Genomic DNA, 57671 nt, shown 5'->3' on the forward strand with positions numbered 1-57671 from the left:
GCCGCCAGGTTGCCAACTACCTCGAGCGACACCGGCAGGCGGAACAGTTGATCGAGTCGCGCCAGTTTGACGCCTTCAACAAATTGTCGGCGTTTGTGATGCACGATTTGAAGAACCTTATCGCCCAGCAGGCCCTGGTGGTAAAAAATGCCGCCAAACACAAGGACAATCCGGCATTTTTTGAAGATACTATACATACGATCAACAATTCTGTGGAACGTATGCACCAGTTGCTGAAAAAGCTGCAAATGCACGAGCCGGAGGAAATACGCAACCTGGCGGTGAAGGATGTGGTCATCGAGGCGGTGAAAAAGTGCCACGACAGCAAGCCGGTGCCGACCCTGCGTCTGGAGGACACCGGCGGCAATATCACCGCCGACCAGGATCGCATCGTTATGGCCCTGATCCACCTGATTCGCAATGCCCAGGAAGCCACAGCCGCCAATGGCTTTATTGACGTGACACTCAAGCAGGAGAACAACACCGCCTGCATTCAGATCGAGGATAACGGCACCGGCATGGATCAGGAGTTTGTCCAGGAGCGCCTTTTCAAGCCGTTCGACACCACCAAAACCGGTAAGGGAATGGGCATTGGCGTTTACCAGGCGCGCGAGTATATTACCTCTATCGGCGGCACGCTCGAGGTCACCAGCGAGGTCGACGTCGGCACGACTTTCTCCATCACGCTTGTTGCCACAACCTACTAATAAGTAGATCACTATGAGTAAAACCAACCAGAACAACACCCTGTTGATCGTCGAAGACGACGAGGGCCTGCAAAGCCAATTGCGCTGGCACTTTGATCAACACCAGGTGGTAATCGCGGGCGATCGGGCCGGGGCCATCGAGGCCATCAGGCTGCACGAGCCACCGGTGGTGATTCAGGACCTGGGCCTGCCACCGGATGACGAGGGCGTTGAAGAGGGTTTTCTCTGCGTGCAGGAAATCTCGAAACTGGCACCCAATACAAAGATCATTGTCATGACAGGCAACGCCGACTACGAAAACGCGGTACGGGCGGTGGCCATGGGCGCCTACGATTTTTATCAAAAACCGGTGGATACCGACACCCTGGACCTGATTGTCCAACGCGCCTACCAGATGTACCAACTGGAGGAGCGCAACCGTAATCTACTGGACATGCAACAGTCACCTCTGGAGGGTATTATCACTGCCGATCCGGCCATGATGAAGATCTGTCGTATGCTCGAAAAGCTGGCCCCCACCAACGTCACCTGCACCCTGATGGGAGAGAGCGGCACCGGCAAAGAGGTGTTGACCCGCGCCCTGCACAATCTGAGTCCGCGCAAAGACAAGCGTTTTGTCGCCATCAACTGCGCGGCGGTGCCCGAGAACCTGATGGAAAGCGAGCTGTTCGGTTACGAAAAAGGTGCCTTTACCGGTGCGGCCAAGCGCACTAACGGCAAAATCGAGAATGCGCATCAAGGCACGCTGTTTCTCGATGAAATCGGCGATATGCCGCTGAACCTGCAGGCCAAGCTGCTGCGCTTTTTACAGGAGCGGGTGATTGAACGCCTCGGCGGCCACGAGGAGATACCGGTAGATGTGCGGGTCATCTGCGCCACCAACAAAAATCTGCCGGAGATGGTGCGCGACGGCACCTTCCGCGAAGACCTCTACTACCGGATTTGCGAAATGGAAATCAATGTCCCGCCACTGCGGGAACGCCAGGGCGATAAAATTCTTATCTCCCGGCATATCCTCAAACGGATCGCCAAGGACCAGAGCCAGAACATTACCGGCTTTACCCGCGAGGCGGTCGAGGCGATCGAAGGCTACAGTTGGCCCGGCAATATCAGAGAACTCGAAAACAAGCTCAAGCGCGCCGTTATTATGTGCGAAGAAAAAAGTATCTCCCCTATCGACCTGGGGCTGCACTCGGCCGAGAATATCGATATCAACCTGCGGCAGGTGCGGCAAAAAGCCGAAAAAGCCGCGATCCAGCGGGCCCTGGCAATTTCGGACAACAATATCTCCGCCACCGCCAAGCTTCTGGGCGTCACCCGACCGACACTGTACGACCTGTTAAAAAAATACGATATCCAACTCACACAGTGAGCGCGAGCGACAGTCTTCTGCCATGCCAAACAGTGCGACCGGACCCTGTTACCTTGCACAGCGACTTTTCGATCCACTCACTCAACCGGCCTCTTATAAAGGCACAGAGACGAAACGATGTTGACTGATATTACGGCTATATGCACAGCCCGGGGCAAACGCCTGGCGGCACCGGCCTTGGTAGCCGCCCTTCTGCTCGGCGGCTGCGACGGCGGTCCGGGCGATCTGCGAGCCGAGAGCAGCCAACGCATCGAACGCGCGCAGGCTTACCATAAGCAGGGCCAATACCGCGCGGCCATGATCGAAGCGAGAAACGCCATCAAACTGGCGCCGGAACTCGCCGAACCCCATATTGCCCTGGCACGCATTTTCAACACCCTGGCCCAAGGCAAGCAGGCGCTGACACAACTCGACCAGATTCCGGCACCGCAGCGCAACGGCAGCGCCTATCAGGCTACCCTGGTGCAGGCCTACCTGCACCAGGACAAATACCGATCGGCGCTGAACGCACTGGCGCAAAGTGAAGCGCTGCGCCGGGAAAAACCATCGGAATATTACCTGCTGCACGGTGGGGCACTGATGGGCGCGGGGGATATCGAAGCCGCCGCCGACAGCTACCGGCAGGCGCTGGCCACTGAACCGGAGCATCAACAGGCCCTGCTGGGACTGGCCAGAATCCGCAGTCGCGACAATGCCATCGAGCCGTCGCCGGCATTGCAAAAGCTCGAGCAACTCTACCCCCGCTCGGCCGAAGTGCTAATGCTCAAGGCCGGTATAGCATTCAACCAAAATCAGTTGGACGAAACCGAACACCTGCTGACCCAGGCGCTCACAGCATTGCCCAGCACCGACATCATGACGCCGCAACGGGCATCGGTACTGCGGGCACTGGCGGACATTCTGGTACGCCAGGGGCATTCCGCCGAGGCGCTGATCTATACGAGGCTGCTGGCGGAGGCCTTCCCCGGCGCCGACGAGGCCAATTCACGCTACCGGCAGGCGCTGGAGTTATTTCGCCAAAAAGAATTTGCAGCGGCTGAGAGCAACCTGGAACAGTTGTTGGACGAATATCCGCGCATGGGACAGGCGGCGCAGTTGTTGGGAATCATCAAATTCATCAAAGGCGACCTGCAACAGGCCAATCAATACTTCTCCGAGTACCTCGATCCGGAGATTGCCCCGCAGGCCATGACCCGCATCGCGGCACTGACTAATATGCGCCTGCGCGAGCCCGACAAAGTATTGGAACTGCTGCAGGATCAGGTGGCCGATGACAGCGATCCGCAGATGCTGGCCATGTATGGTATCGCCGCACTGGCGGCGGGACAGTTCGAGCGGGGCGAAGCAGCGCTGCTCAGAGCCGTCAAGGCCGACCCGGCGCTGACACGCCTGCGCCTGGCACTGGCCAACTACTACAACGGCAAACAACCGCCGCAACCGGAACAAGCATTGACCCAACTCAAGATCGCCCTCAATCAAAACGACGGCGATCCGCTTATCCAGGCCGCGCTGGTCCGATATTACCTGCAGTCGGAACAACAGGCCGAGGCGTTGAAACTGATCACCACTATTCTGCGCAAAGACCCGCAAGCCCACACCGGCCATATCCTCGCCGGCGATTACTACCGCGCGGTCGGGAAACTTTCGCAGGCGGTGTCCCACTATCAAAAAGCCGTAACGCTCAATGCCGAAGAACCCCGCAGCCTGTTGCGATTGGGGCAGGCACAACTCGCCCTCAAAGATCACGCCGCCGCCAAGCGCACCTACCAGCAGGTTATCGAGAGGGCACCGGAGGAAAAGAGCGGCTATCAGGGATTGATTGCCGCGCACGAACTGGCGGGTGATGCCGAGGCAGCTATCGACACTATCACCCGACTCAGCCGCACCGGCACCCACCAGGTACCGGCGACCGTGCTGGCGGAACACTACGCGCGCCGCAACAATTTCGAACAGGCCGGCATCTTCGAGCAGGCGGTTATCGACGCTGCCCCCAATGCCAGAAGCACCAGCGCGCTTACCGGCGCCATCGCCCATACCGAAACCCAATACCGGCTGCGACAGGGGGAATTTGCCCTGGCGCGGCAGGCGGCCCACCGGGGTCTGGCCGCAAATCCGGGATCGGTGCCACTGCTGCGGGCATTGTCACAGACCGAAATTATGGGCGCCAACTACGGCGAAGCGGAAAAGATTATCGCGCAGGTGCGTACCGCCAACCCGGCAGTCGCCGACCATTTGACCGGCGACCTGCAGCGCGCCCAGGGCAATATTGCGGCAGCCATCGACGCCTATGAAAGCGCCTGGGAAACGGCACCCAGTGATCTCCTGGGCAGTAAGATTTACGCGTTGCGAAAAACCGGGGAGCCCACCCGGGCCTCCAGCTTCCTGGCCGCATGGCTGGCCGCTTACCCCGATAACATTCGCGCCATCACCCTGCGCAGCGAGGAGAAAATCGCCCGCGCCGACTTCAACGCTGCTATCAGCGATCTGCAACGCGTGCTCGAAGTACAGCCGAATTCACCTGCGCTGTTAAATAACCTGGCCTGGGCCTACTATAAAACCGGCAACCCGGAGGCAGTGGCCACCGCCCGGAAGGCCTACGAACTGGCGCCGGACAATGCCGCCATCGCGGATACCTATGGCTGGGTGTTGTTTAAAAACGGCGACCGGCGCACCGCGTTGGACATACTCAGAAAAGCCGCCGCCCTGGCACCGGAAAATCAGGAAATACGGGAACATCTCAAAGCGGCGCAAGCCGGCGGCTGACGGCAGTTCAAACCGCGGCGGCGATCACCGCCATCATACTATCGAGATGTCGCTCACTCACACCGGCATGGGTGGGCAGGGTGAGCAGCCGCCCGGCAAACGCCTCGGCGCCGTCGAGAGCATCGTTGACAGTTACCTTTCCTGCCACGCCTGTTACCGCCGGCAACACGTTTACGTACATCGCTGACGCACCCAGTCCCGCGTCCTGCAATGCTTGCAATAATCGATCGCGCTGGACGCGATGCTCACAAACCAGCGGGTATCTGAGCAGACGACCGCGCCGCGGCGCACCATAGCTCGCCGGCAGGTGGGCGGCCGGGAAGCAAGCCGGTAACTCCCGATCGTAAAAGGCTTCGACCCGGCGCTGCTGCCGCTGGTAATGTGCAACACAGTGGGATAACCAATTCCGGCGCACAGCGTCGAGGGCATTGATCTGCGACAGCGGGTGAAAAGCCGTCTCTCCCAGTGACAGCAGCGGATTGCGATTGAGCCAGCAATACAGTCGCGGCTTGAGCAAAATATTGAAAGCTCTGACTTTCAACGGCAACCAGCGAAACGCCTCCGCGGGGCTCAGCAAGGGCTGAATCGCCGCCGTCAAACCCAGCGACCGCTTCACCCATAACACCCCGCCGCCGAGCAGACTGACCGGTTTGCCGCGCCCGAAGGAAGTCAACACAAAATCGGCGTCCAAGCCGACACCTGGGAAGGGTTCCGGAAACCATTGGGCGCTATCCTCAACCAACACAATATCCTGTGCCGTGGCAAGCTCGCGCAACTCTGCCATGCGCTCCCTGATGCCGAGAAAATTTACAGCCACGATTAAGAGGGTGTTGGCGTTGATCGCCTCACGCAGGCGGGACAATCGATACGCGGGGTCCTGCGCGTCGATATCAACCAGCACCGGTTGCACGCCGGCGTACTCGGCGGCGGCCACTAAATCCGGACATGCATAACCGGGTAAAATCACTTCGGGGGCATGAATGTGTGGCTTGCACTGCCGGGCCAACTGCATCGCCAGCGCTAATGCCGAAGTGCCGGAGTCCACCAAGACAGCTTCGTAGCCGTCGACCGCCAGCGCGGCGGCATCAGCGGCGCGGGCCGGCGCCGGCAAATCAATCGGATTTCCCGCCGGCGGCAAGTCGCCGCGAATCAGCGCGCCGAGGGCTGCCACACCGTCATCCGTTTGCCCGCCAGGAAGCGACAGCAGGCGTCAAACAACGCCAGATTTACCTGTACAAAAAAATAGATGATCTTGGTCACACTGCGACTGCGAAGCCGTTCACTATAGTGTGCCGCCAGCGCCAATCCATAGAAAACCAGTTGCGCCAACAAAGCCAACTGATAAATGAAACCCTGGTGTGAGACCAGGGCGCTGACTACCAGCAACGCCAGTAAAAACCAGGGCACCAGCCATCGCATCAACTTGTGGCTGATCAATTGAAAGGAAAACCAACCGAACTTAAACGGATTCAGCACTTCGGGATGCCGGCTCAACGCCGTCATGCCGCGAATCACCGTGCGTATTTTGCGTTGATACTCTTTCGAAGGATCCTTGAGGTCCTGGTAGTAACCCAGCACATCGGGGGCCGTGACCGCCACCATATCCGCCTTTGCACAGTTCAGCGCGGTGTTGAAATCACTGGGGGAGTGAATGTCCCATGCCTGGCAGACTGACTTGCGGGCGGCAAAAAAAGAACCGCTCAACCCCACCAGGCCGGCCAGACGCGATTCCTGCTGGCGCAACCACATCTCATACTTGACATAAGCGCCCTCGCCGACTACACCGCCGTCCTTGGCCGTAAAACGGTCTTCACTGGACACGGCCCCGATACGCGGGTCGGCAAAATAGCGAGCCATCTTGGTCAGCGCATCCTTGGGTATTTCGGTTGCCGCATCCGAAAACACGATAACATCACCTTCAGCTTTTTCAATGGCGGCCAGCTGGGCGTTCTCTTTTCCCAGCCGCTGCTGAGCGCGCACCAATTTCACACCGCGCTCGGTATATTCGCGCACGATATCGTCGGTGCCGTCGTCGGAACAATCGGAGGTTACAATAATTTCAAGCCGTTCGGCCGGAAAATCGATATCGAGTGCGTTGTCGAGCTTCTGTCGAATTCGGTTTGCCTCGTTGTGCACGGTGATAACCACCGAGAGCGACAACTCCGGGTTATCCCCGTCCGCTGCCGGCGCAGACCGCTTGCGCCCGGGCAACAATTTCAGCGCAATGGGGTATAAAAAGTAACTGTATAACGATAAAATGGCCAGCGCCCAGAACACGGCAACCAACATAAGTCATCTTCCTTCATCCAGGGAAACACCTTTAGTCATCTCATGTCATGCAATCGTGGTCATAAGACCATAAACAGATAACCACATGTCATGAAGCCATAGACAGGGCGTCAATATAATTACAATGGCAGATAATAAACCACTAAAGGTCGTACATATCATTTCCGGCGATCGCTGGGCCGGCGCTGAAGCCCAGGCATACACCCTGCTGAAAGAACTCGATCGCCACTGTGATGTTCACGTGATACTCATGAACGACGGTGAACTTGCAGATCGGCTGCGAACTTCAGGGCTCAAGGTGTCAGTGATCGACGAAGCCAAGTATAACAGCTTCAAAATACTTGGCCTATTGATAAGCCGACTGCGCCGCCTGCAGCCGCATATCGTCCATACCCACCGCCAGAAGGAAAACATTCTCGGCAGCATCGCCAACTTTGTCGGCGCCCGGGCCATCTCCCTGCGCACCGTGCACGGTGCGCCCGAGTTCACCGCCAGCGGCCGGCAAAAAGTACAGGTACTGGCGGATCGATACTGCGGCAAGTACCTGCAGAAAGCTGTTATCGCCGTCAGCGATGAACTGGCCGCTCAGCTCGGTGCCCTGTTCCCGCGCCGCAGCATACACACGATCCTCAACGGCATCGACCCAGACGCCGTGCGCAGCGGACTGACCTGTCCCGATTTCAAGCAGTGCCACCCCGATGACCGTCATATCGGTATTGTGGGACGGGTAGAGCCGGTAAAAAGGCCGGACATTTTTTTACAGATGGCGAAGCTGCTGCTGCAAGACGCGCCGCAAACATCGTGGCGCTTTCACGTTTTTGGGGACGGCAGCCTGCTGGCGGCAATGAAACAGATGTCACATGACTTGCATATTGACGCACAGGTAACATTCCACGGCCACCGGCAGGATATCCGCAGCTGCATTGACGCGCTGGACGCCGTGGTCATGCCCTCGGATCACGAGGGCCTGCCGATGACGGCACTGGAAGCCGTCGCCCTCGGCACACCCTTCTTTTGCCACAAGGTGGGAGGGCTGACAGACCTGCTCGCGCGATATCCGCAATATCTTATTGCCGAAAACCGACCCGCGCGTTACGCCGAAGCCCTGCGTTTCACCTTGGACGGGCAAGCGGCCGTGCAGTCCTCTCCACAGACGCTCGATGCCGACTACCTCGCGAGCACCAATGGCGCAAAGGTATCTGCGCTGTACCACCAACTCACCGGGCGGACGGCGTAAAGCGAGCGGCAAGCGAGCGCAGACATCCGCATGGAGAAACCACACAGGAGAATATAAGTGACAGCAACAGGGAAAGACTCTTCCTGCAATCGCTTCCGGGCCACTGACTGATCAAGCTACTTATAAGGATACTTACCGGCCTGGTCTGTCAGGCCAGGCGGGAAACCGGATGTTCACAGTCCAGGGCTGGAATCCGAGCCGGGCGGCCGGATTATTCTACTTGCCATAGGCCCCTGCTATACTTGCGGACCATTAATTGCATAACAAATCGGTCAATAGACCAATACCCGCTCACGGGCTTTAAAAACGAGATCACCGGTAATGTCGAGCATACTTTGTTTTTTTCACTGCGAATCGAATACGGGCTACGCCATCCAGCGGCACGAATACGTATTCGCCCATGCAGCTTATAAGATCACGCAGGATTGGGATAAAATCCACTTCGCCTATCCGTCGCTCGCCAGGGGACAGTCAGACGCCATACCCACGCAGGTATCGAATTTTGCCAAGCTTGATTTTGCCAGTACCGATACCCGCCACCTGCAGGAAATCGAAACCTATATCAGAGATAACCGGATCACCACTGCCATCGGCTTCGACCAACCCGTGCACCGAAAATCCTATAAATATATGCGCAGGGGCGGAGTGACCAAATTTATGTCGTACTGGGGCGCCCCCATGAGCAGCCTCAACACGGGCATCAAACTGCTGCTCAAGCGCCTGCAGGTCAGCCTTATCAAAGATAAACCGGACCTCTTCGTATTTCAGTCACAGGGCATGAGAAAGACGGCCGTCTATGGCCGGGGCATACCTTTCCCCCAAACCTACGTGGTAAGATCGGGGATAAACATCAGCAAGTACATTCCCGATCCGCAGCGCCAAAACCAGCACGTCTACGAACTGTTTGATATCCCCAAAGACAGGAAGATCATTTACTATTCCGGGCATATGGAAGCGCGTAAAGGCGTGGCGGTCATCGTCAGGGCAGCCGTTGAGCTGGTTGCCAGAATGGGCAGGCAAGACGTGCATTTTCTCTTTTTCGGCAACCAGCCGGGCGAGGAGAAGGCATTTGACTCTATCTATAAGGGCACCCCGGCCGAAAGTCACATTACCTTCGGCGGTTACCGCTCAGATTTGGAGAAAATTCTACCCAGTTGTTATGCCGGCGTACTTGCCACCACCGGTTGGGATTCCTACCCCATGTCCACTATCGAGATCGGTGCATCCGGACTGCCGCTGCTGGTGTCCGATCTTCTCGGTGTCAGAGAGACGGTGCTCAATGGCAAAACCGGGTTGCGATTTCCCGTGGGAGATCACGTAACCCTGGCCGAGAAGCTCGAATACCTGCTGGACAACGAGCCGGTCAGGAACAAGTTGGGGGCGCTGGCCAGAAAAAGAATAGAAAGCAAATGCTCGCGAGAACAACAGGTCGCTCGCTTTGTCAATGCACTCGCATCGATATAGCCCGAATTTCGACATAGACGTCTGCAATAGCCCCGGGCTGTTTTACCATGACAAACAACAATAAGACCTCACTGATCCAACGCATTCGCTCTGCGCCCGCCCCCATCATTTATGTAGCGGGCAACCTGTTCAGGCAGATCGTTGGCTTTATCATGCTGCCGCTATATACCCAGTACCTGACGCCATCGGACTACGGCGCACTCGGTTTGATAGCGGCCACTGTGGCGGTCGCAGAGACCATTCTCGGTGCAAAGCTGGGCCAGGCGGTATCGAAGTTCTACTATGACAGCGACTCGAAAGACTACCACTCCAGTGTTATCACCGCCGCATTTGTGGTCAGCGGACTGTCGTGTTTTTTGACAGTTGCCCTGATATTCTACCTCTCCGGCAATATTTCCGATGTACTGTTCAGCGGTATCGACAACAGTTTGCTGGTCAGCGCCTGCGCCGGCCAGTTGTTGACCCAGACACTGGAGTACTACGGCCTGCAGTACATCCGGATTCAGCAAAAACCCTGGGCCTTCCTGTGGTACAACCTATCGAAGCTGGTCGTGCAACTCACGCTGAATATTCTTGCAGTCGTGGTGTTTGAGTTGGGCGCGCTCGGGGTGGCATTGAGCAACCTGTTGGCCTCGTCGCTGTTTGCGGTTTTGTTGACCCTGCGCACCGGCAGCATCGTCGGCTTCAGTTTAAATCTGCAAGTCGCTTGGAAAATGGCAGTATTTAGCTGGCCGTTGTGGTTCGGTGGACTCGCCGGCATCTACACCCATTCGACCAGCAAGTTCTTCATCACCTACTTCGATTCCCTGGCCAGTGTCGGTCTGCTGGAGGTAGCATCAAAATTCGCCCAGATTCTGCCGTTGCTGATCTGGACCCCCATCATGTACTACTGGCAAACCGAGCGCTTCCTGATTTACAAACAGGACCCGCACTCCGACCGTTTCGAATTGACTTACCGGGTCGTTCTCACGTTAATAGCGGCGACGGGGCTGGCCATCTCACTACTGTCCGACCCGGTGATCAGGTTGATGTCGCCGGAGACGTTCCACGGCGCCGGGCAAGCCGTACCGCTCCTGGTGCTGGCATCGATTTTTACCTGTCTGACCCAGTACAGCGAATTCAGTTTTCTGGCCAAGGATAGAACGGCCATTATCGGCAGGCTGCAATACTTCCTGGCCATCTTCGTCACCTGTATGTACCCGCTGTTGATCCCCCCCTACGGACTGGTCGGCGCGGCGGCAGCGCTGGCAATCGCCTCGGGTGCGGTATTCCTTATCTCGGTGTTGGCGGGCAGGAAGCATGCCGACGCCGGTATTGATTTGACGCACAGCTTGATCATGCTGCTGATCGCGGGCGTCTGCTACTATCTGACGTCGACTCTGGCCGATATGAGCGGCAGTATGTTTGTCGATATCGCCTGGCGGACCCTGGGGGCGGTCACCGGATCAATACTGATCGCCATGACACTGTTTATGTATCCCGTTTCAAGGAACTATATCGTGGAAAAAATGTTGCCCATGTTAAGGCTGCGCAGGGAGCACTGAGGCCATGGATATTTCCGTCATTATTCCAGCGCTAAACGAGGCCGCTATCATCGGCGAAACACTTGCGAATGTGTCCCGGCATATGCCGCAGGATTACACATGCGAAATTATTGTCGCCGATAACGGCTCCACGGACGCCACGGTAGAGATTGCCAAACAACAGGGCGCGAGCGTGGTCATAGACCCCGGCAAGACCGTCGCCGGCCTGAGAAACCTGGCTTTCCGACAAGCCACGGGCAGTATCATCATTTTTATAGATGCCGATGTGATAGTCTCGAAACAATGGGGAGAGCACTTGCCATCGTACTACCAGCGCCTGCAAGACGAGCCCAAAATCGTCTGCGGTTCGCGCTGCCTGCCGCGCCAGGACGATAACCTGTACAGTACAGTCTGGTTCAGTCCGCTGGCACAAAAGGGCGGGGAAAACCCCGGCTATATCGGCACTGGACATATGATTACCAGCCGGCAACTGTTTCTGGAAGTCGGGGGCTTTCGAGAGGACCTGGTAACCGGCGAAGACTACAATTTTTGTCAGGATGCCGTGCAGGCCGGCGCGCGGATCTTACTGGCGCCGCAGCTACAGGTATTCCATGAAGGTTTTCCCGGCACGGCCCGGGAGTTTATCGCGCGGGAATCCTGGCATGGTATGGGCGATTTTCAATCTATCGCCAGCGTTTTGCAGTCAAAAGTCGCCCTGATGACCGGCTTTTTTTGTCTACTGCATCTGACAGCGTTGATTTGCCTGCTGAGCGGGCAGCTACTTTTGCTACTGATAAATATCCTGCTGATTCTCTGCATCCCGATTGCCAGCTCTTACATCAAGTTTCAACAGTTCAGCTTGGCTGACAGAGCGGCAAGCATTTATATCAACTACCTTTATTTCATCGGCCGGACATTATCGATTGTTAAAGCGTTGCGGCAGACGTTAACCGGCCGGGAATCCTCTAAAAGCCGGTGGTAGCTCGGGTTTGAAAGACGTATACATTGATGGAGCAAAACGGGTGAAGACCATACGCACACTTCAACCAATACTGTTTATTCTTTTTTGGCTGCTGGCCGCTGAGCTGGTCCTGGAGTTTCGGCACTACAAAAAAGGGTTCAACACACCGATATTCGGCCAGGCACAGGGAGACAACCTGCAACCTGCCACGGCGCCCCAACACGGTCCGACGCCGGAATTCCCGTTTCGAAGCCACTTTGTCAACACCGAGGACGCAACCCGCCCCACCGTCTGGTTCGCCTCCGCCAGTTACGCCGAGCATATCTCGTTCCCCGTCGACAGTATTTTCCCCACCATAGCCTGCACCCTGGCGAACTGCACCCCGTTAAATGCCTCGCGCGCGGGGATATCAATTCGCCAGAATATCGATGATCTGCAACAGTTCGGCCAACAGTTTACACCTGACTTTGTCATTCTCTATCAAATGAGTGGCGACGTCCTGGCGCTGCAAAAGCTCGATGCCAGCATCGATACAGGCGTGCCATCGCCCACATCGGAGCAGACATCAATCATCGAGACTATTCGGAATAAACTGGCGAGATTCAGCTCGCATATCCACCTGAAAGAATACCTGGGCGGCACCATCAAACTTAACGGGCCGTTAAAAGCGTCGCTGTCGGCACACCAGATAAGCGAGTTTGAAAAACTGGTAAATACCTTTGTCGACCGGGCAGAGGCGCTACAGGCAACCCCGGTGCTGGCGACCTTCGCCACCATGTATTCCGCCGACAACGTTCACCAGATGCCCTACGGCATTCGCACTTCATTTATGCGCTACGGCAACAAGCTGTCCATTGAGGGCTGGGTCAATGCCATATCCGTCTTAAATGACAGTCTGCGCAAGGTAGCGGCACAGAGAAATATCCCCATCGTGGACCTGGAACCACTGATGACCGGAAAAACGGAGTTATTCGTCGACTATGTGCACTTCAACAAACAAGGGCATCAGCTTATCGGTCGCACCCTGGCGCAATCACTGTCTTTGATGGAGAGGAATGATGGTATTTAATTCACTGGAGTTTGCACTATTCCTCCCAGTCGTATTGCTGCTGTATGCCTTCGTCTACCAGAAGGAACAGGCGCGGGATGTCTTTCTGCTCGCCGCCAGCTATTTCTTCTATATGTCCTGGGAATGGCAATACGCAGGCTTGATTCTGCTATCGACGGTTGTCGACTACTTTCTGGGCCTGGCATTCGAGCACAAGCGCTTTGCACACCGTAAAAAACTGTTGGTCACCATCAGCCTTTTAGTCAATCTGGGCGTGCTGGCACTTTTCAAATACTTCAATTTCTTCGCCTTTAACCTCAATACGTTAATGGCGTGGTACTCAGGAGCTACGCCGATCAGTTTCCACGAGCTGTTGCTGCCGGTAGGCATTTCCTTTTACACCTTCCAGACCCTGAGCTACACCATAGATCTGTACCGGGGCGCCATACCCGCGGAGAGAAACTTTATCAAGTTTGCCGTTTTCGTCTCCTTCTTCCCGCAACTGGTCGCCGGTCCTATCGTACGCGCCAAGGATTTTCTGCCCCAGCTCTATAAAAAAATCCGCTTTGAGCGGGAAAACTTCGAGTTCGGGCTACAGTTGGTGTTTATCGGCCTGCTTAAGAAAATTGTTATCGCCGATTTACTCGCCTATTTAATTGTCGATTCCGTGTTTGAAAATCCGGGGCAGTACTCTTCCGTTGAATTGATGGTTGCGCTCTACGCCTACGCTTTCCAAATCTACTGTGACTTTTCCGGATATTCCGATATCGCCATAGGCGTGGCGTGCATGTTGGGCTTTACACTGCCAATTAACTTTAACCGGCCCTATCTGTCCCAGACGCCTTCGGAATTCTGGACGCGCTGGCATATCTCACTGTCGTCGTGGCTGCGGGACTATCTGTATATCAGCCTCGGCGGCAACCGACTCGGCAAGCTTTTCACTATCAGGAATCTGTTTCTGACTATGGTTTTAGGCGGGCTCTGGCACGGTGCGGCCTGGACGTTTATTCTCTGGGGCGCCTACCACGGCCTTATTTTGAGCCTGACCCGGGGCGTTCAACCGGAGCAACGCTTTAACGGCAAGATGGTGCTCAAAATACTGATTATGTTTCACGCCACCCTGCTCGGCTGGCTGATTTTCCGCATCGACAGTCTGGAGAACCTGGGCGTCTACCTGGGGGGAATTGCAGACCTGTCATCCGGCTTCGATTTCTCGCCGATCGTACTGATGATACTGGCACTGGCCTCACTGATGCATATCGTTCCGCAAGACTTCTCCAGGTCGGTGTTGAACTGGGTCGACCTGCGGCTGCCCGTGTTGATAAAGTCAGGTATCTATGCCGGAGCGATCTTTATTTTTTACGGGCTTAGCCTGGAGGAAACTACGTTTATTTATTTTCAGTTTTAGTTTCCTGGACGGTAAGTTTTTCACCCAAAACAGGTTTTAGTGTCCTTAGCCGGCCCGGCGTCAATCCGGGAAGAGCCCTTCGGAACACGCCGTGCATACATCCCTGTAGGCTCTCCGCCAGCATCCCTGCTGGCGAAGGTTCCGAAGGGCTCTTCCCGGATTGAGGCCTATGTGCCACCGAAGTAACAATGTTTTCCGCTCGAAGCACTAGCCGACGCAGTGCTCAGCTTTGGTCGCTGCGACACGCAACTCTCATCACCCCGCCATTGCCAGACTTAAGCCAGCAGGCCCGACAACTGACGTTGTACCCTGGACTGACCCGAGAGATAGCGCTTGACCAGTTTGATTTGTATATAAGTCAAGGTAACACCGACTGCCAACAGAAAATTGGCTTTGATAAAAAACAACAGCAAATCCCCGTTGGTCGGGCCGATCACAAACTCCCAAAAGTAAAAAGCCGAGATATGCCACAGGTATATCCACAATGAGTTGGACGATAGCCAGACAATCACCGCAGAGGCTTTCAAACCCGGCCTGAGAAAATTACGGCAGAGAAGATAAAACAGATTTAACGCACAGAAAGCATAAGACAAATAATAAATGGTGGGCGGGTACTTGAAGTTCTGGGTAGGAATAAAAGCCCCTTGATCCAGATATTTACTGACTGCCAGCCCACCAAAGAGCAGAAACGCAACGCCTGCTACGACAATAATCTGCCGATTGGTAAGCTCGGCCAGGCGCAAACCGTAAAAATACAGCAGCGAATAGGGCAGGATAACGAACACCACCGTATTCATAAATCCGCTCAGCACCGCGGGCACATAGGGTGTCAAGCGCCACAGCACAAGTTCGTAGACGATGTAGAGCAACAGCAGAGAGGCAAAGTATACCGAGTTGGGAATCGGGGCCCGATTGATCCGCAGCGCCAGAGGCGTAATCAACGCCAGAATAATATACACCTTCAGAATCCATACAAAGCCGATACCACTATAAAAGGTATATGACGTAGCCATGCGGCCGAAGCTGAAAGGATAGGCCTGGCCAAGATAGGTAAAAATCAGCCAGGTTACGGCAAAGAAGACGGTCAGAAATATCCAGGCCGGAAGAATCAGTCTGCTCAACCGCTTTTTTAGAAACGGCACTAAATCCAGTGACCGGTTCCGGTAGATCACCACATAAGTCAGTCCGGAGGCGACAATCAACAGCGGCGTGCCGAAATTCCTCAACTGGAACAGCCAGGCCGGTGGCTCAGCATGAGCAATCATGATGATTATCACGCCGAGAAACCGCATCAAATCCAAACTGACGTTTCTCTGCCCCGCCACTTTGCCTCCTTGTCCCCTATCCCCAAAATACCCACGTTATCACAGCGAACCCGCCCGGAAGCCATTCCACTGCCACTCTGGGAATTCTACTAGGAATCAAACGTTGCTTGTATAACAATAAATCAAATTAAGGCGTGGAAATTACACTCTTCGCTATGTCACTGCTTACTGCAGGTAAGACAGGGGGTGCGGGCGGCTTGATCGACGGGAGAGCCTGTGGATAAACCGGCACCGAGGCAAAACCTCAGTGCCGGAAAACTTTACACGTGAAAAGCGGACTTTAGTTGTTGATTTCTATCCGTTCAACAACTACACCAGTAACAGGCTTGGGGGGGGATTTGGGCCGTCCCAGTTGCTCGGTCCAGCTCGGCGCCTCTTCATTAGAGAGCTTGATCTCGTCAATGTAGAGATGCTGGCTCTTGGGGGCACCGCCATTCCAATAGGTAAACATAAACAGGGAGTGAAAATAATCAGTTGCCTGGTGCAGCGTGCGGATTTCTGCCTGGGTGTAAATCAAAGTGTTGTCCAACCATATCCGCACAAGACCTGTGCCACCCTGGGCGGCAGGCCTATCGTCAAACTTGATATAGATATCGAATTTATGCCACCTGTCTCTTTTCAGGGAGCCATCTTCGCCAAAACCATAGAGCTTTACGCCTTCACCCTCCCGGAAGATACGAAAGTCGTAGCCGCGATCTGAACCGGACAGCGTAGACGGATCGTCATTCATAACCTGCAAATCGAGGAAGCCGTTACCACTGCCGTCACCTTTCTCGGATGCCCACCGCAACCATTTCAAGCTGCCGGTGGTGGTCTGAAAGTCGAACTCCTTGGGCACCCGCATCGCCAGGCTGGTCCAGAGGTGGTCGCCTTTGCCGAGTTCAGTCGGAAACTGCACCGCCCCGCCCCAGCGGCCAAAGCCCTCTTCACCTGCAGTGGTGTGGAGTTTGGCAGACTGAGAGCCCACATAGGAGAACTCATTGCTGTAACGGGAGTGTCCGGCGATATCGTCAAAAGAATCCGCATTTCTTTCCGCCTTCTCGCCGAGAGTGCCATCCTCGAAGCTCTTGATGACTTCCCAGGCATAACCCGGACTTGAAGCAAAAAGAATAAACGCGCAAATTTTTATTCTAGTACGAAATGTAATAACCTGTTTCATCGTGCTCAGATACCTATTAAGCAGACTGAATTAGTGCTGCTCCTAGTATTGTTCAGGACCCATTACGACACAAGACAGCAGATAGAAAACCATGCGCTAACTCACAGTTTCGGCGCCGAAAGCGGGTTTTCAGCGCCACCGGCAGGCCGGCAGTAACGCATTAACCCAGCGACTCGAGGGCATTGAGAATATCGCTGCGCATACGGTTATCATCCTTTAAGCCCGTGGCGTAGCTGTGGCCGGCATCGGCGTACTGCTGCCGTAACGCCGGGTCACGCCAGAGCGATTCGATAGCCTCTCGCAAGGCTTCGCTATCGCGCGGCGGCACCTGAATGGCCCGGTTATTCCGGTCGATGATACCCACCGACGATGCACCTTTTGTGACTATGCAGGCCTTGCGGTAGATCATTGCCTCGAGATAGACGCTGATACCGGCAGGCTGTATCGCCTCCTCCCGGATCGGCACCACCACCAGGGTACAGCTCGACAGCAGACGATTCCAGTGCTCGGCATCGACGAAGTCACTGATATGTTTGACATTGCCGGGAAAACGGTGGGGCAGCAACGCATTATGCCTCGCCCTGGAATCATCCCGGCAGACGATCACGACCGGCCAGTCCTGCCCCTCAGCCGCTTGACACAAGGTTTCATAATCCCTCTGACTGCCGCCCAGGGATAACACAAAACCCTCGTCTTTGATCTCATAGTCATCACGACGAAAATAATTGTTTGCCTTAAAGGGTATGTAGTGAAATTTTTCGCGTCGCAGACCGTAATGCTCTTCATAGCCGGTGGTATCACGATGGATCACAAAAATGCAGTCAAAACGCCGCAAAAAGAAGCCTTTGACAAAGGCGATATAGGTTTCGAGACGGGTACTGCCGGGATACTTCAAAATCAGGTCAAACAACGCTATTTTCACCCGTTTCCAGGTGAACACTTTCAAAAAAGCGATAAAGACATATTCGAAGAAAGACGGGTTGGCATAGAAAATCAAGTCAATTTTTGGTAAGTCCTTCACCATTCTGGCGACTTCGCGCAATCCGTTCGCAGAAAAAGGATTGAGCTTGTTGAACTTGCGAATATCCAGTTTTTCACTTTTCTGCTCGAACCTGAAATTGGTTGCAAGATACTTTTTTCCATGCCTGTGCATTGTATTTTCCTGTTTTCTGCCGCTGATCGCTGTTTTCTGCCGCTGACGGCTATTTTTTTTCCGCTGACGGCTATTTTTTTTCCGCTGACGGCTATTTTTTTTCCGCTGACGGCTCCTATTAAAGCTGGCTTTCGGTTCTTTTGCGAACAATATTCGACAGGCACACGATCATCGGGAAGCTGATCCATAAATACGGGTAGTAAGTAATCGTAACAAACTGTCCGGCCACCAAAAACCCCAATACACCAAGCCCCAGGCCGGCGGCAAGGGCCCGCTCGACATCGGTCGTCTCTTTTGACAGCACCAGCTTGCGTGATTCATGCAGGCAATAGAAGATGATCAACAAAAACACAAACAGACCGGTAAATCCGGCATCGGTGCCCACTTGAATAAAAATATTGTGCGGCAGTTGCGCAAAAGCATACAAAAGATCGTGAGAGTAATAGTCTTGGTAATACGGAATGAAATTGTAAAAACCGACGCCGAAAAACGGGTGATCTTTCATCATTGTCCAGCCGTGCTCCCAGTACAAGAGGCGCTGCAGCGACGATTTATCTTCGCCCGCTTCGCTGAACCTCAGCTTTTGCTCCTCTGGCAACAAGAACCACAGTGCAGTGGCGATAATGGCAAAACCAAAAATATACTTGAAGTGAAAGATACTTTTCCTGAACATCAACAACAACTGCAACGCCAAGGCCACTTGAGAGCCACGACTGCTGGCTCCCATCACAGTCATCACGGGGCATACCCAAAAAAGGATCAGCAAACCGCGCTCAAACAGGTTGCAGCGCAGTTTGAGTGTCTTCCACAGATAGTAAGAAACCGGGAACAACATCAACATCAGAACCGCCAACTCGCCCGAGTTTTGGAAAAAACCGGTGGGCCCGGACAACCCCCAACTCGTGAACGAAAACCCTCTCTGCGCCCAGATCTTGGTCGTACCTATGGCAATTTTCTCGCTGGCAAAAAGAAACACCAGAAAAAACAGGTAGAACCGCTGCTCTTTATTGACGATTGTGACAATGAGAAAGTAGATAATAAACCAGTTGAGAAAATCGGAATAATGCTTCTGCGACCACTCCGGATAGGTTGCGGTGAGCGAGGCGATGCTGATCACCAGCAGGAACAGTATGATCAGCACGTTGCCGGTGCTGTTGACCCAGGTAACATTCTTGTCGAGGATGGCGCCTGCAAACGCCCCCAAAATCAGCAACTGGGACCAGGGCAGGATATCGATGGCGGGAAACAGTGACTGCGGGCGCACGAACTCAAAGAACAGATACCCGCAAATCATCCAGAACGAAAAATGCTCCCGCCGGAAGTAACTCCACATCGCCTTGACTTTAAAAGCGTAGAACTCACTAACGAGAGGCGTCGACACAGGCGATAAATCTCTTCACAGCTAAAGCGAGTTGATGCTCACACCGATTAAAAAAAGTGGTATTGCAGCTAAACGGATCGTGTAAATAGGGGGTCGGCGGCTCGCCCCATAGCGTCGCTATGGTAACCTGTCGGGTGCCGTTAATATGCTGGCCAAGCTCGGTGAGATGGGCGGGTTCCATCACCACCAGCACATCCCCCTGCCGGCCGACATACTCCGCTATATTGCGCGATCGATGTGCCTCTACATCCAGGCCGAGCGTCCCGGCGAACTCCAGCACCCGCGGGTCGGCGGGATCGCCGCCGCGACAGTGCAGCCCGAACGACTCCGCTGAGAACCCGGTTTCCCTCGCCACCACCTCGGCCAGCGGGCTGCGGCAGATGTTACCGGAGCATATAAACACCAGTCGCTCGGCACCGGCAAAGTCGATTTGCTGGTACTGCCTGTAGTGACCGAGCCAGTAGAGCGCCTTGTACTTCACCGCCGCCAGCAAACCGGAGCGCGACCCAAATCTGTTCTTGATATAAGCATCTAGAGCACTTAGCATTTCATTTTCTTAAGTCAGGTGATCCAGTGACATGGCACAGCGACGTCAACGTATTTTAGTACTGGATGCCAATCAACGCAGTGCCCTGGCTGTCACACGATCGCTCGGCCGCATCCCGGAGCTGGCAATTTCGACCGCCGATTCTACCACAACCGCGCTGGCAGGCTATTCCCGATACAGCGAAAACTACTACACCCATCCATCGCCCCAGCACCAACCCGAGGCATTCCTGTCGTGGCTGAATGACACCATCCGCGCGGAGGCGATCGACGCGCTATTCCCCACCACCGAAATTACCAGCCAGCTCCTGTTGATGAACAGCGACCGCATCGGTCACTGCCTGCTGCCATTCGCGCCCTATGAAACCGTTATGTCCCTGGCCGACAAGGGCAAGCTGGTGAAGCTGGCACAGTCCGTCGACGTCCCCACCCCCGCAAGTCGGCACTACTGTCGCGCAGGCGATGTCGAGACGGAGAAGGTGGAAAAGTTTCCGGTCGTGGTCAAGCCCTGCCTGTCCCGTATCTGGACCGGTCAGCAATGGCTGGACACCGCCGTCCGAGTGGCCCGCAGCCGCGCCGAACTGGAGCATATCCTGACCGCAACCGACTATTTGCAAAATAACGAGTTTATGTTGCAGTCATTTGTCCCCGGCACCGGCGCCGGTATTTTCGCGCTCTACGACCAGGGCGAGCCGGTGGCTTTCTTTGCTCACCAGCGGCTGCGGGAAAAACCGCCCCAGGGGGGCGTTAGTGTACTGAGCGCCAGCGCTGCCATCAACCCGCGCCTGCAGGAGATGGCCCGCAAGCTGCTGTCGGCGGTCAATTGGCACGGCGTTGCCATGATCGAATTTCGGATGACCCCCGACGGGCACCCTTATTTGATGGAAGTAAACACCCGCTTTTGGGGGTCTTTGCAACTGGCGATAGATGCGGGGGTGGACTTTCCGAAACTGTTGTGGCAAATCACCGCACAACGCCCGGTCGATCCTGTCGGCGAGTACCGGGTCGGCCGGCGCCTGCGCTGGCTGCTGGGCGATATCGACAGTCTTTATTTAGCGCTGAGAAGCCGGGATTTTACCCGGTGGGAGAAACTGGCGAGACTGATCGGTTTTTTCATTCCCAGGCCCTTCATCACCCGCCACGAGGTGAACCGGCTCGGGGATTTGAGGCCGGCTTGGGCTGAGGTTAAGGCTTATGTTAGGGCGCTGCGGTCGTGATTAGGATGTGGGGAGGGGGTTCTAGAAAGGGGAGTGGCACCATTCTAAGGGGACGCAACTGAAGTTACGTCCCCGCATTGTGCCGCCGGTAGTGGTACCTTTAGAAAGGGGAGTGGCACCATTCTAGGGGGACGCAACTGAAGTTACGTCCCCGCACCGTGCCGCCGCAAGAGACAACTACAACCGCGTATAAATAGCCTCATAACCATTGAGCATCGCCTGCACGTCAAATGTGTTCCTCACATGGGCCAAACCGGCGGCACCCAGTTTGTGACTCAATCCGGCGTCGGCGATCAACTGCGCCAGCGCCTGCGCCAGGGCCGCAGGGTCGCCGGGCGGTACCATCCAGCCATTTTCACCATGACTGACAATTTCCTCCGGCCCCCCGCAACGGGTCACCAGCACCGGCAGGCCGGTCGCCATCGCCTCGATGGTCGAGATGGAAAAACCCTCGGAACTCGAGCACAGTACAAAGTAGTCCAATTGCCCCAGGAAATCGGCGCTGTCTTCGTAGAAACCGATAAAGTGAATATGATCGGCCAAACCCAACTCGACAACCTGTCGATTGAGTTCTGACATCAACGGCTCTTTCTGATGACCGGCCACAATAAAATGCAGGTTCGGATAATCGGGCACTACCCGCGCCGCTGCCTCGATCAACACATCGTAAGCTTTGGCGGAGCGGATATTGCCCAGGCTGCCGACCAGCAGCGCATCATCGGCCACCTGCAGTTGCCGGCGCAGACGCGACGACTGATTCGGCCGGTACTTTTCCGTTTCAATACCATTGTAGACCACGGTGGTCTTGTCCGGATCGAGCAGGTTCTGCGCGCACACACTATCCAACAGACGCCGGCTGACGGTGACATAGCGTCGAATGCCCCATTTCATCGCCCGGTGCTTGATGCGGCGAAAGCGCTCGCGGGGATTGATATCGACCATCCCGTGATAGGTGGCCACCACCGGCACGCGTGCCAGCAGCCCCACCATGGCGGCATACACATTCGACCCCAACAGGTGCGATTGAATAACATCGACCTTTTCCCTGCGCACCAACCGCAACAATTGCCACAGCAGTCCCACGGCAAAGCCGCCGGTTACCGCCACCACCAGGGGCGCCAAACCGCGCCGCTGCAGCTCATCGTGCACCCATCCCGGACCGTGAATCACCACCAGGGATCGATAGCCGCGCTGCCTGAGCAGATCGGCCAATTGGATAAAAACCGTCTCCGCACCACCTGGACCGGTGGTATCTATAAGATGCAAGATGGTTTTCACCCCATTACAATGTCTGTTTACCGACTCAGTCACTTACTATTCACCATGTCGTCTATCTCCCACATCGCCAAGAACCTGGTCCGCACGCCACTGGAGTGGACCGCCGCCCAATTCGGATCGCACCGCCGCAAATCGACGGTGCCCCGACTGTGGGTGTTGATGTACCACCGGATTCTCCCCAAGGATGATCCCCGCTACCGGGCCGAGGAGCCCGGTATGATTGTCGAACCGGAAACATTTGGCCATCACCTGCGGCAACTGCAGCGACATTTTACCTTAATTCCCCTGCGCGAGTGGATCGACCGCTGGAGCGCCGACCGCCCGCTGCCGGCAAAGGCCTGCGCCATTACGTTCGACGATGGCTGGGCAGACAACTACGAATACGCCTTCCCCATCCTGCAGCGGGAACAAGTGCCCGCCACGCTCTTCGCCGTCTCCCATATGATCGGCACCGATCAACAATTCTGGCCCAACCGTATCAATGATTTGTTGCGGCGCCCCCCCCGCCACTGGCAGTCGATCGACTGGCTGCAACCGCTGTTGGCTAACCCGGCGCAGGTACCCGACCAGGAAACCATTGCCGGCGTCATTCAACACCTGAAACAACACCCGGACAGCCTGCTGCACCAACGGCTGGCACAGATCGATACCAGCGGCGACGGCGGCGGACACGACGCAGCACTGATGAACTGGACACAACTGCGGGAGATGGCCGCATCCGGGCTGGTGGATGTCGGCTCCCACACCTGCCACCACTTCCGGCTGCGCGAAGACCTCGAGCCCAAGGTGCTGATCAAAGAGCTGGAAGACAGTAAAGCGCGCCTGCAAGCGGAGTTGGATCAGCCGATCGAGCTGTTCTGCTACCCCAACGGCGACGTCTGCGACCTGGCCCTGAGTCAGGTATCCAAACTCTACAAAGCAGCCGTAACCACCGCCGCCGGTATCAACCGCGCCAACCAACTACAGCCCTTTCAATTACTGAGAATTGGTGTGCACCAGGACAGAAGCGACAGCGCCGATAAGCTGGGCGCCCGCCTCTCGGGCTGGCTTTGACCATCCGAACCTCAGCGATACGTCCAGCGCACGCCATCGAGCGTGGCGGCAAGTTCGGCGCTAAAATTCTCCCCCTCCGCCAGTTGCAGCAACCGCCGGCAACGGGTCTGGCGACATCGCAGTGTCACTACCAGCAGACCCGCGGCGGGCTCGCCGGCAAACCGGGAAGGTATCTGCAACAGCTTGGCGTAAAGGTCAGAAAGCGTGTGCCAATCCCCCACTCGATAAGTCCACAACACCAGCGAGGGACCGCGGCTGCCGCTGACAATCGAACGACCGACCTTGAGTCCGTTCGCCAGCACCAGCGGTGGCAGGCGTCGCTCCCGATCTTCGTCCGCCAGCCGGTTGGCGAAGTAAATCAACTCCTTACCCTGGCGCTGTTGCAAATAGGTGAGCGCCGTCAGCACCGCGGGTAAACCGGCAATATCGCCAGCCCATTGCTGTAAGACATCATAGCCCCGGTAATCGGGAATCCAGCGATCGGCCGGCACCGGCCGCAGGCTTGCCTCAGATGCCAGCGCTATGCCGGTACCGGCCGAGCCGTCGCCGGCGCCCTGCAGGCGCGCCCAGACCGGCGGCGAGATGGACAACACCACGGCAATCAACAGGGCCACGGCACCGACGGCGGGCCCGATACCGCCGGCAACGGCAGGTGCTACCCCTGCATCGGCACCGGTGGTTCCATCTCCGTCGATAAAGCGCAGCAGAAAAAAGAACACCAGCAGACAAACCACAAACACCGCCCAGCCAAACGCCAGATGATCATAGACCAGCGGGTTCTGCATATCGCTGTAGTAACCGATGAGCACGAGTAAAAAAACCCGCACCCAATTGCCCACCAGCGCCAGGCCCACCATCAGCACGACACACAGCACTCGCCGGTAAGAGCGCAGATATTGAGCGGCATAAAAGGCGCTGATCACCACACCCATCAGCAGCGTGTTGAGCCCGGAGCAGCCGCCCGCCACCACGAAAGTGCCGGCGGGCACCTCAATCACAAAGCCGTCGATAAACACCGGGATGTCCAATAAACGGATCCACCACTGCACGACGATAACAGTGATGATCCGCAGGGGATCGACGAGCACATCCCACAACGGGATGGTGAAATAAACCAGCACAAAAGCCGGTACCACCGCGCGGGCAAAACGCCAGCCGAAGTAAACCAGCACCCACCCCCAGATAATAATCGGCAGCGCCACTTGCTCCAACAACTGGGTTTGGGTCAAATACCCTGCCAGCCAGACCACCGACGCCAGCAGACTGGCCACCCCGCCCAACCACACCGGCCGCCGATCCGTGTGGCGGTGCTGTTGAATCCGCTGGTGAACAATAAAGCCCGCCAGGGCCAATAGAAAGTAACCGTAGGCATAGGTATTGTCCATCTGCACCCAGCGCAGATGGAGTTGCTGCAACGTCGGCCAAAACACCGCCGTTACGATCAGGAGCATGCCCAGCAGGGCACCACGCGTCAGATTTCTATCCACTCTGTCTCTTCAGGGTAATCTACATTGTGTTAGTATGTGTTCATTGACAGTCATACAGTTGTAAAAATTCGAGACACCTTATGTCCGGCTTACCAGACACCACCCCCAAGCCCATGCTCCACGCGATGACGGTTGACGTCGAAGACTACTACCAAGTCGCAGCCTTTAAAAGTGTCGTAAAATTTGACGACTGGAGCAACTGGCCCAGTCGGGTCGAGCAAAACACCCGGGTGCTATTGGATTTATTTGCCGAGAATGACATTAAATGCACCTTCTTCGTACTCGGCTGGGTTGCCGAGCGGCACCCGCAACTGGTGGCGGAACTCGTCGCCGGCGGGCATGAAGTGGCCTCCCACGGCTACAGCCATGATCTTGTGTATAGTCAGACCCCCGAAGTTTTCAAGGAAGAGACCTACAAATCGAAAGAAATTCTGGAGGCGATCACACAAAAACCGATCGCCGGCTATCGCGCCGCCAGTTACTCCATTACCCGGGCGTCGCTCTGGGCCCTCGACATCCTGGCCGAACTGGGGTTTAGCTGGGATTCCAGCATTTTCCCCATCCACCATGACCGCTACGGCATGCCCGGCACCCCGGAACAACCTTACACCATCAAAACCCGCAACGGCGCGACACTGACGGAGCTGCCGCTGACCACCGCCAAAGTGCTCGGTCAAAGCGTCCCGGCAGCCGGCGGCGGTTATTTCCGCCAATATCCCTACGTGCTTTCACGCTGGTTGTTTGAACGGGCAAGCAACGGCCAGACCAAGCCGATGATTTTTTATTTACACCCCTGGGAAATCGATCCGCAACAGCCTCGCATTCCCGGTGCCGGCCTGCTCTCCAATTTTCGCCACTATACCAACCTGCGCCACTGCCTGCCGCGCCTGCAACGCCTGCTGCAGGACTTTTCTTTCGGCAGCATCGAGCAGAGTCTCGCCGCAACGACAGTTGACACCACTATCGACCTGAACAGCTTTCAAGAGGCTGCCGTCAAACCGGCGTGAACGGCGCAGTCGCTCACATCGAGCGGCGCGAGCGCCGGTAATACTTGCTTTTGACAACCTCGATATAGGTCAAATACTGAATAAAATCGGTAAAGTTTTCGGGTAGCGAAAAACGCGGCAACGCATAGCGATGATCACGCGGCGCGGCCGCCGCCGGTACCGTCGACACGGCACAGGAAAATCCGGCCGCGGCCGCGGCGCTGTATTCGCGCTCGCCAAAATCTTGACGGCGCCCGGTGGGATAGGCAAACACTGGCGCCGCCTGCGCAACCTCCTGCCGCACCCGTGCGGCTGCAGCGGTGATCTCGCGGCTGCTGGTCTCCTCCTGCAGCCGCGACAGAATCCGGTGGGAACACGTGTGCGGCGCAATGCCATGCCCCCGGGCGACAAAGGCGTTGGCCTCGGCCCAGGAAACCGGTTGATAGTGAGCCGGAGGTGCCGCCGGCACATCGACTTCGGCCGCCCGGTAAAACTGCGGCAGCCAGTCATAGAGCGCCGTCTGATCGATCTCTTTGAGTCGATTGCGGAGCAGCCGGGCATTGCCGTGCGGCGAGGCAGACGCCAGATCCACCGCAAAGTCTGAGCCGTCCATTAGCTTGACGGCAAACTGGCGGCGCGGCGTGCTATCGAGTACGTAGCGGATTTGATCGTCCCAGGGCCACAGACGACCGTCGATAAAGTCGGTGATCAAAAAGCATGTCAGGGGTATATCGTACTTGCCGAAAACCTCACCACCGACCAGGCACTGATCTTTGAAGCCATCGTCGATGGTAAACACCACGGACCGCGCCGGCACCGGCTCGCCGGCGAGCCGCAAGCGGCCATAGGTCTCCAGGCTGATCGGATTATACCGGTGCTTTCTGATGTAACTCAGGCACTGCTCAATAAACGCCGGCGTGTGTCCCTCCACCGCCAGGCCATCGGCGACGATCCGGTGCAGCATAAAGATCGGGGTAAAGCCGCCGAGTAGCCGCGCGATCAGGCGATGCGGCGTCCACTCAATCACCGCAGGCAGGACGTGTTTGGCTAAACGTTTAGTCATTGGCGTCGTTTCTTATTTTTCCCCGCATCACACCACCACTATTTAATCACAAACCACCCGCTTGGGGTTATCCCTAAAAGCGAGAAAGAAAGACTACCCCGCGCCGCACACGGCTAAACCCGGATCGCACGCAACGCCCGGGCAGGGCACAGCGGCAGCGACGGCGACGGCGACGTATATCAGCACCGGCAACTTGGGTATAATGCCGGCTTTGTCAGCGCCCGGTGGGCAGTTCTTTCACTTCAATTGCCAGAGCCATGGATACAAAATCACTGCTAGCATTATCTCCCGGGGAGCTGTCCGCCTGCGTCAACACACTGCCCGACAGCGAGGCGATTGCCGCCGCGGTCGAAGAAATTCGCAACCTGCGCGCCCGCATTAAAACACTGCGCGACGAAAAAGGGACGTGTGCCAGATCGTTCAAACAGGCCGCCGGCGACACCCGGGCCACCGACGCGGCCAAGCGGCAGATGCAAACCATCTCCGCCGCCCTGAAAACCCAGGAAGCGCAATGCAAAGCCGCCGAGAAAGCACTGACCGCGCGCCTGCAGAGCCACACCGCAGACAAACCCCAAACACCACAACTGCCCCGCCAGTTTCTTCCGCAAGCGGCGCCCCCGGCACCTGCGCCAGAGGCGGTCAGCGTCAGTGCCATAGACGACGCCAGGCAATCGGACTGGGATGACTATGTGTCCGGACACCCGCAGGCGTCGATCTATCATCACTATGGCTGGCGCCAGGTGATCGACAGTTCGTTCAACCACCGGGGCTTTTACCTCGCCGCCACTGACAGCACCGGGCGGATCGTCGGGATACTGCCGCTGATCTGGCTGCAAAGCCGGCTTTTCGGAAGTTTCAGCGTATCAATACCGTTTTTTAACTACGGCGGTCCACTGGCTGACTGCGCCGACACGGCGGCGCTGCTGCTGGCAAAAGCCGGTGAAATTGCCGCTGCCCAGGGCTGGAGTCATATCGAAATCCGCACCACCACACCCGGTTACGATCTTCCCTACCAGGATAAAAAGGTCTCCATGATCAGGGCCCTGCCGGCGAGCGACGACGAACTGGACCACGCCCTGGGCGCAAAGGTCAGGGCACAGACGAAGCTCGCCACTCGCCACAACCCCGAGATACGCTTCGGCGGTGTGGAATTGCTGGAAGATTTCTACGACGTTTTCGCCAGGAATATGCGGGATTTGGGCACCCCTGTCTACGCCAAGTCGTTATTTCAAAATATCCTCGACCGGTTTTCAACTGAAACCACGGTGGTATGCGTTTATATCGATAAGCAGTGCGTCGCGGCGGCGTTCCTGATCGGCCGGGGTGAGCTGCTTGAGATACCCTGGGCATCGACACTGCGCAGGGTCAACAAACTCAACATCAACATGTGGATGTACCGGCAAATACTGCGCCTTGCCATCGACAAAGGCTTCGCGTTCTTCGACTTCGGTCGCTCCACCCGCGACGCCGGCACTTACAAGTTCAAAAAACAATGGGGCACCACTCCGGTACAACACTACTGGTACTACTGGTTACCGGCCGGCAGCGCCCTGCCGGAAATCAACCCCGACAATCCCAAGTACCGCCTGGTCATCGCCATTTGGAAAAAACTGCCCCTGTGGATTACCAAGTTGGTGGGGCCGGCCATCGTTAAGAATTTGCCCTGACGCTATCCGCCGCAACCGGCTCCGGCCCCCGACGCAGGACCGTTCGCGGCAGTGATTTGAGAATCTGACGGCGGGCGCTTTCACAGTCGAAATCATGTCGGTTTTTTTTACAGACATTCGCAAAACAGCGTCTACACTATTGATAATGTTGGTGTTATTTTACCGAGCGTCTAAAATGTGCGCTCCGGTTGGCAACGGCCTGCCGCCGCTGCCAGGTCCCGTCACGCCGCCGTAAAATCGGTGTGACCGGCGCTCAATCAACTACTGAGATACTCAACATGCACAAAGCAAAAATACGCGAGATATTGTCCGATTGCGGCAAATTAAGCGTGGATGTGGCGCAACTGGAGGACGATAGCGACCTCTACCAAGTCGGGCTAACCTCGCTGACAACGGTCAACCTGATGCTCGCCATCGAAGATCAGTTCGACATCGAATTTCCGGATGCGGTGCTATCGCGCGCCACGTTCCAGAGCATCAGTGCATTAAATGAAGTGGTAGAGGATTTAGTGGACTAATGCTTGCATAGCACTCAGGATAGCAGCCGCTTCGGTATCTTTTTTTCATCCAGGAGTACTTATGGACGCAACAGCATCCCGTGATTTTGCCGATATCCTGAAGATAGTCGACACGATCGGCGCGGGGGTGATATCGGACACCGCCGCCGATGTGGATACGCAAGCACGTTTTCCCTCGGAGTCTTTCGAAGCCCTCAAATCACATCGTCTGCTGAGCGCTTATGTGCCTCGCGAGTTCGGCGGCGACGAGTTGAGCATTTCACAACTGTGTAAAATTTGCGAGATGCTGGGTAGATATTGTGCGTCCACGGCAATGATCTATGCCATGCACCAGATTCAAGTAGCCTGCATAGTGCACCACGCCCGCAATGCCGATTTTTTTCGCGACTACCTGGTATCTCTTTGCGAACACCAGTATCTGCTGGCATCGGCCACCACGGAGTTGGGCATTGGCGGCGATTTGCGCTCGAGCCTGTGTGCACTGGAGCCCGAGGGCGATAACTTTGCCCTGAAAAAACAGGCGCCGGTCATCTCTTACGCCCTCGATGCCGATGCGGTGATGGTAACCTGCCGCAGCCATCCCGAGGCCGCCCGCAGCGATCAAGTGCAAGTGCTGGTCAACACGGGGGACAGCGAGTTTGAGCCGCTGTCCGGTTGGGATACGCTGGGCTTTCGCGGCACCTGCAGTTCAGGCTACACGTTGACGGCCAGCGGCGGCAGCCACCAGGTATTACCGCAACCCTTCGCCGACATTCTGAGCAAGACCATGCATCCGGTATCACACCTGGTGTGGGGTTCGCTGTGGCTGGGCCTGGCAACCGACGCCGTAAACCGCGCCCGCGCCAGCGTTCGCAACGCCTACCGCAAAAACCCCGACAGTCCCGCCATCAGCTCCATTCGCCTGTCGGAGGTGGACGAACAGCTCTACAGTATGCGCAGCGGCCTGTATGTATTCATCCGCGAATACGAGGACCTGCTGCGGGACAACAACGAAGATCAGTTTTCCAATTTCGGTTTCTCCATCAGAACCAATAACGTCAAGCTTCGCTGTTCGGAAATGGTGGTGGATATTGTCGGCAGAGCCCTGTCGATAGTGGGTATTTCCGGCTATCGCAACGACAGTAAAAACAGTCTCAGCCGCCATATCAGGGATGCGTACGGCGCGGCGTTGATGGTCAACAACGATAGAATACGCCAACACAACGCCACCATGCAGGTTGCAATCAAAGAGAGTTAAAGAGCGTTGCGGCGAGCGGCTGTCTGTCTCCAGGTAACCGGCTCGACACCCGGCACTCAGGTTTTATCCGATGCTGAAACAAATTTTACCGATAGATGCCAGTCGATATCAAAACCACGCCATCCACGGCGCGGATCGCTGCTGGGCCGAAACCAATTGCTATGTCGATGTGATGGTGGAGCTGCTCCACGGCCTTGAACTGGAGCCGATAGCGGCGCTGCCGTTTACGCTGTGCATTGATTTCGAAGGCGATCAGTGGACGTTCTTCAAATTTCCGCACCAGGATTTGTTCACCCTGTTCGGTATCGAAATACAGGAACTCAATCCCTGGTTATCATTCGCCACCCATGTGGAGGAGCAAGTTTCCCTGGGCCGTCCCGTGCTGGTCGAAGTCGACTCCTATTTTCTGCCCGACACCGCCGGCACGGCCTACCAGACCGAACACGTTAAAACGACCATCGCCGTCAATGCGGTGGACATTGAAAACGCGCGCCTGGGTTACTTTCACGGCCAGGGCTACTACGAACTCGATGGGGAAAACTGCCGCGAACTACTGCAGCTTGACGGTATTCCCAACCCGCGGGTACTGCCGCCTTATATCGAGTACCTGAAACTGAGGCCGCAGCTTATCGAAACCGACCGGCGCCCGTTGCCGCAGAAATCGGTCGAGGTATTGCGACGCAACCTCGCGCTGACGCCATCCGACAATCCGTTTACACGTTTTAAAGAGCGGTTTGAAGCCGATCTCGACTGGCTGATGGCGGAGTCCATCGAAACCTTCCACAAATACTCATTCGCCACTTTGCGCCAGTATGGCGCCTGTTTCGAGTTGGTGGAAACCTATCTGCGCTGGCTCGAGCGTCACGGCGAGACAGGGCTGAACGGCGCAGTCGAGGCTTTCGGCAGTCTTTCCACTACGGCAAAAGCTTTTCAATTTCAGCTCGCGCGAGCCATGGCCCGCAAACGCGCGCTGGATACGTCCACAATCAATACTATGGGCGAACACTGGGAGCAGGGCATGCAAACCCTGCGGCAAAAGTATGCCTAGGGTTGCGGGCCTGTGGAGCGGGTACCGGTCGCAAACCGGGAGCCGCGGCGGGGCCGCATCGACACCCACGGGCCGACGAAGGGACTCAGCGTAGAACGTGATAAGAGAACAACTGCCCCTGCCGACCCTCTGGGCCCTGTGTAACACACCAGCCGATCAGTACCCGAGCCCGACGGAACTGCCAGCCGCCAGCGAGTGGATCGACGCCCCCGTGCCCGGCACCCTGGCCACCGCGGCAGCGGCCAGTGGCTACCGCTTACCGGACTCAAACTGGGACGACTGCGATTGGTGGTACCGCTGCCCGTTTACACTCGACGCCACCCGGCGTACCGGCCAGCGCTGGTTTATCTGTTTCGAGGGTCTGGCAACCCATGCGCAGGTGTGGCTCAACGGACAGGTGATACTGGTCGCCGACAATATGTTCCGCACCTATGAGGTCGACATCTCCGCACATATTGCCGACGCCAACTGGCTGCACATTGTCTTTCGCAGTTTAACCCGACAACTGGCCGACAAAAAACCTCGCCCGCGCTGGAAAACCAATCTGGTCGAACACCAACAGTTGCGCTGGCATCGCACCACGCTGCTGGGCCGGATACCGGGCTGGACACCGCCGGTCAAACCCATAGGTCCATGGAGAGCCGTGTCTCTGGAAAGGCGCGCGCAGGTGTCAGTAACCAAGCTGCTACTGCGACCACAGGCAAACGCCGACGGTCAGGCGCAGCTTGCCGATACCAGCAGCAGCGATAACAGTACTGCTGCTGTAGATATCGAAGTCGAACTGTCGATACTCGACATAACCTCGAGCGCCACCCTCATAGAACAGGCGACTGCACATCTGATACTGGACGGCGTGCGCTTTCCACTGGCGCTACACCACCAAGGCGAGCGCCTGACGATTGCCCAGCAGCTTGCCGTGGAGGCACCGCTTTGGTGGCCCCATACGCACGGGACCGCCGCTCTGGTGGACTACGCACTGGAAATATCCATCGACGGTACCAGCACCACGCTGGACAGCGGTAAACTGGGCTTCAGGCAGGTAACCGTCGCACGCGAGTCGAGTGCCGGCGGCGACGCCGCCCTGGCCATCGCGGTCAACGGTGTGCCGATCTTCTGCCGCGGCGCCTGCTGGAGCATCAACGATATCGACAGCCTCACCGGCGACCCGCGCGAACTGCGACGCAGCCTCCTGCTGGCACGGGATGCCGGCGTCAATATGCTGCGCATCGGCGGCACCATGGTCTATGAACAGGACACGTTCTACGCCCTGTGCGATGAACTGGGCATCATGGTCTGGCAGGATTTCATGTTCGCCAACATGGACTACCCGGCCGACGATCAGCAGTTCCTGGCCAATGTCACAGCGGAGGTCAGCGAGCAATTACAACGCCTGTGTCGCTTCGCCTGTATCAGCGTCTATTGCGGCAACAGCGAAGTGCAACAGCAGGCGGCGATGTTCGGTATGCCGGCCGAGCACTGGCAAAGCCCGCTGTTCGACGCGTCGATACCGGCGCTGTGCGAGCAACTGCACCCGGGCATTCCCTATTTTCCTTCAACGCCCTGTGAAGGCGCGCTGCCGTTTCATATCGGCACGGGGCTCAGCCACTTTTACGCCGTCGGTGCCTACCAGCGGGCGTTGTCCGATCGCATTATCGAGCAGGTGAAATTCACACCCGAGTGCCTCGGCTTTGCCAATATCCCCGCCGACAGCACCGTCAACAGCGTGATGGGCGGCGGCGTTTTCGCCTGTCATCACCCGCGCTGGAAAGCCGGCGTGCCGCGCGATACCGGCACCGGCTGGGACTTTGAGGACATCCGCGACCACTATCTGAAATCGCTCTACGCCGAAGACCCCGCGACACTGCGCTACCACAATCCGGGTCGCTACCTGCAACTGTCACGCAGTGTCACCGGCGAGGTAATGGCACAGGTTTTCAGCCGCTGGCGCACCTCGACCCGCTGCGGCGGCGCGCTGGTCTGGTTCTTTAAAGACCTGGTGCCGGGCGCCGGCTGGGGTCTGCTCGACGCCGGCAACCTGCCCAAAGCGGTGTATTATTATCTGCGGCGGGTATGGGCCAAGCGCGCCGTGCTACTCACCGACAACGGTCTCGACGGCCTCGACATCACCGCGATCAACGAAATGCCGGCGCCGTTTACCGGCAGCCTGGAGTTCGGGCTGATCGATCGGGGACAAACCTTCACTGCCCGGGAAACCACGCCGATCAGCATCACCGCCCGCGGCACCATAACACTCAACAGTGATGCGCTACTCGGGCGCTTCTACGACACCACCTACAACTATCGCTTCGGTCCCCCCAAACACGAGTTGGCCTTTGCCAGATTGACCGATGCGCAGGGCAGCCCCGTTTCCGAGGCCTGCTACTTTCCCGGCACGCTCAAGCTGACCTGTCAGGATAAGGCTGACATCGTTACCCGCATCGAACCCAACGACCGGGGTTTCAGCCTGACTCTGAGAGCCGATCGTTTTTTGCAGTGTGTCGACCTCGACATCCGCGACCACGAGCCCGACGATAATTTCTTTCATCTGTTACCGCAGGTGGACAAGGTCGTACAGTGGCGCCGCCGCACCGATACACCGCGATCGTTTCGCGGCACTTTGAGCGCTGTCAATCTGGCCCACCCGATCAGGTTGCAGCTATGAGTGTGAAGCGCACTGCCTTCTGGTCGCAAACCGCCGCAGGGCCGTTGTTCACCTGGCTGCACTTGCCGGCGCACGCGGCGGCACCGACATGCGGCGGCAAACTGGGCATTGTTATCTGCAATCCCGTCGGCCACGAATACACCCATGCCCATCGCTCGTTGCGACATTTGGCCGACGCCCTGGCCGCAGCCGGATACCCGACACTCAGATTCGATTACCTCGGCACCGGTGATTCCGACGATCATATGCTGGCCCCGCGACGCATTGAGGTCTGGCTGGAGAATATTCAGGCCCAGGTCGACTGGCTGAAAAGCAATACCGCCGTAACGGCGGTCGCCCTCGTCGGCCTGCGACTGGGAGCCACCCTGGCAGCCCTGTCCGCCGGCCGGCAAACTGTGGATTACCTGGTGTTGTGGAACCCCTGCGTCAAAGGCAAACGCTATGTGCGGGAAATGACTTCACTGGCGAAAATGGCGGCGGCCGCACTGTCGTACGAGCAGAACTTTATTGAAACCGCCGGCTTTCTGCTGTCGACGGAGACCCTGGAGCGGTTGAAATCCATCGACCTGACCAACGACGTCCCGACCGGCAATGAGAAAGTGCTGATAGTAAATCCCGACCATGTCAGCACCGACGACAGCTATGCGAACTGCCTGCGACAACAAAACATTGCCGTTGATGTCGTGCAGGGCCCCGGCTACCTGGATATGCTGGCCGAACCCCAGGACACCAAAGTTCCCCATGCCGCCATCGGTGCCATCGTCGACTGGCTGGCACGGCAGGGGCCCGCCGGCGATCGCGCGGACACCCCTTCGACAACCCGGCTCACGCTTGGCGACCGGCATTCCTTTCGGGCTCGGGCGCCGGCGACACAACGGCTACAGGCACCGCGGGCGGTGCGCGAGTCATTGGTTATCGCCGGACAACAGCGGCAAATGTTCGGTATCTTGACTCAACCCGAGCGCCAATCAGCAGCACCCTGCGGACCGCTGGTCGTGTTGTCCAACTCCGGCTCCGTTCACCACGTTGGACCCAACCGCCTCTATGTGGAATTGAGCCGCGCGCTCGCCGAGGCAGGGCTGGACTGCTTTCGCTACGACCTCAGTAACCTGGGCGACAGTTGCTGCGAAACCAGCGTCGAGGAAAACCACCCCTACCCCGCCGGCGCCGTTGCCAACCTGGCGACCGTGCTGGAACATCTGCAAACAGAACTCGGCTATCGGGAGTTTATCCTGGCGGGTCTGTGTTCCGGCTCACATCTGTCTTTTCACGCCGGTCTGTCGCTGCCGGACCACCCGATCGTCGAGTCGGTGCTGATCAACCCGCTGACTTTCTACTGGGAAGAAGGGATGTCGCTTGAGATACCCTCGGCATATCAGGTCAACAAAGACGCCAAGTACTACGAATATGCCGTGAAAAGTCTGGGCAACTGGGTGCGCCTGCTCAAAGGCAAAGTAGATATAGCCTATATCGTCAAGTTCACTCTTAAGCTCTTCGCGCAGAGGGTTCGCGAAGGCGGTAAGAATATGCTGGAGCGCCTGGCGATACTGCCGCCGAGCCAGCTGGGGCGGGACCTGTTGCGCTTCAAACAGGCCGGCAGGAATATAAGCTTTATTTTCTCACGCTCAGACCCGGGCCATAAAATTCTGGTTTCCGAGGCTAAGCTGATCGCCAGGAAAATGGCCAACCGGGACGACCTGTCACTGTACTTTATCGACGACGCGGACCATACTTTTTCCAAGCGCGAAAAACGCGATCAACTGACTGACAGATTGATCCGCCACCTGCGCCACTACGCTTTTCAACACCCTCAACCCGCCAAGCAACAGTTGTAATCTTTATGAATAGTCATCGAATCTACACATTAGATGTGTTGCGTATATTTGCCGCCCTCTGGGTTTTCCTCTATCACCTGACTGCCATGAGCGATCGCGCCGCTCACTACGAAGAGATCGTGTGGTTCACCAAATTCGGCTTTCTCGGCGTGCCGCTGTTTTTTATGATCAGCGGTTTTGTCATCTGCAATTCAACCATCAACCGCTCCTTTTGGGAGTTTTCCGTCTCAAGGTTTACCCGCCTGTATCCCACCTACTGGGCCGCGATGATCTTTACCACAGCCATCGTGTATATCCTGGTCGGCGACAAATCGCCCATCAGTCTCGCCCAGTTTCTCACCAACCTGACGATGTTGAACGACTACCTGAGGGTCAGCGATATAGACCCGGTTTACTGGACACTGCATATAGAACTGCAGTTTTATGCCTGGACGGCTCTGTTACTGGCATTGAACTGGCTGCATAAGGCGCACTTATGGCTGGTCGCCTGGTTGTCAGTCACCCTGTTGTATCTGGTGGTGCAACAGCCCTTTTTTATGTCCTGGTTCATCTCTCCCGCCTACTCCTGTTACCTGATTGCAGGGGTGGTCTTCTTTTTGGCGTCGCGGCATGGATTTACCCGTTTCTACACTATATTATTAGCGCTGTCGTTTAGTATTGCTATCTACTACCTACCCCAGCAGTTCGAGAACAAAGCCATACCGGTGCAGTCTGTGGATTACGTTTGGGGCGGGTTGTTGATAGCGGCTTTCTACCTTATATTCACGGGCATATCGCAGGGTAAACTGAATATGAAACCGTTTTGGGGTATTACCTTCCTCAGCGGCATCAGTTACCCCCTGTACCTGGTGCACCACCGGGCAGGTCGCCACCTGTTTTACGAATATATCGAATCGACCGACCCTTACCTGTTGCTGTTTATGATTCTGGCCACCATGGTGTCGGTATCCAGCGTACTGTACCTGGCGGTCGATAAAAATCTGTCCGGCAAACTGCGCCGGCGGCTATTGGCGTTACCGCAGAAAATAAACAAGTCCCGCACGGACGACATACCCACAACTACGGGCTGAGCGGCCTCTTTATAGAAAGGTGTCTCCATGTCAGCAGAAAATGAAGCCTTACTGAAAGCCATATTTGCGGCCGTGTTCGAAATGCAGGACGAAGCGCAAATTCCTGCAGCCACCCAGGACACCACAAAGTCCTGGGATTCGGTTACCCATGTAGCGTTGATTACCGCCCTTGAAAGTGAGTTCGACCTCTTTATCGACACGGCGGAGGCGCTGTCACTGGTTTCCTATGAGAAAATACTCGACTATATCAGCAACAACAGCTGACACCCGGGCTGGTCGCCAACGATAAGGAGCCATGGATATGAACTTTCTGACGGCGCATAAATTGGTGAAGTCATTCGTATCGGGTCCGGAGCTGGGGCTGCGACTGGCAATGTCGGGAGAGACTGAAAATCTCAGTCTTTTTTTACAGGCCCATGCCGCGACGCGGGGTTTCCTGTGCAGACAGCAGGCAATACCTTTCAATACGCTGCAACAGTTTGTCAGGCAAGAAAGTTTCGATGAGGTAAAGAACGTCTTTGTCCTGCTGCCCTGGGATTTTCTTCCGCCCCTGGATTGGCGCACCGGGTTTAGCCGGGATGAATTCTCGCCGGCAGCGTCTCTGGCATCGATTCGCGACACGGCGGCCCTGCTCGGCAATGTGCCCAACGCCGGATTTGTCTATATCGATGCGCCCATACCTCCGATTGCAGCCGACGGCAATGCAAACGAAAAGCTGCGTACACACTTACGGTCGGCGGCGCTCGAACTGGGGGCACGCGTTTACCCGGAGACCGCTTTTGCGCTGGCAAGCTATCTGACCCACGGTACGCCGATAGCGTCAAGCCACGTCTCTCTACTGTCCGAGACGGTTATCGAGTTGGCCGTCGGCAAAACGCGGCCGAGCGCTAAAATTCTGGCCACCGACCTCGACAACGTCATGTGGCGGGGCGTTATCGGTGAAGATGGTGTCGACAACATCCACTTCGGTCCGACCGGGGCCGGCTATCGCCATTTTTTATACCAGACCTACCTGAAGCGCCTGCAATCCCAGGGTGTCGTGCTGATAGCAGTCAGTCGCAACGACACCGAACTGGCCAACCTGCCCTTCACAACCGATCGCATGACATTAAAAACCGATGATTTCGTTTCCATCGTCGCCAGTTACAACGCCAAGTCCGCACAACTGGAACAGATTGCCAAAGAACTCAACCTGGGACTGGATGCCATTGTCTTCGTCGATGACAACCCTCTCGAAATCGCCGAGGTCCGCGAGCAGCTGGAGCAGGTAAACTGTGTATTGTTTCCGGGAAAAGACGCAGAACTGCCCGACTTTTTTTCAACACTGGCGTCCTTTTTCCACAGACAGAGTATCAGCGACGAAGATAAAAAACGCACCGAGCTCTATCGAACCCGCCTCAAGAGTATGGTGCCAAGTGATGTTCAGGGCGGCGACCTGACCGAATTTCTCAAAAATCTCGAGATGCGGCTGACCATACACCGGCGTCATGCAAAAGACTTCGATCGCGCTGTGCAGCTTATCAATAAAACCAACCAGTTCAACTTAAACGGCATTCGACTGGCGGCAAGTGACGTTATCGACATACTCGATAACGGCGGCAGGCTGTTTACCGCGACCCTGGCAGACAAAAACGGTTCCCACGGGGAGATACTGGCCTGCCTTATCGACCGCGGGGGGAAAGTGCAGGCTTATGTCATGTCCTGCCGGGTTTTTCAACGGCGGGTTGAATTCGCATTCCTGGTCTGGCTGGCAAAGCAACAGCTCTACGAACAGCTGGATTTTATGTTTTCACCGACGGACCGGAATATTCCCGTCCAACAGTTTTTTAGCGATAGCATTTTTAGCCATAGCCCCGGCGAGGCGCCGTCGGCAAACTCTGAGAATATAATCAGGCATCACCTGGAGAGCCATCAGCTCTTCGAGGTGACAGATACGGCAGCGGCGTCATGAGCGGCCAGCGATACTATGGGTGGCTCGATACGGAGACGGGGCCGCTGTTTAGCTGCCTGCACCGGCCGGCCCAGGACGGCTGCGATATCGGCGTTGTACTGTGTTGTCCACTGGGCCACGAATACACCCACTCCCACAGCACACTGGTCGCGATGGGGGATAAACTGGCAGCGGCCGGATTTCCCTGCCTGCGATTCGATTATCACGGCACCGGCGATTCCGCCGGAGATTCCAGTCAACCCGATCGGGTCGAGACCTGGCTGGCCAATATCGGGACGGCCGTTGCCAAACTAAAAGCCACTGCCAACGTCGGCAAGGTTTGCCTGCTCGGCCTGCGGATGGGCGCAACCCTGGCGGCGCTTTACACAGAGAAAACAAATGCCGACTATTTGATCCTGTGGAACCCCTGCACGCGGGGGGACGCTTTTGTCCGGGATATGCAGATTATGGATCAGTACCATGGCGGAGCGGAGGACAACGCCGAGTTCATGGAGTTCGGCGGCTTTGTCACAACCCGGGAAACCCTCTCGCGCTACCGGGAGATCAACCTCGCAAAAACCCAATTCGGCGCAACACAAAACAACCTGATCATCCATAAAACCGGTGCGCCCGCCAGTTCCCGCCTGCTCCAGGGGCTCACCGAAAGGTCGCGCCCGGCACAGCAGGTCACGCTGCCGGGTTACGCAGAGATGATGCAGCAACCTCAGTTTTCAATCGTCGCCAATTCGGTTATTGACTACTGTTGCGACTGGCTTGATAAACAGAGCGCCAAATCCCCACCCTCGGAAACGGTCCCGGTCGAGGTGGCGACAGCGGCGCCCATGCCAGACAACGAAGGGGTGGAAACCATCATCACCTTCGGCGACAGTGGCAGTCTTTTCGGTGTCTTGAACAGGCCGCTCGAATCGAGCACCCTGACTCGGCAAAGCGATAGCATTTTTGTTATTTCCAACACGGGAGCCGCGCACCATGTGGGACCCAATCGCCTGCATGTCGAACTATGCCGCCGCCTCGCCCGGGCAGGTCTCGCAAGTTTTCGGTTCGATCTGGGGAATCTGGGTGACAGTGCCCGCAACCAACCGGCAAACCTCAACCATCCCTACCCGCCCCATGCTTTGCAGGATCTCAAAGCGGCCATTGACTGCCTGCGGGAAAACTGCGGCTACCGGCGATTTATCGTGGGCGGACTGTGTTCCGGTGCCAATGTCGCCTTTCACGGGAGCCTGGCTTTAACCGATACCGCTATTTCGCGAGCAATACTTATCAACCCGCTGATCTTTTATTGGGAGAGCGGTTTATCTCTGGCAACACCGCAGCGACAACAGCAACAAATCGAAAAAAAATACTACGCACAATCGGCGCGGAGCCTCGGTAAGTGGCTAAAGCTCTTTAAAGGCCAGGTAAACATAAAAGCCCTGTCGGGTTTCCTGTTCAAGCAGGCCTACCTGTCAGTGTCTGCCTTGATGTCAACTTGGCTGGAGATACTGCGCCTCAAACCACCCTCCCGACTCGGCCGGGACCTGGCGCGCCTGGAGTCCCTGCGGCGACCGCTGGACCTGCTTGTCTCCGACTCCGACCCGGGCTACAACATCTTCCTGGCCGAAGGTCGCACCCGGGCAAAGAAAAGTCTCAAAACACAGTTTGTAACCGCACAGTTCATCGCCAACGCCGATCACACCTTCACCACGCTTGGCAGCAGGAACGACCTGATTCAACGGGTACTGGAGCGGGTAAATACCTGAGCGAAACCCCGCCGTCGCTCGACTGTGCTATTTGTAGCGCTCAGGGTAGAGAATCTTTAGCAGAAACGTCGGCGTCAAACGCTTGATGCGCTTGATCCAATGCACCGGCAGTCGACTGACCAGCACATCGATCGCGGTACCCAGGCGGCCGATGGCGGAATGGTGGTTGTAACTGTCGTTATAAGTCAGGTCCTGCAGACGTAAATCAAGCTCAAAGAGCTGGTTGATCTCGGCAAGCACCCGCTCCGGTTGTGTTTTGAAGTCTTCATACTGAACCACGATATGCGGCACATTCATCGCTGTTACTGTTTTTTCCGCCTGCGCGAGGTGGCGGCGAATGCGCTCGTAGGTTTCCTGTCTGTGCGCCTCGGTTTGTTCACGCCACTTTACGCGAACAAAACTCTGATAGATGGCTTCCGGGTCCCGCTTTAGCAAAATCACGGCAGTAGAGTCCGGGTTTAACAGCGGCCACCAGAAGCCAAGCGTGTAACACAGACGCGGGTCTTTCCAGACCCACGGAGAATTTTTATTGTAAGAGGCGACAAAGTTTCTGTGGGCATCGGTCGGCTCCAGCGCCGCAATGCTATCTGCCTGAGCGGGTGAAATCGGGTCGTACATCCATGTATTGTCGTGGGGAAAACCCACGGCGGAGAAGAGTTTCGCGTTTTCCTGGATCAGCGTTTCCGATTCCCAATAGCCACCGGGATTGTAGGCGTCGGCCGGACGCAGGTCTTCATTTTCATCTTCAGTGACGAAGTAGCCTTTTTTGGTAAAGATTGACGAGGTCATACTCGTCCCTGAGCGCGCCACCCCGACAATAATTGCATTTTTTGGCATGTTATTCCCCATCGCAATCGCTGATCGAATAAGTATAGGCCGCCATCCGTGCGGCAAACGCAGTGCTGTCGCTACTTCTCAAACAGATAGATAAACCTGTCGGTGTTCTTATGCACGGCTTTATTCCATATGTTGACATCATAGTTGTCGTTGGGGTTGCGCAACACATCGAGAGAGCCGAGAAAAGTGAAGCCCGCCTGTTCGATATCAGTTTTCGCGTAGTGTTCATCAATGCGATGCAGCTTCGGTGTGGTGGAAATGCCCGAGCCTGGTTTACCGGCATGGTCGATAATCAGCAATTTACCGCCCTCTTTCAACGCCCCCAACAGCTGCGGGAAAAACTCCTCCCGCGAGGTCATGATCGTCGGGTCGTCACGGGGCACATAGATATCGTGGTAGCTCAAGCCGATAAAGATCATATCGACCTGCTCTGGCAGCTTGAGGTCGGCAAACTCAGAATCGAGTCTTACCACATTGGGTAACCTGTCTTTGGCGAGCCGCTTTTCCAGCTCTTCGGTGGAAAAGCGCAAAAACAGGGAATTATTCTGCAAATACACCTGTCCGCTGGGGCCGACAATATGACTCAGGATTTCCGTGTAGTAACCCCCGCCGCCCAACAGATCCACCACCCGCATTCCCGGTTCGAGTTGGGCGAACGCCAGCACCTGATCCGGCTTGCGGGCCTCGTCGCGGGCCCGATCGCTGCGCCAGCGATCGGAGTCGTAAACCGCTTTTTCATAGCGGTTCATATCGTCGGGGTTAGGTATATTTTCCGTGCAGCCGACTAAAAACAGCAATCCGTATTGAAACAATCTCCTGATGCTTCTCATCGCTCCCCCCTCAGGCAACCGTGGAAAATGTTGGCAAACCATAAATCGTTTTACACAATCTTAAGCAATTTCAAATAACAGCGGGCTTTCTGCTTTGGCTGGGCTATAGCTTGACTTAAAACCTGATTTACACCCTGATTTACAACCTGGTTTATTCACAGATAATGACCGGAGTTTACCTCGCCCACCCGCGGCGCACCTCCCGCCCCAACCATCCCGGCCAAACCATCCCGGCCAAACCATCCCGGCCCTTGAGGCCAGAGCTTTATGATACAGTATTTCCCGGGGGCTATCACAGTTTGTGCCCCCCTGGAATTGATTCGTTGGAGGCAGAATCGGACCTGGACCCCGCTACCATTTAGAGGTTTATTCCGCCGGCAAATTTGCATAAAATATGCCCTCAATTCCGGCGCTGCACCGCCAGCCACCCGACGTCACGGAAGCGGACTACCCATGATTACGCTAGTACAGCAGTATTTTTCAGAATCGGCCAGGCGGTTTCCGAAAAAAGTTGCCGTAAGCTGTGACACCGAATCCGACACTTTCAGCAACATTGATCAGTTTTCGGACTCACTGGCCCATCGATTCAAGGAGTCGGGTGTCAAGCGAGGTCAATTCGTGCCGTTTTTTATGGCCAAGAGCGTCAATTCCATAAAAGCTATCCTCGGTATCCTGAAAAGTGACTGCGCCTATGTGCCGATTGATATCAAATCCCCGGCCAATCGCCTGAACGCTATTCTCGAAACTATCGATAGCAACATCATACTGGTAGACAACCTGGGCCGAGACCTGATCAATAAGTATATCGCGGCTCAGGCCTTACAACCTCTGGGTTCCATCGAGGTGTTCAACATCGAACAGTTTGCGCCCTTCGAATGCCCGCCCGTGGTATACAAAAACCTGTCAATCGATATCGCCTATGTGCTGTTCACCTCGGGTTCCACCGGCACCCCAAAAGGGGTGATGATACCCCACAAGGCCATTATCGATTACATCGAGTGGTGTGTGGAAACCTATACCCTCACCGGCGAGGATGTCATCGCCAATCACGCCCCGCTGTATTTCGATAATTCCACTTTTGACCTCTATACCGCCTTTAAAGTGGGAGCCAGCCTGCATCTGGTGCACGAAGAACTCAATACCGTCTTGCCTCGCATCATAAAATGGCTGCAGCAAAGGGAGGTTTCAACCTTTTTTTGCGTACCTTCGGTACTCACGCTGCTGGCCAAGTCCCGCCGCCTGAAGCCGGACAGCTTTCCGCACCTGCGCCACGTCATCTGCGCCGGTGAAGTGTTGCCGCCGAAAACGCTCAGACAGTGGATGCAACTCTATCCCCATATACAGTTCACCAATATGTACGGTCCCACAGAGATCACCGTCGACTGTACCTACCACATCATTACCGACATGCCGGCAGAGGATCAACTCGCCATACCGATCGGCAAAGCGCGCAATAATATGGAATTGTTTGTACGGGAAGACAACGGCAACCTCAGCCAAACCCCAGGGGCAAAGGGTGAACTGCTGGTACGGGGAACATCAGTCGCTTACGGCTATCTCGGCGACAGCGTTCGCACGGCGGCAAGCTTTATTCAAAACCCCCAACACAGCCTGTACCCGGATCCGCTTTACACTACCGGCGATCTCGTCGAGATCGATGCTGCCGGGGAAATGCTGTTTCTCGGGCGCATCGACAATCAAATTAAATATCTGGGGCACCGGATTGAACTTGGGGAAATCGAATCTGTCCTGGCCACACTCGACTCAGTGGCAGAGTGCGTAGTGGTTTTTGATGCAGAAGCCCCCGAGATCGGGGCGCTGGTTGCCCTCGAGACAGGCGCCAGCGTCGATAATTTTAACAACACTCTCACTGCGGTGTTGCCGGGATATATGATTCCGACACGCATTGTAGAACACGCGGGTGACTTCCCCCGTACGGCCAACGGAAAATATGACCGAAAAGCAACCCACAAGCTCGTTTTTGGAACGTCCTGATCTGCCGGCGCATCTGTCGTCGCAAGGCTGGTAACTCACATTTAGCGGGCACAGAGAGTATAAATTGAATATTCAACCCCTCACCATCGCGGAGTTTCGCGACTTCCGGGCGCAGTGGAATACCCTGCTGGAAAACTCGGCTGCCGATCCGCTGTTTCTCTCTTGGGAGTGGATGTACAACTGGTGGCTTATCTTCGGCAACCAGCCCCGCGATGAGCTGTTTATTCTAACCGCCCGCGATGCGGCCGGCGAACTGATTGGCCTGGCACCGCTCTATGTACAAACGCGCCCGCTGTTTAACGGTATGCTGAGGTCGCGGCGCCTGCAGTTTCTCGGCAGCAGTTGTCTGGGAGTGCCGGGCTTTCGCACCGAGAATATGCAGCTTATTTCCAGACAGGGGCAGGAAGAGACGGTGGTCCGGGCGCTGTTGGATTTCACCTTTCAACACCGGCATTTCGATGAATGCATGTTCAGCGACCTCGACCAGAGCAGTTGCACTTACCGTCTGCTCACCGGCAATTTGCAAAACTACAAGTGCCTGCCGCGAACGCAGAGCATCAGCACCACTTATGAAATCGACTGCGATCGGGATTTCCAGGGCTTTGTCGCCGCCCTGGGAAAAAATACTCGCCTAAAAGCATTTAACCGGCGCAAAGTCCTCGAAGAGCAAGGTGAAATAGCGCTCTCGGCGGTCGCATCCGACAGCATCGAGAAGGTATTTACCCCATTTGCAACCTTCTACAAACAACGCTGGGGGCAAAGTGCCCACCATGACAAACAACAGGCTTTTTTAACAGCGCTGGCTGCCGCGGGAAGAATAAGCACAGGAGGGCTGTTACTCACGGTCGACGGCAAAGCGATTGCCTGTACGATAGACGCGATTTACGCCGACACCGTCTACAATATACAAACCGGTTTTATCGACGGTTACCACAAGAAAATCTCCCTGGGCACCTTGATGTTGGGCTACGCAGTGGAGCAGTACTGTTCGCAGGCCGCCATAAAAAACTACGACTTACTGGCCGGCACGGGGAAAAACAGCAATTATAAAGAACGCCTTGCCGCGCCCGGCAAACAGTTGGAGAGCCTGCAGTTAATTCGGGCAAACTATTTGAAATTTATTTATCGCAGCAAAGACTTTTTATTTTCCATCAAACGGAAATTAAAAGGCTAAAAACGCTGTTCAAATGCCAGCCCCACAATAGACTCTTCGTACTCGCTTTCAGGGTCCCGTGATGACAGCTCCTCATAGCGGAAGAATACCTGTGCACTGGTTTCGGCACTAAAGTCATAGCCGAACCGAAGTTCGTATCTGTCGCGCTCCTGGTCTTGGGCGAGCAGCGGATTGTCAAACTGTTGGTCCGAGCGGCTGACAGAAAAGTTCATCCGCGCGAACCTCGAAATGCGGTAGCCCAGCCCAATAGAACCAAACGTCTCGGAATTATCCTGCAGGGAGTCCTCTGCATAGGCTTCGTCGTTGTAGCGCAGTGATGCCCTGAGATCGCACCGTTCACAGACTATGGGTGTCGACCATTCCACTTCCAGTGAACTCAACTCGTATCGATCGAAAGAGTCCGCCGTGCCGTCGCCACCGGTCAGGCCGTCAACCAGGTTCTGGTCGGCATTGCCGATCGAGGTGTCGGTAATGCGTCGCTCACCGCGCAGGTTGATCCGGTGCACGCCGGTCTCATAAGTCAGGTCCAGCGTATAGATCGGACCATCGACGTCGTCACCCTGATCGGCCGATGACTGAATATACCCGACCCCGATACTGTAACTGAGCCTGCGCAACTGCGCGCTGTAGGTAAACACGGCGGAGTCGTATTCATAGTCAAAGCCGTCGACTTCCTTGAATTCAGTATCGCTGGAGCGCAGCGACAGGGAAAACTGATCCAGGCTCGACAGGCGATGTTGCCAGTCGAGCATGACGCCGGTTTGTTCGGAATCCCTCTCTTCGTTAAAGCGGTAGGAAATATCGGACACTGTGGCATCGAGCCTGAGCGTGTCTACCGGGGATACCCTGAACTGCAGTCCCGGTACCGCCGTCAGTATTGATCTTTCGTCCAGATTGGCCAGCAAATTACGATCCTGCCGGCGGTTCAAGACCCGCCTTCTGGAGTGTGATACCGATACGTGGAAAGGATTGTCAGCGCTAAAGTATCGAACAAAGGCTTCGCCGTCGAGGCTGCTGCGATCTTCCTGGGTATCTTCACTAAACCGCGCCTCACTGGCGGTGTAGTCGACCGAGTACTCCACATCCCCTTGCAGATGTTCGAATTCAACGGCGATATCGTAATTGTCCTGGCGTTCGCTGGTGCCGTCTCGCGCAGCCCGTTCACCGTTGTCGGTAAACTCCGTGCGCAAACCCACTGTCACGTCAACGTCGACAGCGCTGACACCTCCCCCATAACACAGCGCAACGACTGCCGCACCGGTCATCGCACGCCGAGGAACCCTCTTCAAACATCTTTGCGCAGACACAACCGTTTAAATCCCCGTTATTTACTGAAAACCAACCCGGCCATGCGATCCTTACCCAGTGCATCAACACCGGCCAGCACCTCGGACATCACGACTTTGCCAAACGGCACCGTCAGCACCGAGGCATCGCAGTACTGTGACAGCACGCGCGTCTCCGAGCGACTGACAGACGGCGCACCAATAATAGTGTATCGGTCTTCATAGCGGTTTTTTATATCGTCGATGAACTGGCGCATTCGCTTCGAGTTAAAGTACTCCGAGGCCCTTTCTTTGGAAAAGCCGATCGGCACGACCCGCAATCGAGGCAGGCCGGTGGCATAAATAATATCATCGACCCGCAGTTTTTCATTGACGAGAAAGTCCGTCAGCCCCGCCTCAGAACCGGATGGCAGTAACTTATCCATCTGCGGGGAGTCCCCCAGGCTGCAATCGATATACAGTGCCGTTTTCCTTTCGTCCAGGGCAAAGGAGGCGGCCAGATTCACCGCCGTAGAGTTTCCCTCTGTGTGTTCGCCGACACAGGACACCAATACCACCAGGTTGTTGGAGGGATATTTCAACAGCAGTCGGTTGCGGATTTCCCGAAAGGCCGTCAGTACCTCCCTGTCGCGCATGCCCGGGTATATGATCTTCCTTTCCAACAACTCGTCGGAGGACCACATGACCACCTGATTCATATCATCGATATTACTCGCCGGCACACTGGTGGGTTGGCCGACGAGTTTTACTGTACCTAACTTTTCGTCTTTCATTCGCAAACCTATAAGGCACCCATGAGTCTGGCAAATACCACACCCGAGTACACCAGGATAGTGAGAAAACAAATAGCGCCCAGGAACACGACATCGCCTTTCAACACTCGCTTGGCAAAAGGCGTATTGATATGAGGAATCACCCCTAGCACCTCGATATCAGACTTAAACTGCGACATCAGTAAACTCGCCGATCTGATCCTCGGGTCCAGCATGACGTAGGCGACGACCAAACCCAGCGGCAACAACAAGCCGATAATGGGACCGGCGATCACGAAGTGCAAAAACCTCAACCCCGACGGCACCAGCGGAAACACCGCCGGCTCCTGCAGTTTGTAAGTGACGCCCTGCCCCTCGACATCGAGCGTCATCGACAGGCGCGCACTCTCTTTGCGCTCCAGCATTTCTTCATAGACCTGGCGTGTCACATCGTAATCACGGGTCAGATCTGTCAGCTCCGCCTGTTTGGCGGCGACCCGCCCGGCCCGGTCGTATTCCTCCTCGAGCAGCCGATTCAGTGACTGCAACCGCCGCCGCTGGGTGCGCAGGTCGACATCGGTGGTGGAAAGCTGTTTGCGCAGCTCTTCATACAGCGGGTTTTCAGCCTGCTCGCGCCCCCCCTGCACAATACCCTCGCGCTCCTGGATAATGGAGATTTCCAACTCCAGCCCGGCGATTTGATCTTTGATGGAAACGATATCGGGGTAGGTATCTTTATAGTTCAGTCGCAGCGCATCCAACTGCGCCTGCAGGGTCGACATGCGGTCTCGAATTTCATCGACCTTGCCCCGGGTCGCCTGGTATTTCGACTCCGACTGCAACTGTTGTTCGACCGAGCGGCGACGCGCCTCAGTCTCCTCCATATCGAGCTTTTGCTCTTCAATATCGGTTCTCAACTGGGAAATTCTCGATGCCACGCCGGACTCGGTGCCATCCAGATTGCCCGCCTGGAACTCTTTTAGCCTTTGCTCCGCCGCCTCGAGCTGCTCTTTGTAGGATTTGACCTGAGCGTCAATAAAGGTGAAGGCATTGTAACTTTCTTCTCTTTTACGCAGAGAGGCGTCTTCGATAAAAACGTTGACCACATGGTTTAGCGTCTCGTAAGACACCCCGGGCTTGGGATGTTTATATGTCAGCCTGAAATAATTTTTCGCTTCATTTTTGACTTGAATGCCTGAGCGCAGCCCGTTGATGATACCTTCCTGCCGATCAACCGGCGTATCTTCGTTAATAAGATTGGCCCGCTCGGCCACTTTCAGCAGCAGGCGCCGGGTGTATATGCTTTCTTTCGCATGCTGGGACTGGTTGATATCGGTGACTTCCGCCCGCCCCCTGAGCAGGGGCGCGATGATATTCGAGACATCGGCATGCAACAGCGCACTGGTTTCGTAGGACTTGGGCCAAAACAGGCCCAACGTCAAAATCACAAATGAAATGACGACAAACAGCCCAACCACCCAGGCCTTCAGGTTTATCAGTTCCCTGAGGCCGGCCTCGATAAGGTCTCGATAATAATTTGCACTCATGAGTCAATCACCGTTAGAAGCTGCGCTCCGGTACGATAATAATATCCGACGGCGCCAGATCGAAGTTGGTTTCGATACGCCCTTTCTTCAGGATATCTTCCAGGTAGATGGGATACACTTTCACTGAACCGTGCACTTTGCGATACAGTTTGGTTTTATTGGCAGCGGCAAATTCATTGGTACCGCCGGCGAGCAACACCAAATCCAAAACCGTCATACCATCGCGGTAGGAAGTGGACAACGCCGATTGCACGGCACCGGTTATCCTGACGCGGTGCTGGAAATCCGAGCTACTGGCGTTGGTCACTATAACCGTGACCTGCGGGTTGCGGATAAAGCCGGAGAGCTGTTTGGCGACGGTTTTGGACAGGCCCTCGGTGGTCTGCCCGGCGGCCAATACGTCGCCCACCAGCGGCATGGAGACCTTGCCGTCCGGGCGCACCGGCACACTCAGGGAGAGATCGTTGTTCTTCCACACATTGATGTTGAGCTGATCACCCACCCCGATTTTGTATTCGTTCAAGGCGACCGCGTTGCCCCTCTCCGGGGTGTCGACACTGGGCGATACACCGGCACAGCCGCTCACTATCAGTGTCGATACCAAAGACAGAATTGAAACCAGCTTCTTCATTGTCAGTTTTCCTTTTACTTCACTCAACATTTCACTTTAAACAGTCGTGACTGCAGGGGTCCATCATTGCCGGAGCACTCAATGCACCCCTTTGCCAATCAAGATCACTTCCACCGTTTGGATAAGAATCAGCAGATCCATCAGGAAGCTGTGGTTCTTCGAATAATAGAGGTCATAACGCAGCTTATGCCTCGCGTCCTCCGTGGACGCCCCGTAAGGGTATTTCAACTGGGCCCAGCCCATCAGACCCGGCTTCACCCGGTGACGGGCATCGTAGAACGGAATCTGCTCGATCAGCTCCGACACGAACTGCGGCCGCTCCGGCCGGGGCCCGACAAAACTCATATCGCCGCGCAACACATTATAGAGCTGCGGCAGCTCGTCCAGCCGGGTGTTGCGAATAAACGCACCCACCCGCGTCACCCGGGAGTCATTTCGCTGTGCCCAGATGGCCTTGCCTTCTTTCTCGGCGTCCTGGCGCATGCTGCGAAATTTGTAGATCCGAAACACGCGCCCGTTTAACCCGACCCGCTCCTGCGAATAGAGCAGTGGCCGGCCGGTCTCCAGATAGACCGCCGCGGCCGCCAACAGCATAAACGGCCATGATATCAACAATAATAAGACACTAATAACAACGTCAAACAACCGCTTGCCGTAGTCTCGCATACGCGAATGCCGAAAACCGTCGGTAAACAGCATCCACCCCGGGTGCAGCAAATCAATTTCAATTTTTACCAACTCCCGTTCGTAGAACGAAATAGCGTCGGTAACCTTTACACCATCGAGTTTACAATCCAGCAATTCATCGAGCGGGAAGCTGCCGCCTTTGCTGCGGCGGCGCTCATCCGGGGCCACCACTATCTCGCTAATGTGATGTTTATGCACGAAATCGAGCCAATTGTCGGGGAAAGGGATGAGATATTTGCCATCCACCATACTGGACTCCCGTTCACCGACCAGGCAACCGACGACATCTACACCCAGGCCGTTGCGCTCTGCCGCGATACTGTCCAGCAACTGTTGTGCCAACCTGCCACTCCCGTAAATCAGCACGCGGCGCTTCAGTTTCTTGATATCCACCAGTTGAAAGAAGACCCAGCGCGACAGCAGCACCAGCCCGATGCCCACCATCACCGCCCAGAACAGCACCCCGCGACCGAGAAAAAAATACGGGAACAGGTAATAAAGGACCGTCAGCGCCACGCCCCCGAGCAGGCAATAGCTGACCACGGTGCGCAGCGCCATGCTCACAAAGCCTTCCCGATACCTGGCGAGATACACACCCATCGCCAGCGTGCAGCAGCTCATGACCGCGGCAAACATCAGCCCCCGCTCCAGCAGGCCATCGACCGCCACCAGCCCCTCAAAGTTAAAACCGAACCTGAGCCCCGATGCCAGATAGACCGCGACGATCAACAGTCCAAACTCGACCAGGCCCAGAATCAGATATTGAATGTGAAAATAGTGATTGAAAATACGGACGTGGGACAATGCGCTTAATTCCCCTAGACTATGCTTCTTATTTCCCCTCCCACAGGAGCCGGTGAAGTATTACACCTGGGGCTCCTGTGGCCGGATCTGTTAAAATCCCGGTTTAACGGCGACAAGTGCGTAATTTTCAATCACTTTGTCTTCCATTGCAAAGATAATCGTTAACAATAATGCTACATTAATCAACATTCTGACACACAGATTGCAACCTAGCAGGAGTAACTTTCAGAAAATGCTGCCTTCTCAACCTTCCCTTGCGGTGATAGGCCAGGGTTACGTGGGCCTGCCGCTGGCCGTGGAATTTGGTAAACAGCTTCCCACCCTGGGCTTTGACATCAACCGCGAACGCATCGCCGAGCTGGACAGCGGCACGGATTCCACCCTGGAAATCAGCCCAGAGGAATTGGCGGATACCCCCCATCTGTCCTTCAGCGCCGATGAGGAGACGCTGAAAGCCGCCGATATCTATATCGTGACTGTACCCACTCCCATCGATGCCAGTATGCAGCCGGACCTGACACCGCTGGAGAAAGCCTCGGAACTGATCGGCCGGGTCATCGACAACGGCAATGTGGTGATCTTCGAATCCACCGTATACCCGGGCTGTACCGAGGAGGTCTGCGTGCCGCTGATCGAAAAGATTTCAGGGCTGACGTTTAATCGCGACTTTTATGCCGGTTACAGTCCCGAGCGTATCAACCCGGGCGACAAAGAACACCGGGTGCACAATATCGTCAAGGTCACCTCCGGGTCGACGCCGGAGGTCGCTGACTATATCGACCAGCTCTACCGTCGCATCGTAACGGTCGGCACTCACAAAGCCAGCAGTATCAAAGTCGCCGAAGCCGCCAAAGTCATTGAGAATACCCAACGGGATATCAATATCGCCCTGATCAACGAACTGGCGCTCATCTTCAACCGGCTCGATATCGACACCCTGGAAGTGCTGGAAGCCGCCGGCAGCAAGTGGAACTTTCTACCGTTTCGTCCCGGTCTGGTCGGCGGTCACTGCATCAGTGTCGACCCTTACTACCTCACCCACAAGGCCCAGCAAATCGGCTATCACCCGGAGGTGATCCTGGCGGGCCGCCGTATCAATGACGGTATGGGCAAATACGTGGCGGACACGGTGATCAAATTAATGACCCGCAGGCGTACCCATGTGGTGGGCGCCAATATTCTGGTAATGGGATTGGCGTTCAAGGAAAACTGCCCGGACCTGCGCAATACCCGGGTGATCGATATCGTCAGCGAGTTGCACAACTACAACGCCAACCTGCACGTCCACGACCCCTGGGTCGACAAAGATGAAGCCCGCGAGCACTATGGCATCGAACTGATCGAGACTCCGCTGCCGCAACATTACGAGGCCATTATTCTCTGTGTCGGCCACCAGCAGTTCCGGCAACTGGGCGCCGCCGAAATCCGCAAATACGGCAAGGACAACAGCGTCCTTTTCGACGTCAAGCATATACTCGACAAGGACGCGGTAGACGCCAGGCTTTAGGGGATCACCATATCCACGGCCCGGAACAGCGCCCGGGCCTTGTTCATGGTCTCTTTCCACTCCAGGTCCGGCACCGAGTCGGCGACGATGCCGCCGCCGGCCTGCAGATAAAGCAGCCCCTCTTTGATCACCGCCGTGCGAATGGCGATGGCGGTGTCCATCACACCGTTCCAGCCCAGGTAGCCCACCGCACCGCCGTATATACCGCGTTTTTCGGTTTCCAGTTCATCGATGATCTCCATCGCCCGGATCTTCGGCGCCCCGGACAGGGTGCCGGCCGGCAGCGTCGCCCGCAGCACATCCATGGCGGTGAGCCCCGAACGCAACCGTCCGGTAATATTGGAGGTGATATGCATGACGTGGGAGTAGCGCTCCACCACCATTTTTTCGGTGAGTTGCACACTGCCGATCTCGCTGACCCGTCCCACATCATTGCGGCCCAGGTCGATCAGCATCAGGTGCTCGGCCAGCTCCTTGGGATCGCTGACCAGCTCGCGTTCCAGCGCCTCGTCCTCCTCAGCGCTGTAGCCGCGCCGGCGGGTACCGGCAATAGGCCTGACGGTAACGACCCCCTCCTCCAGGCGCGCCAGAATTTCGGGACTGGAACCGACCACCTGGTGATCATCCAGATCGAGAAAATACATATAAGGAGAGGGGTTGAGGCAGCGCAGCGCCCGATAGAGGTTAATGGGCTCGGCGGCAAACGGCAGTGAAAGCCGCTGGGAAGGCACCACCTGCATGATATCACCCGCCAGCGCATACTCCTTGATATGCGCCACCGCCGCCTTGTAGCCCGCCTCCCCCATATGAGAGCGAAACCGGGTCTCGGCGTGGCCGCTGGTCTGCAACTGCATCGGTGGCAGCGCCGGCACCGGTTGCTGTAACTGAGCCTCGAGCCGATCGAGACGGTCGCAGGCGGCCCGATAGGCATCGGCAGCGGCCGGATCGGCGTGCACCACCAGAATCAACTTGCCCGCCACGTTGTCGAATACCAGCACCTCATCCGACACCATCAGCAGGATATCGGGATTACCCAGGGTGTCCGCCGGCATCGACGCCCGCAAGCGAGGCTCCACGTAGCGCACGCAATCGTAACCGAAGTATCCCACCAGGCCGCCGTTGAAGCGGGGCAGCCCCGCCAGCTCCGGCACCCGGTAGCGCCCCTGAAACGCCTCCACGAACGCCAGCGGGTCGGCGCAATCGTGGGTCTCCTGCAGCTCGCCGTCGCAGCGGATTTCCACCCGCTCGCCGAACACTTTCAACACCAGCCGGGCCGGCAGGCCGAGGATCGAGTAACGGCCCCACTTCTCGCCGCCCTGCATCGACTCCAGCAGGTAGGAATAAGGCCCGCGGGCCAGTTTCAGATAGCTCGACAGCGGCGTGTCCAGGTCGGCCAGTACCTCGCGCATAATCGGTATGCGGTTGTAGCCCTGTTGCGCGAGGGCGGTAAACTGTTCGGGTGTCATCGGTCTTCCTTCATAAAGTTAGGCGCCCGGGGGCATTCAGCAAGAGACGGAGAAACAGAGAGGGAAACGGCTGCCGCCTGGCGGCCGGGAACGCTAGAGACGCCATCGCCAACGAACCGCGGCAGCGGCCCGGAAGGCGGACACATTAAGGGAGGGAGTCGCTACTTTCATAGGTCGCTAGTTTACTGAATTCGCCCGCTGCTGCCTATCTTTCTGCCGCGCTTGGTATGAACGGCGCTCTGGGAATAACAGCCGGAAGTCTAATAGCTCTGGCTCATGCTTTCGTGCCAATTAACCGGTCTACCTCTGGATAGGACTTTCAGAAACACGGGCTAGGCGCCCCCCCCTCAACCCGTCCCTGGGGGCTTCGCGACAGCATCCCTGCAGTCGAGAGTTTCTGAAAGTCGTATCCAGAGGTAGACCTACCCTCAGTATTTTTAATCAATATCGATAAAGGGAGAGTGAGGGCCAATAAATTGTATGAATCCTCTTAGTTAGTGGCATTACTGACAGCCCCGGTGAGGGCGCTTACTGCGCCGCCAACTGCTCGCGCATGGCCGCAATGGCCGCACGGTAATCGCCGGCGCCAAAAATGGCGGAACCGGCCACAAAGGTGTCGGCGCCGGCAGCGGCGATGGCGCCGATATTCTCTGCCGTCACCCCACCGTCCACCTCCAGGCGCACGGGCCGGCCGCAGGCATCGATCAGCGCGCGCGCCTCGCGCAGCTTGTCCAGCGTATAGGGGATAAACTTCTGGCCGCCGAAACCGGGATTGACCGACATCAACAGCAGCATATCCAGTTGCTCCAACACATACTTTACCGGCTCCAACCCCACGGCCGGGTTGAGCACCAGGCCGGCCTGGCAACCGGCATCCTTAATTAATTGCAGCGAGCGGTCGATATGTTTGGAAGCCTCCGGATGGAATGTAATAAAGCTGGCCCCGGCATCGGCAAACTGGCCGATCAGGGCATCCACCGGCTCCACCATCAGGTGCACATCGATAGGCGCGGTAATGCCGTAATCGCGCAGCGCCTTGCACACCATGGGGCCGATGGTGAGGTTGGGAACGTAGTGGTTGTCCATAACGTCGAAGTGAACAATATCGGCCCCGGCGGCGAGCACCGCATCGACCTCTTCCCCGAGACGGGCGAAGTCGGCGGACAGAATAGACGGAGCGATTTTATAGTCTTGCATAGGGGTATCCATGGTTAATACTGAGGTTAGCGCCAGCAGACGGGGATTGTACTGGAGATAACATGCACACCCAACGCCTATCCAACCCTTTCGGTCACTGGCGCTGCTGGATTGCCGCCGCCGTACTGTCCCTCAGCCCGGCAACAGCCCAGGAGACTGAACCGGGGCCAGCCGCAACCGACCCGCCGCCGGCATCACAAGCCGGCGGCGAGCCCGCGGCGCAGTCCCGGCCGGGTCCGGCGATGCGCTATATGCAGCTGCTCGCGGCCGGATTGCCGGCGCCATCGGTGCAGTGGCTGGAAGCGGGCGGCGAGCGCTTCCTGGCCGTTTACGAGTCCGACTATACCGGCAACCCCCAGGGCGCCATTCTTATGCTGCACGCCGAGGGCCAGCACCCGGCTGCCCACGCCACTCTGGATGCTGTACGCCGGCAACTGCCGCAATACGGCTGGGCCACCCTGGCGGCGGTGCTGCCAAGCCCCGGCACGGCTCCCATACCCGCGCGTCCGCCAGCACCTGCGATGCCGGCGACTGGCGAAACAACATCGGACACTGGCCCGGGTGAGAGTGAAACCGGGGAGCGGGAGGCTGGCGAACAGGACAACAGCGGGAAAGAAACCGATGCGGCTGACGCCGAAGAGACTGCCGCCGCAGAAGGGGAACCCACCGCCGCAGCGTCTGAAAGTGACGAAATATTTGACGACAATACCGGGGAGATCAGCGATGGCCGCCAGCCGCCGGCCCCGGACGCAGAGCCCGCGAAGCCGGCAAAACCGGTAGAGCAACAGGTCGCGGAACGATTGCAGGCCGCCTTACAATTTTTGCAGGAGCAGGGTATTTTCAACGTCGTGGTGCTGGGCCACGGCGTCGGCGCCGCCCGTGCCGCCGAGTTCTACCGCCAGTCCCGGTCGCCGGCGACCGGGACTGCGCCCGACAGTGCAACGACACCGATCCGGGCACTGTTATTCGTCAACGCCCGCAACCGTATCCCGCTGACTGAGGTCGAGCTGGCGGACTGCTTCAACGACCCGGCGCTGCCGGTGCTGGACATCTATCAGGACGCCGACCCCCGCAACCGCGCCGAGGCCGAACAGCGGCGCCGGCAGGCGCGGCGCCGGGGTCTGCAGCATTTCGTCCAGTTGCGCCTGCCACGGCAGTCGGCCAGTCTCGACCGGGACCACAACCAACTCATGCGCCGTATTCGCGGCTTCCTGGCCAAGTACGCCGCCGGCATGGAAATCGGCAGGGCGGGCCAGCGCCCTTGACGCAGCTATCCACCTGCCCTCTCAACCGATATCCTTCTCCAGGGCCGCCAGCCGCTCCGGCGAGCCGATATCGCGCCAGGTGCCGGTAAACACTTCCGCCGTCAGGCGCCGGCGCGGCAGATAGTAATTCAACATCTCCACCATCCGAAACACCTCCCGGCGGCGGGGATAGTTTTGTATCATCTCCGGCCGGATCAGGCTGATACCACTGAAGGTGTGCCTGACACCGGCATCGGCGCCGCCGCGCGGCAACGACAAAAAGCCGTCTTCGTCCATGCTGTAGTCGCCGCCGCGGTTGTGACTCGGGTTCGGTACCAGCACCAGGTGCCCCAGCGCCGCCGCGCGCAACGGCAACGCCCGCAGTTGCTGTAGCGGATAATCGGTCCAGATATCACTGTTGATCACCACGAAAGGCTCCGCCCCCAGCAGCGGCAGCGCGCGGCTCAGCCCGCCGCCGGTTTCCAGGGGCCGGGACTCCTCGGAATAGGCGATGCTGACCCCCCAGCGACTGCCGTCCCCGCAGAAGTGTTTTATCTTCTCGCC

At 56.5% G+C, this 57671-nt stretch carries 46 protein-coding genes (2 of these 46 cut by a window edge); 26 read left to right on the forward strand and 20 right to left on the reverse strand.

The window, feature by feature from the left end; all coding sequences use genetic code 11:
* The 3 genes from prsK to FKG94_RS19030 all read left to right on the forward strand — a co-directional run.
* On the forward strand, positions 1–707 hold the 3' portion of the coding sequence (gene prsK / locus FKG94_RS19020) for an XrtA/PEP-CTERM system histidine kinase PrsK (RefSeq protein ID WP_246125261.1). The gene continues 1378 nt to the left of window position 1, outside the view; 707 of the gene's 2085 nt are visible here — the last part of the coding sequence; its start codon lies beyond the left edge, outside the window; it ends in the stop codon at positions 705–707.
* A gap of 13 nt (positions 708–720) precedes the next feature.
* Positions 721–2079, forward strand: coding sequence for a PEP-CTERM-box response regulator transcription factor (prsR, locus tag FKG94_RS19025; protein ID WP_142928518.1), 1359 nt, complete (start codon positions 721–723; stop codon positions 2077–2079).
* Between the two features lie 117 nt (positions 2080–2196).
* Positions 2197–4842 carry a tetratricopeptide repeat protein gene (locus FKG94_RS19030; protein ID WP_142928519.1) on the forward strand — a complete coding sequence of 882 codons (2646 nt, stop codon included), beginning with the start codon at positions 2197–2199 and terminating at the stop codon, positions 4840–4842.
* Between the two features lie 7 nt (positions 4843–4849).
* On the opposite strand, the gene FKG94_RS19035 is transcribed toward FKG94_RS19030, so the two are convergent.
* Both FKG94_RS19035 and FKG94_RS19040 read right to left on the reverse strand, forming a co-directional pair.
* Positions 4850–6013, reverse strand: coding sequence for a DegT/DnrJ/EryC1/StrS family aminotransferase (locus tag FKG94_RS19035; RefSeq protein ID WP_142928520.1), 1164 nt, complete (start codon positions 6011–6013; stop codon positions 4850–4852).
* On the reverse strand, positions 5992–7131 hold the full coding sequence (locus FKG94_RS19040; RefSeq protein WP_142928521.1) for a glycosyltransferase family 2 protein: 1140 nt from the start codon (positions 7129–7131) through the stop codon (positions 5992–5994). The genes FKG94_RS19035 and FKG94_RS19040 overlap by 22 nt, the downstream gene beginning before the upstream one ends.
* Before the next feature lie 124 nt (positions 7132–7255).
* Between FKG94_RS19040 and FKG94_RS19045 the strand changes: the two genes are divergently transcribed.
* The 6 genes from FKG94_RS19045 to FKG94_RS19070 all read left to right on the forward strand — a co-directional run bounded on the left by FKG94_RS19045 (position 7256) and on the right by FKG94_RS19070 (position 14772).
* The gene (locus tag FKG94_RS19045; protein WP_142928522.1) at positions 7256–8368 is read left to right on the forward strand and encodes a glycosyltransferase; all 1113 of its coding nucleotides are present in this window, start codon (positions 7256–7258) and stop codon (positions 8366–8368) included.
* A gap of 321 nt (positions 8369–8689) precedes the next feature.
* Positions 8690–9832, forward strand: a complete 1143-nt coding sequence (locus FKG94_RS19050; RefSeq protein WP_142928523.1) for a glycosyltransferase family 4 protein — start codon at positions 8690–8692, stop codon at positions 9830–9832.
* A 47-nt stretch (positions 9833–9879) separates the two neighbouring features.
* Positions 9880–11376 (forward strand): lipopolysaccharide biosynthesis protein, encoded by a 1497-nt coding sequence (locus FKG94_RS19055; RefSeq protein ID WP_142928524.1) that lies wholly within the window; start codon positions 9880–9882, stop codon positions 11374–11376.
* A 4-nt stretch (positions 11377–11380) separates the two neighbouring features.
* Positions 11381–12337, forward strand: coding sequence for a glycosyltransferase family 2 protein (locus FKG94_RS19060; protein ID WP_142928525.1), 957 nt, complete (start codon positions 11381–11383; stop codon positions 12335–12337).
* 40 nt (positions 12338–12377) lie between these two features.
* Entirely contained in the window at positions 12378–13385 is a 1008-nt protein-coding gene (locus tag FKG94_RS19065; RefSeq protein ID WP_142928526.1) for an SGNH/GDSL hydrolase family protein, read from the forward strand.
* A complete protein-coding gene (locus FKG94_RS19070) occupies positions 13372–14772 on the forward strand; it encodes an MBOAT family O-acyltransferase (protein WP_142928527.1) in 1401 nt (466 codons plus the stop codon). The genes FKG94_RS19065 and FKG94_RS19070 overlap by 14 nt, the downstream gene beginning before the upstream one ends.
* A 275-nt stretch (positions 14773–15047) precedes the next feature.
* Here FKG94_RS19070 and FKG94_RS19075 read toward each other — a convergent pair whose 3' ends face one another.
* The 5 genes from FKG94_RS19075 to FKG94_RS19095 form a co-directional block, all read right to left on the reverse strand.
* The gene (locus FKG94_RS19075) at positions 15048–16097 is read right to left on the reverse strand and encodes an acyltransferase family protein (RefSeq protein ID WP_142928528.1); all 1050 of its coding nucleotides are present in this window, start codon (positions 16095–16097) and stop codon (positions 15048–15050) included.
* 280 nt (positions 16098–16377) lie between these two features.
* Positions 16378–17256: a heparin lyase I family protein gene (locus tag FKG94_RS19080; RefSeq protein ID WP_142928529.1), complete on the reverse strand. Its 879-nt coding sequence runs from the start codon at positions 17254–17256 to the stop codon at positions 16378–16380.
* Positions 17257–17416: 160 nt separating this feature from the next.
* Positions 17417–18409: a glycosyltransferase gene (locus FKG94_RS19085; RefSeq protein WP_142928530.1), complete on the reverse strand. Its 993-nt coding sequence runs from the start codon at positions 18407–18409 to the stop codon at positions 17417–17419.
* Positions 18410–18527: 118 nt separating this feature from the next.
* Entirely contained in the window at positions 18528–19790 is a 1263-nt protein-coding gene (locus tag FKG94_RS19090) for an O-antigen ligase family protein (RefSeq protein WP_142928531.1), read from the reverse strand.
* A complete protein-coding gene (locus FKG94_RS19095; protein WP_142928532.1) occupies positions 19771–20337 on the reverse strand; it encodes an arsenate-mycothiol transferase ArsC in 567 nt (188 codons plus the stop codon). Before FKG94_RS19095 ends, FKG94_RS19090 begins: the two co-directional genes overlap by 20 nt.
* A gap of 31 nt (positions 20338–20368) precedes the next feature.
* Here FKG94_RS19095 and FKG94_RS19100 point away from each other — a divergent pair, with 31 nt between their 5' ends.
* The gene (locus tag FKG94_RS19100) at positions 20369–21553 is read left to right on the forward strand and encodes a carboxylate--amine ligase (protein WP_142928533.1); all 1185 of its coding nucleotides are present in this window, start codon (positions 20369–20371) and stop codon (positions 21551–21553) included.
* 177 nt (positions 21554–21730) lie between these two features.
* Here the strand turns inward: FKG94_RS19100 and FKG94_RS19105 are convergent, their stop codons facing one another.
* Positions 21731–22819, reverse strand: a complete 1089-nt coding sequence (locus FKG94_RS19105; protein ID WP_179957718.1) for a glycosyltransferase — start codon at positions 22817–22819, stop codon at positions 21731–21733.
* Positions 22820–22876: 57 nt separating this feature from the next.
* On the opposite strand from FKG94_RS19105, the gene FKG94_RS19110 reads away from it, so the two are divergent.
* Positions 22877–23884, forward strand: a complete 1008-nt coding sequence (locus FKG94_RS19110) for a polysaccharide deacetylase family protein (RefSeq protein WP_142928535.1) — start codon at positions 22877–22879, stop codon at positions 23882–23884.
* Positions 23885–23895: 11 nt separating this feature from the next.
* On the opposite strand, the gene xrtA is transcribed toward FKG94_RS19110, so the two are convergent.
* A complete protein-coding gene (xrtA, locus tag FKG94_RS19115; RefSeq protein ID WP_142928536.1) occupies positions 23896–25371 on the reverse strand; it encodes an exosortase A in 1476 nt (491 codons plus the stop codon).
* An 80-nt stretch (positions 25372–25451) separates the two neighbouring features.
* On the opposite strand from xrtA, the gene FKG94_RS19120 reads away from it, so the two are divergent.
* Positions 25452–26378 carry an XrtA system polysaccharide deacetylase gene (locus FKG94_RS19120; RefSeq protein WP_246125263.1) on the forward strand — a complete coding sequence of 309 codons (927 nt, stop codon included), beginning with the start codon at positions 25452–25454 and terminating at the stop codon, positions 26376–26378.
* Between the two features lie 13 nt (positions 26379–26391).
* Here FKG94_RS19120 and FKG94_RS19125 read toward each other — a convergent pair whose 3' ends face one another.
* Positions 26392–27420 (reverse strand): polysaccharide deacetylase family protein, encoded by a 1029-nt coding sequence (locus tag FKG94_RS19125; RefSeq protein WP_142928537.1) that lies wholly within the window; start codon positions 27418–27420, stop codon positions 26392–26394.
* A gap of 257 nt (positions 27421–27677) precedes the next feature.
* Here FKG94_RS19125 and FKG94_RS19130 point away from each other — a divergent pair, with 257 nt between their 5' ends.
* The 10 genes from FKG94_RS19130 (at position 27678) to FKG94_RS19175 (ending at position 41150) form a co-directional block, all read left to right on the forward strand.
* The gene (locus FKG94_RS19130; protein ID WP_218943584.1) at positions 27678–29087 is read left to right on the forward strand and encodes a FemAB family XrtA/PEP-CTERM system-associated protein; all 1410 of its coding nucleotides are present in this window, start codon (positions 27678–27680) and stop codon (positions 29085–29087) included.
* A gap of 278 nt (positions 29088–29365) precedes the next feature.
* A complete protein-coding gene (locus FKG94_RS19135) occupies positions 29366–29605 on the forward strand; it encodes an acyl carrier protein (protein ID WP_142928538.1) in 240 nt (79 codons plus the stop codon).
* A 61-nt stretch (positions 29606–29666) separates the two neighbouring features.
* Positions 29667–30842: an acyl-CoA dehydrogenase family protein gene (locus FKG94_RS19140; protein ID WP_142928539.1), complete on the forward strand. Its 1176-nt coding sequence runs from the start codon at positions 29667–29669 to the stop codon at positions 30840–30842.
* A 70-nt stretch (positions 30843–30912) separates the two neighbouring features.
* Entirely contained in the window at positions 30913–31890 is a 978-nt protein-coding gene (locus tag FKG94_RS19145) for a DUF1839 family protein (RefSeq protein WP_142928540.1), read from the forward strand.
* A 97-nt stretch (positions 31891–31987) separates the two neighbouring features.
* The gene (locus FKG94_RS19150; RefSeq protein ID WP_142928541.1) at positions 31988–34552 is read left to right on the forward strand and encodes a glycoside hydrolase family 2 protein; all 2565 of its coding nucleotides are present in this window, start codon (positions 31988–31990) and stop codon (positions 34550–34552) included.
* Positions 34549–36387 carry a serine aminopeptidase domain-containing protein gene (locus tag FKG94_RS19155; protein ID WP_142928542.1) on the forward strand — a complete coding sequence of 613 codons (1839 nt, stop codon included), beginning with the start codon at positions 34549–34551 and terminating at the stop codon, positions 36385–36387. The genes FKG94_RS19150 and FKG94_RS19155 overlap by 4 nt, the downstream gene beginning before the upstream one ends.
* 5 nt (positions 36388–36392) lie before the next feature.
* The gene (locus FKG94_RS19160) at positions 36393–37457 is read left to right on the forward strand and encodes an acyltransferase family protein (RefSeq protein WP_142928543.1); all 1065 of its coding nucleotides are present in this window, start codon (positions 36393–36395) and stop codon (positions 37455–37457) included.
* A 27-nt stretch (positions 37458–37484) separates the two neighbouring features.
* Complete coding sequence (locus FKG94_RS19165; RefSeq protein ID WP_142928544.1) at positions 37485–37721, forward strand: acyl carrier protein; 237 nt, start codon at positions 37485–37487, stop codon at positions 37719–37721.
* Between the two features lie 37 nt (positions 37722–37758).
* Positions 37759–39408 carry an HAD-IIIC family phosphatase gene (locus FKG94_RS19170; RefSeq protein ID WP_179957719.1) on the forward strand — a complete coding sequence of 550 codons (1650 nt, stop codon included), beginning with the start codon at positions 37759–37761 and terminating at the stop codon, positions 39406–39408.
* Positions 39405–41150 (forward strand): alpha/beta fold hydrolase, encoded by a 1746-nt coding sequence (locus tag FKG94_RS19175; protein WP_142928546.1) that lies wholly within the window; start codon positions 39405–39407, stop codon positions 41148–41150. The genes FKG94_RS19170 and FKG94_RS19175 overlap by 4 nt, the downstream gene beginning before the upstream one ends.
* Positions 41151–41177: 27 nt before the next feature.
* Here the strand turns inward: FKG94_RS19175 and FKG94_RS19180 are convergent, their stop codons facing one another.
* Positions 41178–41987, reverse strand: a complete 810-nt coding sequence (locus FKG94_RS19180) for a sulfotransferase (protein ID WP_179957720.1) — start codon at positions 41985–41987, stop codon at positions 41178–41180.
* A gap of 71 nt (positions 41988–42058) precedes the next feature.
* Positions 42059–42817 carry a class I SAM-dependent methyltransferase gene (locus tag FKG94_RS19185; protein WP_179957721.1) on the reverse strand — a complete coding sequence of 253 codons (759 nt, stop codon included), beginning with the start codon at positions 42815–42817 and terminating at the stop codon, positions 42059–42061.
* A 453-nt stretch (positions 42818–43270) separates the two neighbouring features.
* Between FKG94_RS19185 and FKG94_RS19190 the strand changes: the two genes are divergently transcribed.
* Both FKG94_RS19190 and FKG94_RS19195 read left to right on the forward strand, forming a co-directional pair.
* Positions 43271–44812, forward strand: coding sequence for an amino acid adenylation domain-containing protein (locus tag FKG94_RS19190; RefSeq protein WP_142928549.1), 1542 nt, complete (start codon positions 43271–43273; stop codon positions 44810–44812).
* 64 nt (positions 44813–44876) lie between these two features.
* A complete protein-coding gene (locus FKG94_RS19195; protein ID WP_142928550.1) occupies positions 44877–45986 on the forward strand; it encodes a GNAT family N-acetyltransferase in 1110 nt (369 codons plus the stop codon).
* On the opposite strand, the gene FKG94_RS19200 is transcribed toward FKG94_RS19195, so the two are convergent.
* From FKG94_RS19200 to FKG94_RS19220, 5 genes are all read right to left on the reverse strand, one after another.
* The gene (locus FKG94_RS19200) at positions 45983–47251 is read right to left on the reverse strand and encodes a porin family protein (protein ID WP_179957722.1); all 1269 of its coding nucleotides are present in this window, start codon (positions 47249–47251) and stop codon (positions 45983–45985) included. The genes FKG94_RS19195 and FKG94_RS19200 overlap by 4 nt on opposite strands.
* Positions 47252–47310: 59 nt before the next feature.
* A complete protein-coding gene (locus FKG94_RS19205) occupies positions 47311–48045 on the reverse strand; it encodes a P-loop NTPase family protein (protein ID WP_142928552.1) in 735 nt (244 codons plus the stop codon).
* A gap of 8 nt (positions 48046–48053) precedes the next feature.
* Entirely contained in the window at positions 48054–49571 is a 1518-nt protein-coding gene (locus tag FKG94_RS19210; RefSeq protein WP_142928553.1) for an XrtA system polysaccharide chain length determinant, read from the reverse strand.
* A gap of 13 nt (positions 49572–49584) precedes the next feature.
* Positions 49585–50202, reverse strand: coding sequence for an XrtA/PEP-CTERM system exopolysaccharide export protein (locus tag FKG94_RS19215; RefSeq protein ID WP_142928554.1), 618 nt, complete (start codon positions 50200–50202; stop codon positions 49585–49587).
* Between the two features lie 78 nt (positions 50203–50280).
* Entirely contained in the window at positions 50281–51693 is a 1413-nt protein-coding gene (locus tag FKG94_RS19220; RefSeq protein ID WP_142928555.1) for a TIGR03013 family XrtA/PEP-CTERM system glycosyltransferase, read from the reverse strand.
* A gap of 232 nt (positions 51694–51925) precedes the next feature.
* Here FKG94_RS19220 and tviB point away from each other — a divergent pair, with 232 nt between their 5' ends.
* Positions 51926–53200, forward strand: coding sequence for a Vi polysaccharide biosynthesis UDP-N-acetylglucosamine C-6 dehydrogenase TviB (gene tviB, locus FKG94_RS19225; protein WP_142928556.1), 1275 nt, complete (start codon positions 51926–51928; stop codon positions 53198–53200).
* Here the strand turns inward: tviB and trpE are convergent.
* Together trpE and rpe are read right to left on the reverse strand one after the other, a co-directional pair.
* On the reverse strand, positions 53197–54666 hold the full coding sequence (gene trpE / locus FKG94_RS19230; RefSeq protein ID WP_142928557.1) for an anthranilate synthase component I: 1470 nt from the start codon (positions 54664–54666) through the stop codon (positions 53197–53199). The genes tviB and trpE overlap by 4 nt on opposite strands.
* A 528-nt stretch (positions 54667–55194) precedes the next feature.
* Positions 55195–55863 (reverse strand): ribulose-phosphate 3-epimerase, encoded by a 669-nt coding sequence (gene rpe, locus FKG94_RS19235; protein WP_142928558.1) that lies wholly within the window; start codon positions 55861–55863, stop codon positions 55195–55197.
* A 62-nt stretch (positions 55864–55925) separates the two neighbouring features.
* Between rpe and FKG94_RS19240 the strand changes: the two genes are divergently transcribed.
* The gene (locus FKG94_RS19240) at positions 55926–57128 is read left to right on the forward strand and encodes a DUF3530 family protein (RefSeq protein WP_142928559.1); all 1203 of its coding nucleotides are present in this window, start codon (positions 55926–55928) and stop codon (positions 57126–57128) included.
* Positions 57129–57149: 21 nt separating this feature from the next.
* On the opposite strand, the gene murU is transcribed toward FKG94_RS19240, so the two are convergent.
* Positions 57150–57671 carry the 3' portion of an N-acetylmuramate alpha-1-phosphate uridylyltransferase MurU gene (gene murU, locus FKG94_RS19245; protein WP_142928560.1) on the reverse strand. The gene runs 168 nt beyond the window's last position, so the window shows 522 of its 690 coding nt (coding positions 169–690); its start codon lies off the right edge, out of view — the gene reads right to left on this strand; the stop codon is at positions 57150–57152.

The sequence above is a fragment of the Exilibacterium tricleocarpae genome (assembly GCF_007004655.1).
Taxonomy (GTDB): domain Bacteria; phylum Pseudomonadota; class Gammaproteobacteria; order Pseudomonadales; family Cellvibrionaceae; genus Exilibacterium; species Exilibacterium tricleocarpae.

Excerpts from the sequence above, each read along its gene's own strand:
- prsR (WP_142928518.1), top strand. The coding sequence starts at position 721 with ATGAGTAAAACCAACCAGAACAACACCCTGTTGATCGTCGAAGACGAC.
- FKG94_RS19030 (WP_142928519.1), top strand. The coding sequence starts at position 2,197 with ATGTTGACTGATATTACGGCTATATGCACAGCCCGGGGCAAACGCCTG.
- FKG94_RS19040 (WP_142928521.1), bottom strand. The coding sequence starts at position 7,131 with ATGTTGGTTGCCGTGTTCTGGGCGCTGGCCATTTTATCGTTATACAGT.
- FKG94_RS19045 (WP_142928522.1), top strand. The coding sequence starts at position 7,256 with ATGGCAGATAATAAACCACTAAAGGTCGTACATATCATTTCCGGCGAT.
- FKG94_RS19050 (WP_142928523.1), top strand. The coding sequence starts at position 8,690 with ATGTCGAGCATACTTTGTTTTTTTCACTGCGAATCGAATACGGGCTAC.
- FKG94_RS19055 (WP_142928524.1), top strand. The coding sequence starts at position 9,880 with ATGACAAACAACAATAAGACCTCACTGATCCAACGCATTCGCTCTGCG.
- FKG94_RS19060 (WP_142928525.1), top strand. The coding sequence starts at position 11,381 with ATGGATATTTCCGTCATTATTCCAGCGCTAAACGAGGCCGCTATCATC.
- FKG94_RS19070 (WP_142928527.1), top strand. The coding sequence starts at position 13,372 with ATGATGGTATTTAATTCACTGGAGTTTGCACTATTCCTCCCAGTCGTA.
- FKG94_RS19080 (WP_142928529.1), bottom strand. The coding sequence starts at position 17,256 with ATGAAACAGGTTATTACATTTCGTACTAGAATAAAAATTTGCGCGTTT.
- FKG94_RS19085 (WP_142928530.1), bottom strand. The coding sequence starts at position 18,409 with ATGCACAGGCATGGAAAAAAGTATCTTGCAACCAATTTCAGGTTCGAG.
- FKG94_RS19095 (WP_142928532.1), bottom strand. The coding sequence starts at position 20,337 with ATGCTAAGTGCTCTAGATGCTTATATCAAGAACAGATTTGGGTCGCGC.
- FKG94_RS19100 (WP_142928533.1), top strand. The coding sequence starts at position 20,369 with ATGGCACAGCGACGTCAACGTATTTTAGTACTGGATGCCAATCAACGC.
- FKG94_RS19110 (WP_142928535.1), top strand. The coding sequence starts at position 22,877 with ATGTCGTCTATCTCCCACATCGCCAAGAACCTGGTCCGCACGCCACTG.
- FKG94_RS19120 (WP_246125263.1), top strand. The coding sequence starts at position 25,452 with ATGTCCGGCTTACCAGACACCACCCCCAAGCCCATGCTCCACGCGATG.
- FKG94_RS19125 (WP_142928537.1), bottom strand. The coding sequence starts at position 27,420 with ATGACTAAACGTTTAGCCAAACACGTCCTGCCTGCGGTGATTGAGTGG.
- FKG94_RS19130 (WP_218943584.1), top strand. The coding sequence starts at position 27,678 with ATGGATACAAAATCACTGCTAGCATTATCTCCCGGGGAGCTGTCCGCC.
- FKG94_RS19135 (WP_142928538.1), top strand. The coding sequence starts at position 29,366 with ATGCACAAAGCAAAAATACGCGAGATATTGTCCGATTGCGGCAAATTA.
- FKG94_RS19140 (WP_142928539.1), top strand. The coding sequence starts at position 29,667 with ATGGACGCAACAGCATCCCGTGATTTTGCCGATATCCTGAAGATAGTC.
- FKG94_RS19145 (WP_142928540.1), top strand. The coding sequence starts at position 30,913 with ATGCTGAAACAAATTTTACCGATAGATGCCAGTCGATATCAAAACCAC.
- FKG94_RS19155 (WP_142928542.1), top strand. The coding sequence starts at position 34,549 with ATGAGTGTGAAGCGCACTGCCTTCTGGTCGCAAACCGCCGCAGGGCCG.
- FKG94_RS19160 (WP_142928543.1), top strand. The coding sequence starts at position 36,393 with ATGAATAGTCATCGAATCTACACATTAGATGTGTTGCGTATATTTGCC.
- FKG94_RS19165 (WP_142928544.1), top strand. The coding sequence starts at position 37,485 with ATGTCAGCAGAAAATGAAGCCTTACTGAAAGCCATATTTGCGGCCGTG.
- FKG94_RS19170 (WP_179957719.1), top strand. The coding sequence starts at position 37,759 with ATGAACTTTCTGACGGCGCATAAATTGGTGAAGTCATTCGTATCGGGT.
- FKG94_RS19175 (WP_142928546.1), top strand. The coding sequence starts at position 39,405 with ATGAGCGGCCAGCGATACTATGGGTGGCTCGATACGGAGACGGGGCCG.
- FKG94_RS19180 (WP_179957720.1), bottom strand. The coding sequence starts at position 41,987 with ATGCCAAAAAATGCAATTATTGTCGGGGTGGCGCGCTCAGGGACGAGT.
- FKG94_RS19185 (WP_179957721.1), bottom strand. The coding sequence starts at position 42,817 with ATGAGAAGCATCAGGAGATTGTTTCAATACGGATTGCTGTTTTTAGTC.
- FKG94_RS19190 (WP_142928549.1), top strand. The coding sequence starts at position 43,271 with ATGATTACGCTAGTACAGCAGTATTTTTCAGAATCGGCCAGGCGGTTT.
- FKG94_RS19200 (WP_179957722.1), bottom strand. The coding sequence starts at position 47,251 with ATGACCGGTGCGGCAGTCGTTGCGCTGTGTTATGGGGGAGGTGTCAGC.
- FKG94_RS19205 (WP_142928552.1), bottom strand. The coding sequence starts at position 48,045 with ATGAAAGACGAAAAGTTAGGTACAGTAAAACTCGTCGGCCAACCCACC.
- FKG94_RS19210 (WP_142928553.1), bottom strand. The coding sequence starts at position 49,571 with ATGAGTGCAAATTATTATCGAGACCTTATCGAGGCCGGCCTCAGGGAA.
- FKG94_RS19215 (WP_142928554.1), bottom strand. The coding sequence starts at position 50,202 with ATGAAGAAGCTGGTTTCAATTCTGTCTTTGGTATCGACACTGATAGTG.
- tviB (WP_142928556.1), top strand. The coding sequence starts at position 51,926 with ATGCTGCCTTCTCAACCTTCCCTTGCGGTGATAGGCCAGGGTTACGTG.
- trpE (WP_142928557.1), bottom strand. The coding sequence starts at position 54,666 with ATGACACCCGAACAGTTTACCGCCCTCGCGCAACAGGGCTACAACCGC.
- rpe (WP_142928558.1), bottom strand. The coding sequence starts at position 55,863 with ATGCAAGACTATAAAATCGCTCCGTCTATTCTGTCCGCCGACTTCGCC.
- FKG94_RS19240 (WP_142928559.1), top strand. The coding sequence starts at position 55,926 with ATGCACACCCAACGCCTATCCAACCCTTTCGGTCACTGGCGCTGCTGG.